We start from the raw sequence: 52680 nt of genomic DNA, 5'->3' as shown, positions 1-52680 counted from the left end.
GAGAGGAAATTGAACGAAAAGAAAAAACGATTGGAGAAAAAAATCTGTTTCTCCAATCGTTTTAATATTATGTTGGACTTTTTCAGTGCCCTCGTATTGCACCGGACTCGTTTTTAATTTTGCCTTAATCCGTTTCGTATTATTAACTACAATAACAAAAAGTGGATTTTCAGAAACTTAAAGCGCCACATAGTAGTAAATGTTTTATTTTGAAAATTCGATAACTTTGTTGTGTCACATTGAACACACTTTTTAATTTTGCTATAGTGTTTGGAAAACTGGAGAAAGGGGAGCGATATCATGATGGGAATTTTAGATTTAGAACGGTTTACAAGTTTATCAAATGAACAGTGTGAAATTATTTTAGGTATGGCTGAAAACCTTCAAATAATAGCTGATCTTTCCCAAGCAGATATTTTTATAGATTGTCTTTTGGAAGAAGATAACGCCTCTTTAATTGTAGCTGAGGCAAAGCCTACTACTATAGTATCTTTGTATAAAAATAGTATGTTAGGGCAAATTGCATATGAAGAGATGGAGCCGGGTGTTTTATTTAGTTTAAAAACTGGGAAACCACTTTTTGGATCAAGAGGCATTACCGAAGAGCGCGGAATCATGCAACAAGATATTGTTCCTATAAAAGACCTGTATGGGGAGACCATTGCGGTATTAATTAAAGAAAGAGATATCTCACAGGTAGCGCAGAATGAAAAAAATATAGAGCAGTTTATGAAAGCGGCTAATAGTGAAGACAAGCAACGTGTATTTCAATCCTTTGTCGTTCAGGAAATTCATCATCGCGTTAAAAATAATTTACAGGTAATTACCAGTTTGCTACGGTTACAAATGCAACGTTCTCACTCGGTAGAAGTAACTGAGGTATTCCACGATAGTATATCTCGTATATCTAGTATGGCTTTAGTGCATGATTATTTGGCTCAGCGTGGAATTGATGAAGCAGATATTAAACTTTTAATACAACAAATTTCTACTTTATTAATTTCCTCGTCCATTATTCCAGGTCAACATATTACTGTGTCTGTAGAAGGGGAATCTGTATGCTGTCCTTCAGATCAAGCAACAGCCGTAGCACTGATTGTTAATGAGTTAGTTCAAAATAGCATTAAGCATGCCTTTCCTTCACGAAATTACGGGAAAATTGCTATAAATTTGAGGCAACGAAAGCAAATGGTTACGATTACAGTAACGGATGATGGATGTGGAATTGGTGATTCTTTTTCTTTAGGTGATATATCATCTTTAGGAATACAGCTTGTAGAAATGTTAGTTGAAGAGAAGCTACAAGGAGTTTTTTCATTCCCTATTTCTGAGGAAGGGACAAAAGTTTCAATAACCTTTCCGATAGTATCTACCGTAGTTAATACTAAATGACACTAGGTCTCCTAATTAAAGCTTTAGTTAAACAGTTACAAGTTTTTTAAATCTTGAGGAATTGTATATTTTAAAATAAATATCATTTTTAATTGATGTTGTTATTGTTTTCGAACTATTTACAAAATATTTGCTAGTAGTGTAGAATGAATTAAAATAATAACTGAGGCAAAGGCGCCTTTCACGCCCGAAGAAAATTTCTTCAGGGATATGTGAAAGCGCTTTTTTTTCGTTTGATTGCAATCTTTAGCATATAAAAAGGGGTGTTAAATGATGAAATTGTCCTGTGTGGTAAAAGGAACTCATTATACGTTTTCGTCGGTAAGGGAGGTACTTGCAAAAGCAAGTGAAGCAAAATCTGGCGATGTGATGGCGCGTGTAGCAGCGGTATCATCACTTGAGCGCATGGCAGCTAAAGTAGTACTTAGTGAGATGCAGCTGAAAGAAATTTATGAGAATCCGGTTATTCCGTATGAGATCGATGAAGTAACACGTTTGATTTATGATGATATAAGCGACACGATTTACAAGGATATTCAAAGTTGGACTGTCGGTGAACTGAGAAATTATATTCTGTCATCTGATACAGGTAGAGATCAATTATTGAAACTTTCTAGGGGACTAACGAGTGAAATGATTTCAGCTGTTGCCAAGCTGATGTCAAGCATTGATCTTGTTCTTGCTTCACAGAAAATGAAATATCAAGCACATTGTAATACTACAATTGGAGAGCCTGGTCGCTTAGCATTTCGTTGTCAGCCCAATCATCCAAATGATGTTCCAGAAGGAATTTTGTATTCAATCAAGGAAGGGTTGTCCTACGGAGCAGGTGATGCCGTAATCGGAATAAATCCGAATGTGGATACGGTTGAATCCGTCAAAAAACTATTGACACTTTCACATGAATTTATTGAGAAATGGCAAATTCCAACACAAAATTGTGTTTTGGCCCATATAACAACACAAATGGAAGCTTTAAAGCAAGGGGCACCTATCGCTCTTATGTTTCAAAGTTTAGCAGGTACACAAAAAGGGAATGAAGCATTCGGTATATCTAAAAAAATTATTGATGAGGGCTATGAAATGATGGCTCGATATGGTACATCTGCAGGTCCAAACTTTATGTATTTTGAAACAGGACAAGGTTCGGAGGTATCTTTAAATGCTGATTTTGGGGTAGATATGCAAACCCTTGAATCGAGAAGCTACGGTTTTGCACGTCACTGGAAACCTTTCATGGTGAATACTGTTTCTGGTTTTATTGGACCGGAGACACTTTATGATGGCCGCCAATTAATAAGAGCGGATCTTGAAGATGGATTTATGGGGAAATTACATGGTTTACCAATGGGTATTGCTCCCACTTATACAAATCATATGGATGCCGATCAAAATGATCAGGAAGTTGCCGGTATCATAACGGCAGTAGCAGGAGCTAATTTTTACATGGGAGTACCAGGTGGAGATGATGTCATGCTGAATTATCAAGATACAAGCTATCACGATGATGCTAGTTTGCGTGAGATTCTGGGCTTACGACCACTTCGGGAATTTGAAAAGTGGTTGGAGAAAATGGGCCTAATGGAAAATGGAAAGTTGACGAAACGAGCGGGAGATTTATCAATTTTTGATTGAGAAGGGAGGAGCAAAATGGATATTCAAGAAATTGTTCAAAGAGTAGTGGAAGAAGTAAAGAAAAACATGAATTCGCCAAAAACTGAAACCAATCAAAATAAAGAAGAAATTATATATTTTCCGGAAGAACGTATAGAAGGGGTAGAGGAGCCGCATAACGCTGCATCTATTGAGCGGGCGCAAAGTATTACACCTGCGCGTATTGGTATTGGTCGAACTGGGACGCGTATGTTGACGACAAGCTATTTACAATTTTTAATTGATCATGCAGCTGCACAGGATGCTGTATTAAGAGATGTAAGTGATGATTTTCTTCAACAAATGGATTTACACAAGCTAGAAACAAAAGCCTGTGATATGAAAACTTACTTAATGGATTTAGATGCCGGTCGAAAGTTATCGGATGAATCTATTAAGTATCTTGAAAAGAACGGCGATAAAGGCAAAGAGGTTCAAATTATTGTTTGTGATGGATTGAGCTCCTCTGCGGTAGAAGCAAATGTAGTTGATTTACTGCCGGCTTTAATACAAGGCCTAAAATTAAAAAATATAAGTGTCGCAAAGCCGTTTTTTATTAAGCGAGGGCGTGTATGGGTGCAAGACGAAGTAGCTGCTATTGTTAATTGTGACCTTGTCATTTCATTGATTGGTGAAAGGCCAGGTCTAAATACAGATGAAAGCTTGAGCACATACATGATTTATAGGCCTACTGAAAAAACAGTTGAAGCTGATCGGACGGTCATTTCAAATATCCATAAAGATGGATTGACTTCAGTTGAAGCTGGTGCCTATCTATCTGATTTAATTGAACAAATGCTTCATGCAAAGTGTTCAGGAGTTACTTTTGCTCAACAAAGAAATTTAACTTCTTTCAGCTGAAATCTCCCACCACTATAGGTAGTGAGATGAATGCGGCGTAAAGTTACTTTTCAATGGGTCCAGAAAGGTTGTGATGTTTTATGAAAAAACGGATTCTGATTGCTGAAGACGAGCCAATTATTAGACTGGACTTAAAAATGATGCTTCGGACTAACGGCTATGAGGTAGTCGGGGAAGCAGGAGATGGGGATCGAGCGATTGAACTCGCTTTTAAGTTAAAGCCAGATCTTGTGTTAATGGATATTGAAATGCCAAAAATTAATGGTTTAAAAGCAAGCGAGGTTATTGGTCGACAGCTAGATATACCAGTGTTATTGATTACTGCATACAGTCAAAAAGAATTTGTAGAAAAGTCTAAGCAAGATAATATTATGGGGTATCTAGTTAAACCCGTTTCTGAAGCTAGCTTAATTCCAGCAGTGATGATTGCACTTCAACAAGCTAAGAGGACACAGACGCTAAAACAATCTTTACAACTAACACACGAAAAAATTCAAAAGCGCAAGATGATTGAGCGAGCAAAAGAGCAACTTGATGGGAAGTAATTATCTAGGCTGTAGATATTTACATTAACCCAAAGTATTAATGGATTTTAGTTGTTGATCTTGTTAAAATATCTGTTAAATTTATGGAAAATTCTGAAATTTATATTTAATAAATACCGTAGACAGTTATATTTCACTCATCTTAAAAGAAATTGCCATTTAACACTTCTACCATAAATTCCGAAATTATAAGGGGCATGGTCACTCATTTGAAATATAATGAGTGACTTTTTTTAAAATGACGGATTGTAATATTAAGTGCAACACCCAGAAATCAATATAAAGGAAGCCCATAACAACCCCGTGTAGAATGTAGTTACCACACCAACATTCAAACGGAGGAATCGTTATGAGCTATACCCATCTTACCATATCAGAACGTGTAAAAATAGAAACATACCTGGAACTTGATTATCCGATTCGTAAAATAGCGAAACTCTTAAATCGTCAACCTTCTACGATTTCCAGAGAAATAAAACGCCACGCCGGTAGTACAGCTGACGAAGCACAAGTACGTTACCACCAAAATAAATCCAACTGTGGTGCCAAGTATGTACGCCAAAAGTAAAAGAAGCTGTTCAAGAAAAGTTGTGGGCTACTTGGTCGATGACAAAGATTCTATATAACAATGTTTTTCAGGTGAAGAAATTAGAAATTATTGTTGATATTTATTATAGAAAGAAGGAATTAGTTTAAAATTTACTTTTGAACTAGGAGTTAATACTACGTAAGACAAAATTTGGTCATTATACGCAAATATAAATGAATGGTTTAAGTGGGAATCAGACTTAAAAGATATTTCACTAAAAGGTGAGTTTGTAAAAGGAAGCACTGGAACTATAAGAGATAGGAAAGAGCGCTCACCCTTTCCTATCTCCTTAAAGGTATTTTTTCAATTGATTTGGAGAGAAAGTTAGTTAAAAACTGCTTTTCAATATTTTAGTTTAATTGGTCCAATAATTTAAACTTTAAATTAGGATATATTTTATAATACATTTTCTTTTCTATTAATTTATGTGCAATTACAATTGAAGCAAATACAAAAGCGTACAGAATAAACGCCCATGGATAAGCTAAAAACCAATCAAGTACATTTTTAAAGATATCCCCTCGATCTATTACTTTTAACTTTCCTAATATCATATAAACAATAAAGACAACGATTGGTAATGCAATAACACCCGAGATAATGTTTAAAGATCGTTTTTTATTCCGAGCTTCGATAAAAGTAGGTTCATTTAAATATTCACTAACCCCCACCACTTGTTTTTCAAAGGTATCTTCACTTTTAATAGGTAAGTTGTAATCATTAATTATTTTGTGAAGCTGTTTAAGTTCTTCCACGCTTGAAAAAAATTCAACCATCGTTTTTCCGTAATTCAGTTTCCTCACTTCTTTCTCATTTAAAAATTTTTAGTGTATAGTACCATAAATGAAAGGTTGTTTCTATTTGCATGTCGATTGGGTTTTACCGAATTTTATCATTATTGTTTTTGATTAGTTTTTCATTTAGCCATAAATAAAGTTAAAAATGAAGAGGTCCGGCTACAACCCGGAGGCTAACCTTTTCCATGTTTATGTACCGAACGTCTGTCGGATTTCCTGCTCCGTGACCGGCAGCACAATCGTCAGCTTCGCAGGGTCCTTCGGGGAATAGATGACATTGATGATTTGACCTTGCTGCACCCGGGCAAGATTCTCGACAAGCAGATCTTTTTGTACCGTCACCTTGAATGTTTCCCCGTTTAGTTTGGTAACGGCGAGAGTAAGCTGCAGTTGAACTTTTCCGGATGCGGCCATACCCAGTGGTACTACATCCATTACTTTAGCTAGACCTTTATCCCCGGTTTGCGCAATATCCGCTAGTTCCGGACTCAAACCTTGTTTAACGAGCTGTTCATTAAAAAGCGATTGAAGATCATTTTGATTCATATGACCTTTGGCATCAAAACCGATCTTGTAGGGATTTTTCTCCGAGACCAGTAAGGGAATAATGAATCCAGGCTGAAATTGCGGTAAATTCATGACAGGAACAATCATCCGCAGCTTGGCCGGGTATTTGTCGTGGCCCTGTCTTGTTACCATCAGCTCCAGCTTGACTTCCGGTTTATTGTTAATCATCGTTCCGGTTTGCTGGATATTCGTGATGAGTCCCACTGCTGACTGCCCCTTCTTGACGGTACCGACACCAAAGACGTTACTCAATATGGGTGGAAGAATCAACAGGGCAATACCGGAAAAGATGGCTGGCACAAACCAAGAAGAACCTATAATGATAAAGGGATCGTCCCATATCCAATTAGCTAGCAGCGGGGAAAAGCAAACGCCAAGCACGGTAATCATGCCAAGTGATGTTAAGATTTTTTGCATCATTATCCCTCCTGGGTCAGATTCAAGTCATGGGGCCAACATAGATGAGTTCCGCCGGATTGGCCGGATGCTGTCCGAGTCCGATGTAGTCCCTGGTCCGTGGCACCTGTAATTTCGATACAAGCGTTTCGAGCGTTTTCGTATAACGGCTACCACGGGTTTCCGTCACCTCCAGCTCCAAAATAACAACCGGTTCAAAATTAATCAGTTTTCCGGTATCGCGTACCGAAAGGACGATAGCGGTAGCGGTGATAGGAACGGAACCTCCCGCGGCCATCTGCGCTTGCCTAGTCTGCTCAATGCTTTGATTTATGGCTTCGCGATGCTGCTTGGGGATGAGTCCCTTCATCATCATGCCGCTTAAGCCTTTATTTAATAATTGATCCGCTTTTTCCAAATTGTCCTGTGCATGTTTCTTTTTACTGAACCAGCCCATATGTTAAGCACCTCGCTACAATCGTATTTTTGAGTTCATCGATGTCTCTATTACAATTGTAAACAGCGGATGGAAAGGAGACAACGGGTTTGAAGGGATACAATATGGTGGCGGTAATCAACGGTTTTACTTCCGGTTTAAGGAGTGAATTTTGCGAAGTTCTACCCTTTACTGCAATAAAAAGCGGAAAATCCGCCTTTTAACGTTTGGGACAGCCCATTCGTATTGCGGTTTTCCGACTGAAATCCGTTTTATTATTTGCTCCGTAGAAGGTAAACTAGCTTCTTGTAATAGGCAGCTGATTCCTTGTATTTTCTGGCATCCTCAGAGACGACGGCAAGCGACTCATATAGAGTCTCCAAGCGGTTGGTTTGCTGAATGGACTCAAAATAAGGCAAACAGGCCATGGCATGCTCCATTGAATGTTCAAACTGCCCCTGCGCAAACGAGAGTTGGCTTTGGTAGAATTGTAGCGACATTTGTTGATCGGTTGTTTCGGCGCTGCTTTCAAGCTCCTTGATCATCTGCGGGAGCAATGCCCATTGCTTTTGGTTTAGTTCCAACTCGCAGCGGTAAATATCGAGCAGCGGTTGGAACTTCTGTCTAATTTCTTCTGGTTCGTGCCGAATCATTTCTTTAAAGCGGTCAATCTCCAATGCGGCTTTGTCATATTCGCCTAGCAGCGTTTGCATGATAATTCGGTTGTTCATTATGGATGTCATCATTTCGCCCTGATTGGAGGTGTAAACCAAATGTGCTTCCGCCATGGATAAGGCTAGCAGCGCTTCCTGAACAAGTCCGACCGTAAACTGATAACCGCTGTAGGTGAGATACAACCCGCTCAAACGGTGAAAGAGCCTTTGTTCATAGACATGCTTCATCATTTGCTCAAACGTCTGTTTCGCCTGATCATACTGTTTCAAATAGATAAAGGCCTCCAGCATGAAATTATGCGCCGTCAGCCATGGCTCGCTGCCTGGAGCGAGCAGTTCCGCAAGTTTTCGTGCTTGAAGCAGTGCCTCGTGGTAATGGTGTTTGGATCTGAAAAGTTGGATTTTATAATAAAACATCGCTTTTTTGGCTGGTAGGGGCAGATCATTGTCGTCAGGACGCCCGTATTTATCCAAGTAATAATTCAAATAGTTCCGGTGCAAATAATCATGAGCTACCGCGTCATTAAGCTGCTGGTAATATACGGCTTTCATTAAGGCTGTGGTCAACTCAACGGTTAAAGCATCGTCGCGGTCCGGCAGATCGTTAACCTGCTGTTCATCGATGGATGCAGTGGATTGGGATAACATTTCGAAAATGCTCTCTGCCTTTGCCAATGTATCCGGCGATTGAGATGAAGCCTGCAGCAAATAAGCAGGAGAGACGCTGAGACGGGAGGCTATATGTTCAGCCAAATCAGCGGCAAGAGTGTAACGCTCTGCGAGGATATTGGCAAAATGGGTTTGCGTCAGTAAACCTTCAACCAGCTCTTTGCGGGTGATGTTTTTCTTTTTGCACAAAAAATCGATTCGTTCTTTTAACATAGGGCGTAGAAATCTCCTTTCCGCGAAAGTTCCGTAAAAGTATACCATGAATATATAGAAAAAAAGGCTTAGAATAAGGATAAATGGGTGGAAATGCCCGCTATCGGGCGCATCGATGGTCCCTCGTATGAAAATTATTCATTATACTAATTTATGGAGAAGTTGGACTTTATTCTATAGATGAAAATAACGGTAATCATACTTGTCTCTTTATTATTTTACCTTTTATTATAAATTCGCAGTTTATCATATTAAAAAAAATATATTTGATAAAACTATAATAATACATAAAAGAGAGCATGTTTTTTATTCATGAAAAGACATGCTCTCTCTTTATTGAATGTTCACATCTGAGGCCCATCGCCAAAAGTTGTGGATGACATTTGTTAAAAGTATGCCATGTATATAGGGATCGGACGCCCCTAGGAAAGCGCCCGGTCGGAACGAAAATCAAAGCACAGTTTAACTGCATATTCTGCAAATAATTATGCTGTCGTTGGTTTGACTAAATCAGCTTCGTTAGAATACGTAAAAAAAAGGGCATTCGCATTAATGCCATTTGTCCAGGCGGTGTTCAAACAGCGTTAACAAATAGTGTTACGGAAATGTTTGAAACAACTGGCTATATTCCAGATGAACTTCCGAACATGTGAATGGGACGTTATGCATGTTAGCAGAAATGGTTGCTTTCTTAGCATCTGAACGGGCAGGAGCAATAGTTCTTGTTGATGATGGTTTAACTTTATAATAAGAAAAATCCCGAATATTGAACGTTATTCGGGATTTTTTTTCTTATCTTATGTTTTTAATTTATCCTAAAGCTTTCTATTAAACATAGTAGCGTGTTTTAATCAGTTTTCGGTTTAAAACACGCTCTTAAACTATGCTATTTTCTTTTGTTTGGATACAGGAACAGAACGATTTAAAATACTATTGGCTATCATTCCAATCATAATAATGATCATACCGATTAAAGATACTCCAACTGGCCATGAACCGTTTAAAAAAAGGATTTCACCAAGAACAGTAAAAATCATTGTTCCTGCTTGTGTTGCCTCCACTGCCCCTAACAAAGAAAGGTTATTTTTCGCTAAGTCAGTAGCGAAGAAAAATGTCATTGTGGCGATAACACCCGAACATAATGCTAATAAGAAACCTTGCATCATTTGCCCAGATGTTGGTATGCCAGTTGTAGTCCAACCATAAATCGCTAATATAATACTGACAGGAAGGCTACCAATTGCCATGCCTAACACGCGTTGAAATGTATCTAAGCGACCAGCAACGACTTCCATCATTTTTCTATTACCGAAAGGATATAAGAATGCAGCGATAACTACAGGGAGGAAGCCAGATAAAAATTGAGAAACAGTAATGTTTCCAGCTTCTGTTAATTGCATACAAATGACACCCGTTAAAATAAATAAGGAAACGAGTAAGCTTCGCATAGGAATTTTACCGCGAACTCGTTTAACTCCTGACTTTGTCTCCAATGTAATAAAAAATAACGGAGATAATAGCAAACCAGCTAAAATGGTTATTTGCCATGTACCTGCGACGAGCCATGCAGGACTAAATACAGCAGCATAGCTTAATAAGGAATAAAATCCTACCCCGGCTATTGTGCCATAACCAAGCCATGCCAAAGGGTGTTTACCCATTTCTACCCATAGTGGACGAAGGTTTTTGCGAAATAGGACGATAAAGAATAAAATGGGTAAAGCGAATAAAAATCGGAAGGAAGCAGTCCAAGCCCAGCTTGTTCCTGATACGTTCATAACTCGATTTATAATAAATGTAGCTGAAAAAAACGCAGATGATAAAATACCTAATAAGATAGCACGCATTTCGTTCGCTCCTTTCTAAATATATATTATAATATAATTATTCATATAAAAAGTAAACTATAATATACTAAAGGTGGGGTTCATATGAAAGAACAAGAGGATATGCAAACAAAAGAAGTTATTTTGCAAGTTGGTCAACTGTTACGACAAATACGAAATGAACAGAAATTAAGTTTAGAAGAGTTAGCGAAAAAAACTGGTGTTAGTAAATTAACGTTAGGGAAAATTGAGAGAGGAGAAACGAATCCTACATTAGGTGTCATTTGGAAGATTACGAAAGGATTATCTATTCCGCTGTCACGGCTTATGGTGATAGAAGATATAGTAAATGTTGCACGTTGCGGAGAGGGATTTACGATAGAAGAAAATCAAATGTGGCGATTAGAAACTATATTTCGTTACAAAAAAGAAACAGGATTGGAAATGCATCGTGCTTATTTACAACCGAATAGCATATATGAGGCAGAACCTCACCATGAAGGAGCTATCGAATTTGTAACAGTAATGCAAGGGAAAATTTCGATTCAAGTTGGACAAGAAATGTACGAATTAAACGAATTTGATTCTATTCAATTTGAAGCAAATCGACAGCATAGCTATGAAAACACAGGGAATGAAGTAGCAGTTCTCCATTTAACAATGAAATATTTATCTTGAAATAAGGTATCACGCTTGAGTAGCTGGAAGAGGAATTGACAGAACCAGTGGAATTAAGTGTTTCAATGAAAAAAGCAGTGGGATTCAGCAAAGCAAGTATGTCTTACTGACCATTTATGAGAGATTTGCTACAGGGCACTTGCTAACCAACAACTCCTTTTAGTCCAAATAGCCAAAATGGGTGGAGAAAAATATTGTGTTTTTCTCCACAGTCTATTTCTGTTTAACTTTCATCAAATGCTTTGCAACGGCTTCCATCAAGGTATAAAAATCGTGATCTATTGTTGAGCACGAAAAGTGGCTAGCACAGTTTTAGTTAAGATGTTTGTGCCGATTTCAAGAGCATCTGTATCAAAGCTCATATAAGGATGATGGAGTCCAGGCGCGAGGTTACAGCCTAGGCCAATCATCGTTGCTTTTAAATGTGGTTTCTTGATTGTGTAAAAATGAAAATCGTCCCCACCAGAGGTGATGAGTGTGGGTATGATATTTTCTTCGCCAATAACTTCGGTAATGCCTGTGCGTGCAAATTGAATAGCTTGCTCGTTTTGAACAGCAGCAGGCATGGCTGTTATGGTGCTATAATGAATACTTGCCCCCAAGGTTGTACGTACACCGTCAATGATTTGTTTGAATTTTTGTACCAACTCCTGCATTGCTTCATTCGTTTGTGCACGTAAATCTAGTCCGAATTGTCCATTCCCGGGAATAATATTTCGACTGTCACCTCCAGCACGAATATAGGTCATTTTGATAGAATGTGGTATTTGCGGATCAATGCGAATTTGATTTAACTGTTCATTGATCGTCGTCATAACATCTATAGCATTGACCGTCAAATGAGGGCGTGCACCGTGACTATCGACTCCTTGTACCTGCCCATCAATCATTTGACCTGCGCCATGTATAATAACTGGTGATGCTACACCAAATGGGATTTCTTGGATTGGTCGCAAGTGGATGCCATATAGGTATTCCACATCCTCCACAATACCTTTCTCAATCATTTCCAAAGCGCCAGTACCTTTTTCTTCTGCCGGTTGAAAAACGAGGCGTAGCGTACCTTTGAAATTTTCATGCTGCATACATTTTGCAACACCAAGGACCATACTCATATGAGCATCGTGACCACATGAGTGATTCGCTTTAAAACAGCCATCAACTTCCTGCCATAGTGCATCAATATCTGCACGGACCGCTACTATAGGCTGGCCTTGGCCAAGGTCTGCATAAAGCCCTGTACAATCATTAAAAGTAGTCACCTTATAGCCTAGGTCACTGAGTACTTCTTTCAAATATTGGGTTGTATTTACCTCTTTCCAGCTTACTTCTGCATTTTCATGTAAGTAATGAAAATGTTGTAATAGTTCTTGCTTAATTTTCATGATGTAATCCCTCATTCCAAAATAGGTCTTTATAAGTAGTCTCATATTGTTGCTTTTGTTTTTCATATTGCTCAGGATAGTCTTGAATCATTTGATGCAATATTGTATTCAATAACGAGGAAATGACAGGACCAGAGTCAATTGTAGACATATGTGACATCTTAGTAATAAAAGTCGAATCAGCAATTTGAGTTATGGGAGCTATATCTGAATCTGTGATGCCCACCACATAAACTCCACGTTCCTTTAATTCCTGCGTAATTTCAAGCGTATGTTTCATATAACGATTAAAAGAAAAGGTAACAACGACACTATTTTCATCTAAGTTATTAATGTAAGAAAAATCATCCATATATAAATTTAAAATTCGACTATTCCCTCTTATTGTATTCAATGTGAAGCTAAACCAATGTGCAAAACCATAAGAGGCTCCACTCCCTAATACAACAATCTCCCTTGCAAGAGCAATTTTTTTAACGACCGTTTTAAACATTTCAGGGTCTATATTTTCAGCCGTTTTTTTTATATTGATTTGATCACGAATCATAACTTCTTCAATACCTGTATGATCAGTTTGCTCTGCAAATGTGTGTGAAAAGCTCATCAATGAATTTTTTAAATCAAAAATAGAATCCTGTACTTCATTTTGTAAATCAGTAAAACTCCCATAATTGATGGCATAAACAAATCGAATCACACTTGTTTCACTAACTCCAATCATATTGGCGATTTTCGTCGCAGAGTTTGAAGCAAATAGCTTCGGATCTTCTTTCAAAAAGAGTGCAACACGTTTTAATGTAGGGGACAAATCATCAAATTTTTCTTGTATTTTAGCTTCGTATGCGTACAAGCCGATACCTCCTTTAGTAGTGAAGGAAATTCTTTTTTTTTCTAAAAAAATAAGCGTTTACTTTATTATAGCATATTCAAAATAAACTTTATTTTCAATATTTTCAGAAAAATAATTGAATTTTTTGAATAGTTTTGTTAGCTTAATATATATATTGAAGTGTTCACTTTAAATTTTTAGGAAATAAAGTGAATACTTCTAATGATCTAACATCATAAAATCTTGGGGGGATTGACATGAAAAAAGCAAATTGGTTATTTGTAATGTTTGCAAGTGTGCTTTTTGTGTTAGCAGCATGTTCTTCAGATGATAATGCTGGTGGTGAAAGAGCAGATAGTAATAAAGATTATTCAGAATTACAGGTAGCTTATAATGCTCAGCCACCAACGTTAGATCCGTTGATGACAACGGCGGTAGCTACGCGTGATGTAGCTCGAAATATCTATGAATCTTTAGTGACACTAGATAAAGATTCGAAGGTTGTGCCAATGTTGGCGGAATCAGTGGAGGAAAGTGAAGATGGTAAAGTTATAACATTTAAATTGAGACAAGGTGTTAAATTCCACAATGGTGATGATTTAACAGCCGAAGATGTTGTGGCATCTATGCAACGCTGGATGACAACGACAGGTTTAGGAAAATCTTATTTTGCGGATGCAACATTTGAAAAAGTGGATGATTCAGTTGTGCGATTGGTAATGCCGAAGCGACTATTCATTGCGCTCCATTTATTGGCAGATCCAAGTCAAATTGCAATTATTACAACGGAAGAAGCAAATGCTTCAACGACAGCTGAGGGCTTAACAGAATTTATTGGGACAGGTCCATATAAATTCTTAGAGTGGAAAAATGATCAATATATTCATTTAGAGAAATTTAATGATTATGTTGCTGTAGATAGCCCAGCAAGCGGATTGGCTGGTAAAAAAGAGGCACAATATAAAAATATTTATTTTAATATTGTAACCGATGCTTCAACGCGTTTTGCTGGTATTCAAACAGGAGAATACCAAGTAGCAAATGCGATACCGTTCGATAATGTGGCGCAATTAGAAAAGTCTGAAACTGTTAAAACTTCCATTGACCATAATGGCTTTAATGCTGTTGTATTTAACAAGCGAGCAGGACTTTTTGCTAAACAGGAAGCACGTCAAGCTGTAAATGCGGCTCTTGATCAAGAAGCAATTTTAAGGGCAGCGTTTTCGAGTCCTGAATTTTACGAATTAGAACACAATTTAATGATTAAAGATCAAACAGACTGGTATACAGATGCTGGTAGCGATCAATACAATCAAAAGAATATAGAAAAGGCAAAATCCCTATTACAACAAGCTGGCTATAATGGAGAGGAAATCGTCATATTATCGACACGTGATTATGAAGACCATTACAATGCAGCCGTTGTGGTTCAACAACAATTAGAAAGTCTTGGCATGAAAGTAAAGCTTGATATTTATGATTGGCCAACTGTGCAACAGCGTCGTACAGATGAAAAGGCATACGATATTTTCATTACTGGTTTCCCAACTGAGCCTGTACCTAATAAATATGTGTTCTTGGATTCCAAGGGAGAATGGCCAGGTTGGACAAATAGCCCTAAAATTGATGATTTATTAAACAAAATTGCAGGTGCTGCAACACAGGAAGAAGCGAAAGGCTATTACAGTGACTTAATGGTTGAAGTATATGACTATGTTCCAATTATTAAATTTGGAAACAAAACGACAGTAACAGCATACGATGCATCCATTGAAGGCTATGATTTCTTGCAAGGTATCATTTTATGGAATATGAAATAATTTGTAAGGGGGGATGAGCTTATGTTGAACTTTATATTGAAACGAATACTGTCACTTATACCTGTGTTATTTGTTGTATCAGTTGTCGTCTTTTTATTAGTTCATATAACGCCTGGTGATCCAGCTTCAGTTATGCTCGGTCCCGAAGCCTCTCCTCAGGATGTGGCTAAGCTACAGGAAGAGCTTGGCCTCAACCGCCCTATTTTGGAGCAATATGTGACTTGGGTAGGGGCTATTGTTAATGGCGATTTAGGAACATCACTATTTATGAAAAAACCAGTATTAACGGCTTTTTTTGAGCATTTAGGTCCAACACTTTCATTGGCCATTATGGCTCAATTGTTTGCTATTGTACTAGCTATCCCACTTGGTGTACTGTCAGCTAAGTTCAGAGGATCATTTTTAGATCAAACATTTATGGGAGTTTCACTTGTTGGCATATCAGTTCCAAGCTTTTTGCTCGGTTTATTTTTAATTTTATTATTTGGAGTGGAGCTACGTTGGTTACCTGTTGCAGGTTATAAAACGTTAGCTGCAGGTTTCGCTGTACATATCCGCTATTTAATTTTACCTGCCATTGCATTAGGTTCAATGCAAGCTGCTCTTATTGCCCGTATGACTCGATCTTCGATGCTGGAAGTTTTATCTGCCAATTTCATTAAGACAGCACGTGCAAAAGGGGTAAAGGAATTTGTTATTACAATGAAACATGCATTACGTAATGCATTTATTCCTATCTTAACGATTATCGGTCAAACCTTCGGGACTTTAGTAGCTGGTGCAGCTGTCATTGAAACGGTATTTAATATCCCAGGCATTGGTCAATTAATCATTAACTCAGTAGAACGACGTGACTTTGAAGTGATTCAAGGAGTTGTTTTGTTAATCGCAGTTAGCTACGTAACAATCAATTTAGTGATTGATTTACTATATGGTATTGTTGATCCACGTTTACGAGTTGGGAAGAGATAGGGGGGAGTAATTTGAGTCAAGAGCTTTCAATGAATGATCTGTCAACCATTAAGAAGCAGATGAAGCAAAAGCAGCGAACGTTATTTAGAAAGAAGTTTTTTAGCAACAAATTGGCTTTGACAGGCACCGTTATTATGTCAGTAATAATTTTGTTTACGATTTTGACCCCGTTTATCATCTCGACTTCGCCATATACATTGGATACCGCGAATCGATTATTACCGCCAAGTACTGAACACTTTTTTGGCACGGATAACTATGGTCGAGATTTATTTAGTCGTGTTATGTATGGGGCACGTGTTTCATTAGTCATTGGCTTCTCTGTCGCACTGTTAACTTCTATTTTCGGGACGATTGTTGGATTATATGCAGCTTATTTTAAAAAGCTTGATAGCTTATTGATGCGTACTGCTGACGGTCTAATGGCATTTCCAGCCATCTTACTTGCGATTGCGATTATGGCATCTCTCGGTGCAAATTTAGTCAATGTCATTATCGCTTTAACGATTGTATTTACACCACTTGTTGCAAGAACTATTCGTTCCTCTGCTTTAATTGTGAAGGAGCAAACATATATTGAGGCGTTACGGGCACAAGGTGCAAATAGCACGCGTATTATCTGGTCGAATATTTTCCCGAATGTCATTTCACCTTTAATTGTTCAAGCTACTTTTATTTTTGCAGATGCCATTATTGTAGAGGCTGCACTTAGCTTTTTAGGAGCCGGGATTCCTGCACCTGAACCAAGTTGGGGCAATTTATTATATGATGGCAAAACGGTTATTTTCAATGCGTGGTGGATGACAGTATTCCCAGGAATTGCAATTATGTTAACGGTTTTAGGCTTAAATCTATTTGGTGATGGATTGCGAGATTTACTAGATCCGCATAATAAATCGAAGAAGTAGTAAGGGGGTGCTATTACAATGACAGATACTTTACTTGAAGTTGAGCATTTAAAAGTTCATTTTGATACAGAGGAAAAGAAAGTAACAGCTGTCGATGATGTTTCTTTCACTGTTAAAAAAGGAGAAATCGTTGGTGTAGTGGGAGAATCCGGCTGTGGTAAAAGCGTTACGGCAGAATCAATTTTACGACTTCTCGATGAAAAGCATACAAAGTATGAAGGTGAAATTCGTCTCGAAGGCCAAAATTTATTAGCGAAATCCGCAAAAGAAATGCGAGAAATCCGTGGTAATGATATTGCTATGATTTTCCAGGATCCGATGAGTTCATTAAACCCAGTTTACACTGTGGGTGATCAAATTATGGAAGCCCTCCTCCTTCATCAAAATGTTTCAAAAGAACAGGCCCGCGTGAAAGCGATTGACATGCTGAAATTAACTGGTATTCCAGCACCAGAGAAACGGATTGATGAGTTTCCTCATCAGCTATCAGGGGGGATGCGTCAACGGGTCATGATTGCGATGGCACTTTGCTGTCAGCCAGCACTTTTAATTGCCGATGAACCAACAACAGCTTTAGACGTGACAACGCAATCACAAATTTTAGACTTGATCAAAGAGTTAAAAGACGAATTTAATATGGGGACGATTATGATTACGCATGATTTAGGCGTTGTAGCTGAAGTTTGTGAAAAAGTAGTAGTCATGTATTTAGGTCAAGTCATTGAAGAATGTGATGTATTAACGATTTTTGATCAGCCTCTGCATCCCTATACACAAGGCTTATTAAAATCAATTCCTAATATAGAAGGAAGTCGTGAGGAAAAGCTGTATGTGATTGAAGGAAAGGTGCCGACATTAAGTCAAATTCCTACAGGTTGTCGCTTTGCTCCACGCTGTGAATTCCAGACAGACAATTGTCGCACATCTCTACCAAAGCTTGAAAGCTACGGCGACCGTAAAGTCAGATGCTGGCACTTTGAAGAAATTCAGAGGAAGCGGGAGGTGAAAATTCATGGATAACAAAGAAATGATTTTACAAATAAAAAACTTAAAAACCTACTTTCCTGTTAGTAGTGGTGTCGGGCAGGAAAAAAGATATGTCAAAGCAGTCAATAATGTGTCCTTTGAGCTTACTAAGGGCGAGACATATAGCTTAGTTGGAGAATCTGGTTGCGGAAAAAGTACTACAGGCCGTTCTATTTTGCGGCTCATTGAACCTACAGATGGCGAAATAATTTACCAAGGACAGACAATTAATAAGCTTAAACAAAAAGAAATGATGCCCATTCGTCGTAGTTTGCAAATGGTGTTTCAAGATCCTTATTCATCTTTAAACCCACGTAAACGTATCGGAACAATATTAGAAGAAACCTTGAAAATACATCATATTGGCACAAAGCAAGAGCGTACACAAAAAGTGATGGATATTTTAAATAAGGTAGGGTTCCAAAATGAACATTATTTTCGATTTCCACATGAATTTTCCGGAGGGCAGCGTCAGCGTATAGGATTAGCACGCGCGCTTATTATGAATCCAGATATTATTATTTGTGATGAGCCTGTATCGGCATTAGATGTATCTATTCAATCACAAGTGCTGAATTTATTGGAGGATTTACAAAAAGAATTTAACCTAACATTATTGTTTATCTCTCATGACTTAAGTGTTGTACGCCATATTTCCAATCGAATTGGCGTAATGTATTTAGGAAAGATCGTAGAAGAAACAACGACAGATGAAATTTTTAGCAACCCAATGCATCCTTATACAAAAGCACTTTTATCAGCAATTCCTGTGCCCAATCCGCGAATAAAACGTGAAAAGATTAAGCTGAAAGGTGAAATCCCTTCTCCATTGAATCCACCAACAGGCTGTGTTTTCCAGACGAGATGCCCTTTTGTAATGGAAAAATGCCGGACGGTAGAGCCAGAGTTGGTCGAGCATTCACCTGCCCATAAAACGGCATGTCATTTATATTACAAGTAGGGGAGTGTTGAGAAATGAAAATTGAAAAAATTATAGTTCGTAAAATGAAGATGACTATGAAATCACCCTTTGAAACAAGTTTTATGAAGCAGCAGGAACGTATTTTCTTAATTATTGAAGCGTATGGTGAGAAGCATGTTGGTTATGGAGAATGTGTTGTTAGCGCTTATCCTTATTATGGAGAAGAAACGGCTTCAACGGCATTCTCTATTATTGATGAATTTTTAATACCACTTGTTATTAATCAGGAATTCAACCATCCAGATGAGATAAATGAGAAGTTTGCTCGCGTGCGTCGCAATAATATGGCGAAATCTGCAGTGGAAGCAGCCATTTGGGATTTATATGCAAAAGAGCAGGGCATACCTTTAGCACAAGCACTTGGAGGAGAAAAAAAAGAAATTACTGTTGGCATTAGCCTAGGCATTGAAGATGATACGAATGTATTGCTGGAAAGCATTGAAGGTTATTTAAAACAAGGGTTCAAAAAAATAAAAATTAAAATTAAGCCCGGAAAAGATATCGAAGTACTGCGTGTAATCCGTGATCGCTTTGGCGATATACCTTTAATGGCAGATGCCAATTCTGCCTACTCGTTAGAAGATCTATCCTTATTTAAGGAGATGGATAAATTAAATTTAATGATGATTGAGCAACCTCTTGAGCATGATGATATTGTCGATCATCGAAAATTACAAAGAGAACTCAATACACCGATTTGCTTAGATGAAAGTATCCATTCATACGATGATGCTAGACGTGCAATTGAACTAGGTAGCTGCAAAGTGATTAATATAAAGGTAGGGCGTGTTGGAGGCTTATCCGAGGCTAAAAAGATTCATGATTTATGTCAGCAGCATCAAATCCCTGTATGGTGTGGGGGTATGCTAGAATCAGGGATTGGTCGTGCTCATAATATTGCAATTACAACACTGTCAAACTTTACAATACCTGGTGATACGGCACCATCTTCCCGCTATTGGCATGAAGATATTATTGAGCCAGAGATTGTCATGGATGACCAAGGACATATCCAAGTTTCTAATCTACCAGGTATTGGTTATAATATTGCACAAGACAAACTCGAAAAATACACAATAGAAAAGTATATTTACGAAGCATAATGAAAGTCGAATGCCGTGTTTTAAAGTTATTTGAACAGCTTCTAATTTCATTTCTTCTCTAAATTTAGGCATACAAAAACTGCACCTCCAATTGTTAGATTGTGTCTAACAATTGGGGTGCAGTTCACTATAAAGATGGGAGGCTTTAGTGCTCCATCAGATTTAACTCACCCGCTACTACAACCCAAAAATTGTGAAGGTTAATATAAATTTTATGTGTAAAAGTTGTTGCTACCCATTGCTTCATCTTATTGTAAGCGGCTCGACGCTCTCCAGCAGGAAAGCGTGAATAGCTTAGCGGATATTAGCGTCTTCTCATTAATAAAACTGGGGAAAATTCCGCTAATTAATGCACCTATTAGTCTGAAATAATTGACGAAAATAAAACTAAATTTATAATGTGAATTTTTTTAGTTCTACAGACAATGTATTTGTCATTTCTTGAAGTTCTGAAACCTTATCACTAATTTTTTTGAATGATCCTAACTGTTCTTGAGTAGAAGCGGATATTTCCTCTGTTCCTGCTGCGGTTTCTTCCGTAATAGCCGAAATGTTTTCAATGGCACTGTTCATTTGCTGACTCATTTCGCTTGTTTGCTCCATATCCTTTGTAAGGTGCTGTAACTGATCATTAATGTCTAATACATGAGTTGCAATTGCCTCAAATGACTTTTCTGTATCGGTCATCGATTGTAATTGTTCTTCTGAAAGCTGATGTCCATGTTCTGCAGTAGAAAGAATGAGTGTAATGCCATCTTGTATATGTGTCACCATCGAAGAGATGAAAGTAGTTGCTTTTTCTGTTTCATGAGAAAGTTTTTTGACTTCCTTCGCTACAATGGCGAATCCTTTTCCGGCTTCGCCAGCACGTGCCGCTTCGATTGCAGCATTTAATGCTAAGAGATTTGTTTGATCAGCAATCGCGTGAACTGCATTAGCTGCACCTTCAATTTCTGTTGTGAATTGAGAGAATTGAGTAACAGCCTCTTTGATATTAATCGAAGTGGATGAAATATCCTTCGCAATAGAGGATTGCTTCTCTAGTGAGCTACGACCATTTTGAACTGCAGTAAGCGCTTTGTTACCGTTTACTGCTGATTGTTCACTTGTCTCCTGAACAGTAGTAAATTGATCCGCCATCGTATTCATCAAGATAGCCGTTGACTGGATATCTTCTGAAATAGTTAGGCTTCCCTTTGCCAATTCGTCTGTTGATGTAGCAATTTGTTTACTGCCTTCGTTAACGGTTTCAATATAGCTTGTGACATCTTTTGTAAATAGACCAACATTTTTACCTACATGATCAATAGATTGTACGGTGGTTTTTAAGCTAACAATCATTTTGGCAAAGTTCTCAGTCAGTTGATCAACTTCATTGCGACTACCTTTCTTATAGGAGAGGGAAGAGGTGTCAATTGTCAAATTCCCTGCAGCCACCAATTGTGCATAATCCACGATTCGGTTAATCGGTTTAGTAATTCTTTTCGTTGCGACATACGAAAAAATGCTTGTAGCAATAAGTAGAAGGATACTACCTATTATTGTTGATGTAGTAATAAAAGAAATTTTCTGCGTTGCCAAATCATTCGTTTCTTTATACCATTCATTTGTTTCTTTTTTCAGTAGATACATATCGTTCAAAATACCGGATATTCTGATTGATTGTTTTTTTATCTCAGGATGATTGTGAGCAAGAAATCCTGCTTCTGAAGCTTTTTCTAATTCGTCGTATTTACCCTCGATTTTTTTGATGATTGCCTGATGCTCAGCTATTTTAGCAATAGTTGAGAGTTTTTCTAAATTTACTTTCGTTTCTTGTAAAGTTGAAAGAGCTTCATTTTTATTGGCCTCACTATCTAAAAAAGTGTAGTTATTTAAAGATTGGCTCGCTACAACTAAACTTTGTTCAAGTTCTTTCACTGCCAGTAATAGTTCTGTATCATCTTGTGCAGTTGTTTGTATATCAAATGTTTGAACGATAATAAAACCAATCATAGCCATTGCGAGGACAATGGGAATAAGTATGTTCATGAATAATTTTTTTCGTAGTGTCACTGGCTGTTCCCCTTTTCAGCAGTAACTTTTATTTTACCCGAAACAATATCTTCTTTTGCTTTTTCAATAGCAGCCTGTTGCTCAGGTGTAAGTTTAATAACACGTATATCCGCTAGGCCTACTCCATTATCAGCTAAACCGAATGACAACGATTTTTCGGAAATTTTCCCTTCCTCATCTAATGTTTTAGCAATTTTAAAAACAGCTTGGTCGACATTTTTTAACATTGATGTTACAACAGTTTTTTCTGCAATGTAAAATTGATCAATATCAACTCCGGCCGCATATATGCCCATTTCTTCCGCTTTCTTTATGGCACCAAAGCCTGTGAATCCCGCTGCATGATAAATAAAATCCAATTTGTTCTTTATGTAACGTTCTGCGATTGCGGCACCCGCGTCGGCATCATCAAATGAGCCAGAATATTCACTAATAATTTCGATATTTGGATTAAAATATTTAGCTCCCTCAATAAAGCCGTTTTCAAAGTGATGGATAACCGGAATATCTACACCACCAATAAATCCTATTTTTCCAGTTTTACTCGTCATTGCTGCAATCATTCCAAGTAAAAAGCTACCTTCTTGCTCTTTAAAGGTTATGGAAGTGATATTGGCAACATCTGATTGTCCGTCAATAAGGACAAATTGTTGATCAGGATATTTCTTCGCAGTCTTTTCCAATGCCTCCTGTACAGAGAAGCCTAGACCAATAATGACGTTATATTTTTCTTCGACAAGTTCCTCTAGCTTCTGTTCGTAATTGCCATCAGGCGCCTCTTTATAATCAAACAAAATACCTAGCTCATCGCGTGCTTTCTCAAGCCCTTTAAAAGCTGAGTCATTAAACGATTCATCACCAAGCCCTGCATCTGAAAGTAAGATACCAATTTTATAGTCATCTTGCGCTTTTTCCGGCTGAGTAATGGAACAGCCTGCTAATAACAAAGCTATTAAGCAAAAGCCAATCATTAATTTTTTCAATATGAATACCTCCATTGTATGTATTATTTATATCGGCAAAAAGTTATTCTAAGTCAGAGGTCAGACAACGATTTTTTATTTTACCATTAAATACTATCAGATTATTTACAATTTACTACAGGAAAATGGGTTTAAATCATTTTCGATATTTTCTAATCACTGAGTATTTAGTTTGTTTCACAATGGTTTTTCTCTATGTATATAGTGAAAAAGGTAGGGGTATATTGTGAAATATTTATATATTTTGCAAAATTAACCCTTTTCTTTGGCAAATAAAAAAACTCGCAAACATCTAAAGAGTTTGCGAGACACACTAATGAATTAAACCGCACCAAATAATTTTAATATATTTATAATTATGATTCCTACAATGCCGAAGTCTGAATCGCCAAATGTAGTTCCTTCGTAGCCGATATCACCCATGAAGATAAGTAGAATCGCGGGGATAAAGCTAATAATTAATCCGTTGGTAAATGCTCCTACCATAGCACCGCGTCTACCACCAGTTGCATTACCGAATACTCCTGCAGCCGCACCCGTGAAAAAATGTGGCACAAGCCCAGGTACAATCACTTTTAGCCCTATGAGGGGGAGTATAAACATGGACACTAAGCCTGCTACAAAGCTAAACAGGAAGCCAATAATAACTGCATTCGGTGCGAACGGAAAAATTGTAGGGCAGTCTAATGCAGGCTTTGTGTTTGGCACAAGTTTATCTGCAATACCTTTAAAGGCAGGAATGATCTCGGCAATTAGCATTCGCACTCCAGCCAAAATGATATAGACACCTGCGGCAAAGGTAATAGCTTGAATAATGGCAAAGACGATAAAATTCGAACCGCCAGATAACTGTGACTCAATATAGGATTGGCCAGCGAATAGGGCAACGATAATAAAAAACAGACTCATAGTTAAGGACACAGCTACAGATGTATCCCGTAAAAAACCTAGAGATTTTGGAACTTTTATGTCTTCTGTTGATTTAGCTTTGTTTCCAAAGAGCTTCCCGATTTTAGCAGATACATAATAACCAACACTGCCAAAATGACCAACAGCAAAATCATCACTGCCAGTTATTTGACGAACAGTTGGTTGTAAAATGGCTGGGAATACGACCATACAAAGACCAAGTATAATAGAGCCAACGATGATAAGAGGTGTGCCACTCATACCGCCGACAGACAGTGATGCTGCGATTAAACACGCCATAAATAATGTATGATGACCAGTTAAAAATATATATTTAAAAGGCGTAAATCGCGCAAATAATATGTTCATAATCATACCGAAAACCATAATCATGGCAGTAGCTGTTCCGAAACTAGTTTGAGCGGCTGCTACAATCGCTTCATTATTTGGGATAACTCCTTGGACATTAAATGCATGATCAAACATTTTACTAAAATGATTTAAAGAACCGATTAAAACGCTTGCACCTGCGCCAAGTATAACAAAGCCCATAACCGTTTTTAACGTACCAGAAAGGACTGTTGAAGCTGATTTTTTTTGGATTAATAAACCGACAAAAGCGAATAGGCCGACTAAAATAGCTGGTGTTCCTAAAATGTCATTCATAATAACATCTAACATATTAACACCTCATCCTATCCAATTTTTAATTAAATTCAAATTCAATCCTTTATAACAGAGGTTTAAGCTTTAATTTAATTTCAGAAATACTCATCATATTAACAATACTAACGATGTGACCTCTTTCTTCGGGCAATTGATTGACAATATCTTCTGCGCCAATATAAATATCCGCTTTCTCTGCCTTGGCAGATGCTAAATCGGTATGCGTTAATTCTGCAACTTTTCCAAGTTCAGTTAACGCTTTTTTTACATTCAATTCCATAATAAAACTACTGCCTAAGCCATTCCCGCACACTACTAAAATCTTCATCAAGATTACTCCTTTGCCACAATTTGTTGGATTTCTTTGATAATATCGTCTTTATTCTGGCAGGCGATGATGCTGTCGATTTGATGGGGTTCTTGCAAAATCTTTGTTAAGTCAACTAATGCTTGCAGATGCGACGCATGATCGGTGGCCGCTAAGACAATAATTAAGAAAACAGGCTTTTCTGGTCCAAACATAACAGGTTTTTGTAAGCTTAATAGGCTCATGGCTAGCTCATTGACGCCTTCTGTGTGCTGTGCATGTGGAATCGCTACTTTTGGTGTAATGACTACATAAGGTCCGTGCTTTTCAATGGAATGAATCATCGCCTCAATATAGCGTTCTTCGATTTTATTGTGCTTTAATAGTGGAATTGCCGCTAAATGAATAGCTTCCTGCCAAGTATTTACAATATCTGCGAGTTGTATAGTATCTTTTGTTAGTAACTCGGTTAGCAAATACAACCCTCCCTTCATAGGGATAAACAATCCCCATTTCATGTTATTATTGTCGACTATGGAAATATGTCATAAGAGGCTATTTTTTTAATTGTTTGGCTAAATCATAAATTGCAGTTTTTACAAACGCATCCATCTTGCTATCTAGACGAGATTTAGGATAAATAAGTTGAATCTTTCTATTAAGTGTCACATCGTGTAAGTCTCTTTTGATCAAAAGTCCTGATTTTAACTCATCTTCTATCAGGGCAACTGACAAAAATGCAATTGTTTTTCCGAAAGTAAGCATTTTCTTAATAGTACTGACAGAATCAAGCTCGATTGTATAAATGGATGGGTGAGGGTCCATCCATTTTTCTATAAAATGATTCGTTGAACTGGAGGATGTATGCAATAATACTTTGTTTTTTAGGACATCTGCTTTTGTGATGTCCTTTTTTGCTGCAAGCTCATGGGTAGGACTCAATGCTAATACAAGGGAATCTTCGCCGATTGTTTCGTATATTAGAGACGAATTTTCTTGTTTTGTTTCCATAATTAGCCCGAAATCTAATTCTTGGAGAGCTACCTTTTGTTCAATTTCAGGAGCTGTTTTTACTTCTAGCGATATTCGAATGTCTGGGTAAGCTGTTGAAACTAGATGAATAATATCCGGCATAAAAATATGTGCAGGTAGCCCGCTTGCGCCAAGACGAATGGAGCCAATATTACCCGCCAAAAGATTTTCGACAAAGCGATTCATGTCTTTTTGTAGCTGTACGATTTGGCGAGCATAATGATAGAGCCCTTCTCCCGCTTCTGTTAAACGGTATCCACCTGCATTTGTCCGAAATAAACGGATGCCATATTCCTCTTCAATGGAACGAATATGAAAGGATACTGTCGGCGCTGTAAGACCTAGCTCTTTGGCAACAGGAGCTAATTTTTTAAATTCTACGAGTAGGCAAAATGCCTGTAACTTCATGTTATTCATTTTATCCTCCTAAAGTAAATTAGAAAAAATCTTAGTTTTGCTTTAGTTTATTAGATTTTTTTTAACGAGATATTAATAGTAGATTAATATTTTCTAAATATCTGGAATTTATAGTTGTAATTAACGAGGAGGATATGATGAAAATCTCATTAACGAATATCGAAAAAAAATATGGACAGTCTCATGCGTTATGGCCCATCAATGTGGAGCTGGATAGCAAGTTCATTACCATCTTAGGACAATCAGGCTGTGGTAAAACAACGTTATTGAAAGTATTGGCAGGTCTTGAACAACCGACAAATGGAGAAATCCGTTTTGATGACACAATTATTTATTCATCCAAACTCCATAAAAATGTAAAACCAAATAAGCGAAATATGGCAATGGTTTTTCAAGATTTTGCATTATGGCCTCATATGACTATTTTCCAAAACATTGCTTTTGGCCTGAAGGGTATTGTTTCAAAGTCAGACATTCCGGCTCGAGTGGAGCATGTTATGCGATTGGTGAAAATGGAGGGTTTTGAAAAACGAAAGCCAGGGGAGTTATCGGGAGGACAGCAGCAACGAGTAGCACTTGCGAGGGCACTAGCGACAAATCCACAGCTTATTTTATTTGATGAACCACTATCAGCACTCGACGCAGTACTAAGAGAAAAAATGCAAGATGAAATCATGCATATTATTAACGAGTTAGATTGTCAGGCAATTTTTGTCACACATGATCAAACAGAGGCAATGGCAATGTCAGATCAAATTATCGTGATGGAGGCAGGAAGAATTGCACAAGTGGGAACACCAGAAGAAATTTATCACGCTCCAGCAACACCGTATGTAGCAGATTTTATCGGTAAAGTGAACTGGTTTGATAAAGGTAATTATATTGTGCGACCTGAAGGAATTTCCAGACTACGACGCCCAGGTACAATTGCAAAACAAGCGATGATTGTAAAAAGTACCTTTGTTGGTGATCGTTATTTAGTGCAAGCACAGGTAGAAGGTAAGTACTGGAGCTTTTACGAAGCAGAACCGATAGAACATGGCAAACAGCTTGAAGTTTTTATTGATGAAAAACAAATATATCAATTGGAGGGTTACCTTTGAAAAAACGAGGGTTAAAACTATTTGCTACAGCTGGGATTCTTTTAACATTAGCATTAGCGGGATGTGGAAATAAAGAGGTAGAGAAGAATGATAAAGCAAGTTCAGCCTCAAAAGAAGAACAAACTTTAACGGTATACTCTGCTGGTCCAGATGGTTTAGCAGCGAATATTCAACAATCATTTGAAGAGAAAACAGGCATAAAAATAGAGATGTTCCAAGGAACAACAGGCAAAATATTATCGCGTTTAGAAGCGGAAAAAAATAACCCTGTAGCTGACGTTGTCGTACTAGCCTCTGTCGCTTCAATGGATGGCTTAAAGGAAACAGATCAACTTCAAAGCAATAAAGACGCTGATAATGCCAAGAAAATCAATAGCGATTGGTCAGATAAAGAAGGTTATTACTATGGTTACAGTGCCTCAGCATTAGGAATTGCTTATAATACGAAAAATACGCAACAGGTTCCGGCAGAATGGACAGATTTAGCAAAAGCTGAATGGCAAAATAAAATTAATATACCAGACCCTAGCTTGTCAGGCTCTGCTGTAGACTTCCTATTCGGATATACAGAAGCTGAAAAAACAGCTTGGACTACGATGGAGAAGTGGAAGGAAAATGGTTTACAGGTGAATGGTGCTAATAAGGAAGCGTTAGATGCTGTTATTACTGGTGACAAAAATGCCACAATTTCAGGGGTAGATTACATGGCCTATAAAGCAAAAGCTGATGGTGAGCCAGTAGAAATTATTTATCCAAAAAGCGGGACAGTTGTCAGTCCGCGAGCTGTTGGTATTTTGAAGGATGCAAAAAACGTAGAAAGTGCAAAAGCGTACGTTGATTTTTTACTGTCAGATGAAGGGCAAAAGCTTGTAGCAAATGCCTATTTACTCCCAGGCAACAAAGATATACCTGTTAAGGATCGTGCAGCCTTAAATGAAATTCCTCAGCTAAACGTGAATTGGAAAGGTGCAGAAGCGAAGCAGCTTGAAGTATTAACTAAATTCAATGATATTTTACGTTAAGTAGTTAGGGGAGGTTTTTTAGCCTCCTTGAAGTTTTTCTAGGGAAAGGATTGAATCGTCAATGATTATGGAAGGCAGACGAACTTTTGGATTTTTACTGACACTTGTCGTCACGTTTGCTATCGCACCGTTAATTGCCATTGCATTTTATACGTTTATGAAAGATGGGCAATTAGATGTTTCGCAGATTAACAGAATGTTTGCCAATGAAAGAATGTGGCAAACGCTTGGAAACTCTGTATTATTAGGGGTTTTAGTTGTTTTAGGGACTACGATTGTAGCATTCCCAATGGCGTTAATAAGAACGAAAACAAGCTTATATAAATACGATTGGCTAGATATTATTTTAACCATTCCATTTATGACACCTCCGTATATTGGCTCCATGGGATGGATATTGTTCATGCAAAATAATGGTTTTCTTCAACAACTATTTCCAAGTGCTGCTTGGATGACTGAATCGTTCTTCACCTTATTTGGAATGGTCATGATTATGAGCCTGCATCTTTTTCCTTTTTTATATTTAATGCTGAAAAATACGCTATTAAGAATCAATGGCTCCTTTCTAGATGCTGCATTAATTTTTGGACGAAGCTCTTGGAGAAATTGGATGAAAATAGTTCTGCCTTTAGTAGTTTCTAGCTATGTTCTAGGGAGCTTGCTAATTTTCATCAAGACGCTAGCTGAATTTGGAACACCTGCTACGTTTGGTAGTCGAATTGGCTTTCAAGTATTTACAACAGAGATTCACTCTTACCTTTCAAGATGGCCAGTAGATATTAGTATGGCGACATCACTGTCATTATTTTTACTATCAGTTTGTCTCGTTATCTGGTATTTTCAAAATCTTATTGGACGAAAATATACATATAGTGTGCTATCTGGAAAAACACCAGCTATTCGCGAGATTGAAGATAAATGGTATGTCAAATTCGGTTCATGGCTCTTTGTGGGAATCATCATTTTGCTATCAATCGGTATTCCTTACTTCTCAATTATTGTGACATCTTTGCAGAAAGTAAGGGGAGATGGTTTGCAGGCAGGGAATTTTAGCTTTGCTTCCTACCAGGAAGTGTTTACAAGTGGAAGTGCTGGATTGTCAGCATTTTTAAATAGTGTTGTTTTCTCAGTAATCACAGCTGTCGTTACAGCAATTATTGGCTTGTTCATTGCCTTATACATTAAAAAGGGAGAAACGAAAAAGCAGCAAGTATTAGATTTCTTTAGTTTAATGCCTAATATTATTCCTGGAATTGTCTTTGTAGTTGGGTTAATCATGTTTTGGAATGCACCGTGGCTACCAGCGACTATCTATAACACAAAGACAATGGTTGTAGTCACGTATTGTGTACTTTTTTTACCATATTCCGTGCAATACATAAAGTCCTCTTTATCACAATTAGATTCTTCGATATTCCAATCAGCCGCTATTTTTGGGCGAAGTAGCTGGGCAGTTTATCGACATATCATTATTCCATTATTAATGCAGGGGATTCTTGCTGGAATGATGATGACGTTTATTATCTCGATGCGTGAGCTTGTCGCTGGATTACTCATTTTACCTCCTTCAGTAGAGACTGGCGCAACATTTATTTACAGTCAATTTGAACAAGGAAATGTTGGTGTAGGAATGGCTGTAGCGGTGATTACAGTCGTCATGACCGTTATTTTTATGTTTCTATTAGATTGGCTACAAAAACGGGGAGGACATGCGGATGCTTAATGTAGAAATTTTAGGTGGGGTTGGTGAGTATGGCCGTAACTGCTTTTTCATTGAAAATAATGGACATGCTATTTTACTCGATTGCGGAGTGATGAACAATCGACAGAAGACTCCTCCTAATTTAACACAAGCTCATGTGGCAAAGCTTGATGCAGTGTTAATTTCCCATTCACATACAGATCATGTAGGTGCTATTCCTTTACTTGAGCAATGGGGATACACAGGGCCGATCATTATGAGTAAAATGACTGCGCAGCAATTAAAACAGTCTTTTCAACATACAAAAACCTTTCAACCAGAATCAATCGGAAAGTGGATAGTTGTTAGTAAATGTCTTGCCTTTCAATGGGGCTACAGTGGGCATCTAATAGGAAGCGTTTGGTTTAAGATTCGTTTTTTTGAGGAGGTGATATTTTACTCTGGCGATTATGTTGTGGATTCCTATTTGTTAAAAGCAACACTACCGATAGAGGACGGGACTGTTTATGATCTAGCCATTATGGATAGCGGCCATGTTGAGAAGCGCATTAATAATATAGAAGTATTGCAGCAAATGACGGAATATATCAATGCAAATCCAGGCTGCCCGATCATTTTCCCATCTTCTTTCTCAGGAAAAACAGCAGATATTGCTACTTATCTTTTTCAGCATACAACAAGAGCGATACGTGTAGATAATGATTTGTTGTCGTTATTTGATAATTGTTATGAGTCATTTGAAAATTTATTGTCTACCAAAACAATTTTGCAAGAGTTTAAACTAGAATGTTTGACAAAGATAAGAGAAAGTGAAAACTTCATTTATTTTGTACCTGAGCGTAATGAAGCGAAATTAATGGAACTACTTCACAAAAAGCCAACAGCTATGGTTATCTTTACGGGATATTGGAATAAAGGCAAATATAGAATTCAATTTTCCAAAAATCAACATAAGGATTTTTTTTATAAAACGCATCCAGATTATGATGATATCATTGCACTTTCTAAGAAAATACATGCACATAAGACAATCTATTTTCACAGTTCATTAACGAATAGAGAAACGACTATCTTGCAATTACTACAGAATAGGGAGGAAATAACATGAAGAAATGGGTACTAAATTTTTGTTTAATCGGTATTGTACTTGTTAGCATCATTGGATTTGATTCTACACAAGCTAAAGCAGCAATCGAGCCAGGGAATGAAATTAAATTCAATATTAAATCTGGGCTTTTCACCGAATCGGATATTTTTAATGTTTTCCAAGCTACAAAAAAAGATGAAGTAAAGATTTATTTCTTTGATACTCCGAATAAAGCTTTTCTAAATGAGGATTATATCAACCGTTTACGTGTCTACAAAGGAAGCAATAAAATGGATATCACCTATAAAAAGAGATTTTCAAATACACCTCTGGATGAAGCAATTGCTATTACAGAAAGTCATGGCTTCACTGGAGCAGAGTCTAACTATAAATTTGAAACGGATGTTAAGAGTGACAATCGTACGTTCACCATAAGTCGTAAAGAATCATTAAAGACTACATCTAAAGTTTCCTATGATGCAGTGGATACAAATGCGGCAAAAAAATTAATAGTAGAAAATGTTCCGAAGAAAATTTTATATTGGGATTCTGAAGCATGGTATCAAAACTCATTATCCGAAGCTGTCGTATATGGTCCTGCAAAGGCAACAACATATAAAGGAAGCTTTGCCGGCTATGCGGCGGATATTGAAGTTTGGCAATATCAAGGGGAGATTATGGTGGAGCTATCAACGAAAGAAGATGATGCATTAAAGGCTGCCATTATAGAAAAAGAATGGCATGATCGATTAGAATTAGCTGGTTATTTAAGTGAAGATCAACGTGGCAAAACGGCATTTGTAATGGATAAGTAATAATAAATATTCTTTGAAATTCGCGTCACTTCTAGGAATAGCGAACAAGCCGTGGTGCTTTAGCATCTACATGGCTTGTTACGCGTTTGGAGAAGTAGAGCGAATTTTTTTTTTGGTGTGAAGTAGAATAGAAGGTAAATAAAACAAAGAAAAATTTGTTCTAACTTTTTCATTTTAGCTTACACTTACTATAGGACGAACTTAGTGTTGAGCAAGGGAGGAAATGACATAGCGAAAAAAATGGGAATTGTCGCGCTACTTTTATTCGGTGTTTATGTGCTGTGTATGTATTGGTATATATTCCACAGCGGTGGTGGTACAATACCACGAGCGATGCAGGGGACAGCTGCAGATCCAGTGATGTTTATGTCTGAAAAAGAACTATACTTAAGCGGTGAATATTCTAAAATACGGAACTTCCTATTCTTTGTTGCTACACCTTTGGAATGGTTAATTTATTTCATGATTTTAATTATGGGCGTATCACGTTACTTTGAAAAGGTAGCGACGTCACAAACAAAATGGAAGCTGTTACAAAATGCAAGCTACTTATTCTTATTATCACTTTTACTATATGTTGTACTATTCCCACTCGATTATTATCGTTACAATTTAAGCAAAACTTATGGCATTAGTACACAAGGATTTTCGTCATGGATGCGAGACGGCATTATTGATTTTTGGGTAAACTTTGGCATGAGTTTAATTATCGTATCTGTTCTTTACTGGCTCATCAAAAAAAGTGCCAAAAGATGGTGGCTATATGCATGGTTTCTAACGATTCCATTTACAATATTTGTGATGTTCATTCAACCTGTAGTCATCGACCCTTTATATAATGATTTTTATCCGTTAAAAAATAAGGAACTAGAAGAGAAAATTTTGTCTATTGCTGCACAGGCAAATATACCAGCAGAGCACGTATATGAAGTCAATATGGCAGAAAAAACAAATGCCTTAAATGCTTATGTAACGGGTATTGGCAGTAATTCGAGAATTGTGCTATGGGATACAACCTTAAATCGTTTAACAGATAATGAAATATTATTTATCATGGCACATGAAATGGGACACTATGTTGAGAAGCATATTTATTTTGGCATTGCTGGGTATCTTCTGTTGACATTGATAGGCCTATGGCTGACGGCAAAATGTTTGAGGTGGTTCATTGGACGTTACGGACAGGTATTAAAAATTAAAAAAATTGGTGATATAGGCTCTTATCCATTGTTTTTACTGTTAACATCTGTTTTATTATTTGCTTCAAGCCCACTGTCGAATTATATTTCAAGATATCAGGAAAATAGAGCTGATCAATATGCGATTTCACTAACGGGTGATCGCGAGTCCGCAATTACTGCATTCCAGAAGCTAACGATATCTGGTTTGAGTGAGGTAAATCCGCAGTTACTCGTAAAGTGGTTCCGTTATACACATCCACCAATGCTTGAACGTATTTATAAGGTAGCTGAAAAGGCTGAAGAGAATAAAGAGGAGCCATTAAAAGAAGTGCCGTTAAAAGAGGAACAGAAAAAAGAACATCAGAAGAAATAAAGGTCGTTGTTTTAACTTCAATAGTGCCATACTCCAGGTTTTTTGAACGAATAAGTTGGGTATTCTAAGGGAAAGAAGTACAAAACTCGTTCGTTAATGATAGGGGATTTATTATGCGAAATATTGTCGTTATTACACTTTCATCGATATTAGTCGCCTGTGCCTACAATCTTTTGTTAATTCCACATGAGATTTTAAGCGGGGGATTAAGCGGGATTGCTATCATGCTTGGTATTATTACACCCTTAAATACAGGGGTTTTAAATTTACTATTGAATTTGCCTTTGCTTATTTTAGGGGTCTTGAAGCTAGGGAAGCGGTTTATTGGCTATACCATTCTTTCTGTAGTTGTCTTGTCGGTAAGCTTGTATATTATTCCGGTTTATAAAGCTACTCAAGATCCAATTCTTGCCTCATTATTTGGTGGTGTTATTGTGGGCTTAGGGTTGGGCATGATTTTTCGTGCGGCAGGTTCTTCTGGTGGTTTTGATATTATAGCGATGCTGCTAAGTCGTAAACGAGATTTTCCACTCGGTACATTAATCTCTGCGATGAATGGTATCGTCGTAGCGATCTCCGGATTCGTCTTTAGCTGGGATGCAGCATTACTGACACTCGTATCAATTTATGCTACAGGGAAGGTTGTCGACACTATTCATACGAGTCATATTAAATTGACTCTTATGATTATTACGAGTAAGGGTGAGGAAGTAAAACAGCAACTTCTGGAAAAGCTTCATAGAGGTGTAACTATTATGGATGCGAAGGGTGCTTATTCAGGCGAAGGGCGAAAAGTTTTAATTACCGTCATTACACGCTATCAGCTTGCCGAGGTTAAAGGTATGATTAAGGAAGCGGATGCCAAAGCCTTTGTCAATGTATTGCAAACTACCGAGGTCATCGGTGTGTTTGATAGAGGCATAAAGTAAAAAGTGTTCTGTAATAACACGTTAAAAATTAAATCGTGTGGCTGACGATCTGCCCGAACAAAAATTACCGGAAACTGAAATTAATTTAAAATAAAATAATTATTTCCTCTACACACGTTATTGATTATAATGAAAATAATCGAACGTGTGTTTTTTTTAACTTCTTTCACCAGGACCTGCTGAAAGAAGTTAAAGCCTCCGGACGCAATTATGCCGAGGCATAATTGATATTAGGAAGAAATGGGGTTAAATAATGAACAAAGAAACAATTCATGCCTATTGCCTAAAGCTTCGTGGAACAACGCATGATTACAAAGAAGAATGGCAGGCAGATCGTTATCATATTGGGGGTAAAATGTATGTGATGATGGGCGGAGATGGTACTGGAAGACCAGTACTTACATTAAAATGTGAACCGAATCGAGCTGAAGAGTTGAGAGAAGCTTATGAAGGTATTATTCCAGGTTACTATATGAATAAAACACATTGGAATTCAATCTATATGGATGCAGATGATGTACCTATTGATTTAGTTGAAAATTTAATCAAACATTCGTATGAGCTAGTTTTCGAAAAGCTAACAAAAAAAGCTCAGCGGGAAATTCAGAAATGAAGTGAGAGAACAAGTAGGATGATCTCACGCGAAGAAGTGTGGACAGTCTAGCGAAGAAATACTCAGGTGTAAGAGAAAACTGCTCCGGTTAATCAAAGAACTGATTAGGTGCAAGAGAAAAGTGCTCGGGTCAGCCAAAGAACTGATCGGGTGCAAGGGGAAAGTGCTCGGGTCGGTCAAAGAACTGATCGGGTGCAAGAGAAAAGTGCTCGGGTCAGCCAAAGAACTGATCGGGTGCAAGGGGAAAGTGCTCAGGTCGGTCAAAGAACTGATCAGGTGCAAGAGAAAAGTGCTCGGGTCGGTCAAAGAACTGATCGGGTGCAAAGTGCTCGGGTCGGTCAAAGAACTGATCGGGTGCAAGGGGAAAGTGCTCGGGTCGGTCAAAGAACTGATCGGGTGCAAGGGGAAAGTGCTCGGGTCGGTCAAAAAACTGATCAGGTGCAAGAGAAAAGTGCTCGGGTTAGCCAAAGAACTGATCAGATCCAACTGATATTTACTCTATCAGCGAAAAGGAATACCCCGAAAGGAGTGAATCCCCACGCGAACAACACAATATATGAAATCAAAAAAAGAATCTGCAAATTTCCCCAGCTTAATCTCGGAGAAACAGATTCTTTTTTCATGCATACCTAGTTATATCCACGTTCACCAAATGGCTGAAGCTTATCGAGCCATTTTTGTTCCAGCTTTTCTAGCTCTTTTTTTGGATCGAAATAGCCTTCTTCTTTTTTCTTCAAATATTCTACAACTTCAATATCGAAAGCATCCTTGCCGAATGTGTTGTAATCGGCTTGTAGCTTTTTATTAGTATGTGTATTTGTTTTTAATGAAAATTGAAAGCCGTTTAAGCGTTTTAAATTATTGAAGCTGCCAACAAACACTTTACCATTTTGTTGATTGGTCATTGTAAAAACACCAGCTTCGATTTTTATTTCTTTATACAATTCCTTTAATTCTTTTTTATGGTCCATTGGAAACCCTGCTTTCTTATTTTTTTATCCAGTAAGCACTGCCATCCTCTTGACGATCCATGAAGCCGTATTCGATTAAATAGCGACGTATTTGCACATAGTCCTCATATATCGGTTGAATTATTTCGTTTAATTCTTTTTCGGAATACTGTTTTGTTTCATCGAAAAGTTTTGTGATTGCACGGAGTATCACGATTTTATGTTTTTCCCGTTTTGGGAAGCGGACAAGCGCTTTGCCAATACCGTTTGGAAAGTACTTTTCAAGTAATTGCTGTTCTTCAGAAATCGTAATATTATAGCGATCGTCGACCATCGTTGCCGTTTTGTGAATAGGTACAAAGCTGTCTTCCTTTTGATTCTGTTCTTTTAAAAGCTCCATCATCGCAAGAAACGTTTTCGCTTGACGTTCCTTTTCTTTAAGAGTAAAGCGATGGTGACGTATCGTTGTTGCACTACCAATTTCCAACTCTTCTTTAATTTCTTGATCTGTTTTTCCTTCATAAAATAAGCGCAAAATATGACTTTGATGATCAGTTAGTCCTGTCATTTTTTTATTAAGGCCATTTAAATAATGGAATACGGATTGATGTGCAGCAGTAATATGATGTTGCATAAATTTTTCTGCCTCGTAGAGAACGCCTTCATGTGGATAAATGATACCCTTTTCAATCTTTTCCCCGCAAAGCAAACAAGTGAAGTGAGTTGCTTCATCGCTGTAGCCTTTTTTTATGTCATGAATTGAAGCTTGCCAAAATAATTCATTTACATCCATTGGAAGTCCTCCTGTAAAACAAACGATTATTAAATTTGTTTGCTTATATATTTTTAAAATAACAAATTGTTTAAATAAAATCAATAAAAAACACATCATTTTATAAACGATGTGCGAAAATGTTTATTTATTTTTCTTTTTAAAAATAATGATCGATAAGATCGCTAGCACAATAATTGTGACGAAAATAATGATAAAGCTAGTTGAGGTACTCAGTATATTTCCATGAACGTCATAGACAATACCATACATTATTTTATAATCTTCCACCTGTGAAGCAGGCGCACCTTCGAAAACCTTGGGAATTGAGCTCTCCATAAAGGCATTGCGTAATAGTAACGTTGTATGACTGATAGGGAAATACATAATAAGATTTTGAGCAAAGCTTGGAAGTGCACCAACAGGTACATAAACACCACAAAAGAAACCGAGTGCTGTACCGACGATTGTACTGAGAGTTGAAAATGAATGTTGGCTGTTAGCAAGTAACACAAGGAAGAGATTAAAAACACTGGCCAGTAACACTGATAAAAATAGTAATCCTACAACTTTCATGAAATCCCCAAAGTTTAGTAGCTGGCCGCCAGTTGATGCGATAAAAATTTCACAGCCAATAAGGGCGATAAAGGAAAAGATACAACCAATGATGAACGCATTTAAAACATAGCTAAATTGAATGGTTGCTCGCGAGATAGGCGCTGTGAGAAAATCAGCTTGCGCTTTTGTTTCAAGATCCCTTACAGCAATACCATACGCGGCAAGTGTAGTAGAAACAGCGATCATAGAGAGTAAACCAGCGACAATCCATTCATTGACCATCGTTACCAATTCTGGAGTAGCCTTTGTCACTTCTTCAATGGCATTGACCTGCATTTTTTGAAGAAATACTGCGTAAAGGATAATGACTATAATGACGGATAGCAGCGAGTAGAAGACTTGTGTTTTATCACGTCTAAAAACTTTGTTATTTCGTTTTACTAAGCTAAATAATGCTTCCATTAAGCTGCACCTCCCTCGGCCATAATATGAAGAAAGACATCATCCATCGTACCTTTGATTACTTCAAACGAAGCAATAAGCGACTCCGCTTTTTTTAATAGCGTTAAAGCATGCATTGTCGATTCGACTCGGATGGAGAAAATACCTAGCTTTTCTGTATAGGAGATAGCATTTTCCTCGAGCCACTGTATCCCTTCTGAACTATTATGAAAAACAATTGCCATTGAATCATAGGCGTATTTTGTTTTAAGAGCGTCTGGTGTTCCTTCAGCAACAATTTCTCCTTCTTTTAAGACGATGACATGATGAGCGACGGCCGCTTCCTCCATATAATGCGTAGTTAAAAAAACTGTCATGTTTGTTTCGAGCTGAAGCTGTTTAATGGCTTGCCAAACGAATTGTCGCGTTTGTGGATCAAGTCCAGTTGTTGGTTCATCTAAAAACAATATTTTAGGTCGATGGATAAGTGCTCGAGCGATATCAGCACGCCTTTTTTGACCACCCGATAAAGTTCCATATTTGCGCTTTTCTATATCATCTAAATGCAAATATGTTGAAACGAATTGATAATTTTCGGCCAATTGTTTTTTCGATAAGCCATATGTTTTACCACGGTGAATTATATTTTCCTGCACAGTTAATCGTTCATCTAGTAGACTTTGCTGGAATACGACACCAATGGATTTTCGAATTTCTGCATTGTCGTTGCTTGCATCAAGTGTATAGCCATTAATGTTTACTGTACCGCCTGATTTATTTAATAAAGTACAGAGTATTTCAATGGTCGTTGATTTCCCTGCACCATTCGCACCTAAAAAGGCGAAGAGAGAGCCTTGTTCAACCGTAAATGAAATACCCTTTACAGCTTGTTGATCGCCATATTGCTTACATAGGTTTTCAACTTGTATAGCAAAAGTCATATTGTTTTATTCCTTTCTTTTTTGAATTTCATAATTAATTTTTTCAATATCATTTTTTTGAAGGACATAAAGGATGCACCAAACGATTAAGTAAATAATAGCTTCACTTATAAGAACATACTTAATGCCGGAATGTTCAAACCAACGCCCGAAATAGCCTGCAATCATAACACACAGCGTAACTGCAATTAAATGTAGAATAAGCTGAGTAATAAAAGGTAAACGCTCTATTTCAAAGATGATGGACAGTAGACCTATTACCGCTCCAAGGATGGCGGCGATGATAATTTGCTCAAGTAGTTCAGATCCTGACACCACAGCGTTATTAGATATGACACTTAATGTTACTAAGACGTAGGAAGAACTAAGTGATATGAGTAGTCCAATAATCATCATGCGAATAATTTTCATATTATGAGTCCCTCCCAATACCTAAGTGGTGTTTTAGTTCTTTTAAATATTTCCGGCTAACATGGACGGACACATCGTTTTCTAAAATCAGTTCAGTTGTGCCAATTTTGCCCATTTGAATAGAGGCAATTTTGTTAATGTTGACGAGTGTCGATTTACTGACTCGGGCAAAGTCTTTCGCTAATTGTGCTTCCAGCTCATATAATTTACGCTTCGTTTCGAATTCCTGTTCTTCCGTCTGCAAAAATACTTTTGCACCCTCTGCGTAAATGGAGTAAATATCTGAAATTTTTAGCATATGAATTTCCTGTTGAAAATAGCCATCGAGCATTGTTGTTTGTGAAGTTTGTAGTTGCTTCATCAGTCGTTCAATTTGCTCATTGTATTCCTTTGCATGTATATGAACCTCAGTTTCTTCTAATGCACTGTTGATCGTTAAGTGAATTTTCATTGGAGGCCTCCTTTACATATCTCCGCAACGGAGAATCACTGAATCAGGTAATAATAATGTAGCATAGAAAATTTTAGCTTGGAGAAAATCTTGGATAAGAGGTTAAATTTTATAAATAACAGGTTCAATTTTAACGATATACGACCTTGTAAAAAAGTGATGAAGTAGAAAAATAGGCAGGTTAACGGCATAATAGAATGATACAGTCACGAGGGGTTGCTTCTATGTTTATTTTTGATAAGCACATGTTTATTACTTTATGTATTGGTTTAACAGGTGCGATTTTATTTAATGTATTACATATTCCGATGCCATGGTTACTTGGAGCTATTGCGGCGGTGCTAATTGTTCAGTTATCGACGAAAGTACAATTGAAATGGCATAGATATTTTCGTAATTTTGGTTTAATCGTTGCAGGATATTCCATTGGTTTTGCGTTTACACCAGAAGCGGTGCAAGATATTAAACAATTTTTAGGCAGTATGATTGTTTTAAATATATTATTTATTGTACTGTTTTTCGGCGTTAGTTATTTAGTAGCAAAACGTGCGGATTTGGATTTTGCAACCGCGTTGACATGCTGTGTACCTGGTGGCATGTCACAGGTTGTTGCCTTTGCAGAGGAGCAAGGGGATATGGATATGGTCGTCATTACGTTCTTCCAAATTTTACGGGTTCTTTTAATCGTCGGCTTTGTGCCATTGATGGTGTCAGACTCTGGGGGAACTAGCGTAGTTGTCAACGGAGCGTATACATGGAGCCTAATAGCTTTACTTGCTGTGTGTGGAGTAGCGGGTTGGCTAGCGCAAAAGGCAAAAATTCCGACAGGCTATATGCTTGGTCCCGTGTTTTTATTGATGGGCATCAATATAGCAGGAATTGATGTGCCGAAATTGCCATTGTCACTACTTCATATTGCCCAACTAATGCTTGGCATTTACATTGGGCTTTTATTGAAAAAAGACGATTTACATTTATCGAAGAAGCATGTATTTTATGCTTTTGTATCGGCGGGTATCTTTATTGGCGCAGCTTATGGTTTAACATTTATTATGAAGAGTTTATACAGCCTTGATTTTCGCACAGGCTTTTTAAGTATCGTCCCAGGCGGGCTGGATCAAATGGGGATTATCGCCGCTTCCGTACATGCAAAGGTCACAATTGTCACCGCATTTCAGCTATTCAGGGTGCTGGTCGTATCCGTGTTCCTTGTACCGTTTGTTAAAATGTTTGTGAAAAAAGTGAAAACATAGAGGCTGATGTATCCCATTAGCCTCAATGGGACGATAGTTTCTTTTGGCACGTCCAAATATATTTATCTAGCAGGAGGTCTTTTGTTTGGATAAAGAAAAAGTGCTATCGTTAATATCAGACGAGCATAATTTGATAATGGCTAATCCATTTCCGGATGAGGGAACACGTAAAATAAAGGTTGATTTTGAAAGGGATTTTTTATTACTTGAAGATGAAAATCTTGATTGTGATATTTATCAAGGGCATCTTTTTAATGCAATAAAGATAGGCCTAATAGCTTGCCAAAAGTTGGAAAATGCACACGATCTTAACTTGATAAAGGAATTAAACCCAAAGACCAAGAAAAATGTCCATTTGGAACGGTAGTACTCTGCCCACTTTAATCCAGATAATCCGGTATTTATGAAACCAAGAATTTATTGTATCGTCTTTAATTTTAAAGGGTGAAGGGAGAAGAACATTGTTTAAATATGTGATACAACTAATTCTGGGTTTCTTAACTTTATTGATGTCAACAGCTATTTCTTGGTATGAGGGAAGCGGTATCATAGATAATCCGCAGGAATGGAAGTATTCAACCCCATTTTCTCAGATATTTAATATTGAGATAAGCAGTGGACAGGATATTAGCCAGCTTGATTACTTTGTCTATGCGGCTAAATTCCAACCATTTTTCCCGACTATTATGACAGTAAGTGTTCTTTATATTTGTACTGTACTTATATTTTTCATTTTTCAACTAAATCGTCAGTTAGCCATTATTTTGTCAGGGATTATAAGTTGTGTATTTATTGTTATGAGCGCTATATTTTTTAATTCATCAACTGTTGGAGGAAACATATTCTTTTGGATTACAGCTGTCGGTGCATTAATTTTTATAAGTATGGGGATAAGTTTATGGTACAGAAAAAAATACATGTTTAAATTACAACCATAATAGTTGATTAGTAACATAAATGTGCGAGCTCTAGTACATAGGTAATTGTACAAGAGTTCGCATTTTTTATAAACATCCTGATTTGGGAATGAGTGATGAATATTGGAAAACATCTGACGCCCCCAGGAAAGTGCCAAGTCGGAACGGAGATCAACCCCACGGTAAGGTGACTTGTAGGAAAAATGTGAAAGAATGTAATTTCCCCTTTTCAAAAATTACTGTATTATGGTAATATAAACTTAATTATAATGAACGGAGGTGAAAAGGAATGAATAAAAACGCTACGAAAACATGTGTAAAAGTGGATACAGCTATGTATTTTGCACGTGTGATTACTTTCGATTTTGCGAACAACGGGATAGGTCTGTCTATTTTTAAGCAAAATCAAATATCAAACGTAGCGAATTAACCATTCTTTTTCACAAACTAATGAGGAAAAGACTGCTTGTTAATCGAGCAGTCTTTTTTGTGTCTATAGATGTTTTTCGCACGTTTCATTGGAGGAAAAAACGATGCAAATTAAGGCTGAACAAATACAAAAAATTATTGGTGGAAATGTTTTATTTGAAGGGCTTCAATTAGAAGTAAATACAGGGGAGCATGTGGCCGTTGTTGGTGTGAACGGCAGTGGGAAGACGACTTTATTACAGTTACTAGCAGCTTTGGATACGCCAGATAAAGGACGAATCATAAAAAGTAAGGAAGCGTCGATTGGTTATTTACATCAAATTCCACAGTATCCTATGCTCTCAGTGAAGGAAGTGTTGGAGGAAGCATTTGCGGAAATTTATGCATTAAAGGCGAAAATGACAAAGCTTGAGCAGGAAATGCAGCTAGCTGTAACAGATAAGGTACTCCAGCGATATGGTCATGTGCAGGAACAGTTTATGCTGCAGGGTGGCTACGAAATTGATGCGCAATTAGCGATGATTGCAAATGGTCTAGGTATAACACCATTGCTTGAGCAACCTTTTAGTAGCTTAAGTGGAGGGGAGAAAACAAAGGTAATGCTAGGGCAAATCCTTTTAAGTAATCCTTCTATTTTGTTATTAGATGAACCGACCAATCATTTAGATATGCAGGCAATAGAATGGCTAGAAAATTATGTCCGGAATTTTGCAGGAATTGTTATTGCAGTATCACATGATCGCCACTTTATGAATCAAATGGCTCAAAAAATAATTGAAATTGAAGATGGAGAGGCATTTACGTATATTGGCAATTACGATGCATTTGTTGAACAAAAGGAAGCTAAGCTTGAACAGCAATTTGCACAATACGAAGAACAGCAAAAGAAAATTAAAAAAATGCAGGAAACAATAAAGCGCTTAAAGCAATGGGCAAATGAAGCGAATCCGCCAAATGATGGCTTGCATCGTCGTGCTAAAAGTATGGAGAAAGCACTAGCTCGTATAGAGCGTGTGAAGAAGCCTTCAACGAAAAAGAAAATGAATTTAGCGTTAACGATGGCTGAGCGTAGTGGTAAAGAGGTCGTACAAATGAAGGACATTTGCCATGCATTTGAGAAACCGTTATTTAAGGAAAGTAATTTAGCGGTTTACTTCGGTGAACGACTGGCGATTGTTGGGGGCAATGGCAGTGGAAAATCAACGTTATTAAAAATGATGTTAGGTGAAGTTGAACCAAATAAAGGTGCTTGTCATGTCGGCAGCAGCGTTAAAATTGGTTACCTTTCACAGCAATTTGAACATAAAAATCCTGCCATTTGCTTAATAGATGCCTTCCGTGAGAGCGTCTCTGTGTCAGAAGCTGAAGCACGTCATATTCTTGCTCAGTTTTTATTTTATGGCTATGACGTTTTTAAAAAAGTGAAGGATTTAAGTGGCGGTGAAAAGATGCGCTTACGTCTTGCTCAGTTAATGCATGAGGATATTAATTTATTGATGCTAGATGAGCCGACCAACCATTTAGACATTGAAGCGAGAGAGGTATTGGAGGATACACTGGAGTCCTTTGAAGGAACCATTATTGGCGTCTCACATGACCGTTATTTTTTACAAAAAATTTTCACAAAAATTGCATGGATTGAGTATGAAACGATTCAAGTATATGAAGGCGATTATGAATGGGCAAGACAAAAATGCTTAGAAATAGTAAAAGAACCAGTTATAAAAGAAGTACCTGAAAAATCCTATGCTGGTAAAAAAGAGATACCGATTGAAGAACAAATTGAAAAGCTCGAAATGAGATTAAAGGAGCCGACACTTGCTAAGGAGCAACGTCAAAAACTTGAACAGCAGCTAGAAGATTTATATGAAAAGTGGATTGAGGGAGGAACAAAAGATGCATAAAATTGAGCACATCATGCAGTTAGATATTAATTATGTTAAAAGTTTTAGTGAGATGGAAACATGTAATGAAGGAGTATTATTTTACAATAAGGAAATGCCAACATATTATGATGCTAATCATGCACACATTTGGAAGATTATTGCCGATCCAGATATGTTTTTAAAGAAAATCAAGGAATTCTATAAGTCAAAATCTCTCATTCCAAGATTGTATTTATACAATGTGGAGGGAAATCAGTCTTGTATAGAAGCACTAGAGAATCATGGCTTTCAATATGAAAGTTTTACTGATGATGTACAGTGTTGGAATGGTGAATACTCGCAATTAGCTCATAATCCAGCCATACAAATTGAACGTGTAACAGATGCCAATATGGAGGAAGCATTAGCTGTAGAAATGAGCATTTCTACATTTGGAGAGCCTGCATTAATCAAAAAAGCTTTTGAAGAAACATATCATTCTCCGCATTTTACGTATTATTTATTAAGATTGGATGGCACAGCTTGCTGTACTGCCAATATTTTCGTCTCAGTAAATCAAGGGAGAGTTGAGAGTGTAGCAACACTTGAAAGCTATCGAGGTCGAGGTTTGATTGGATATATTCTGCACCATATTCAGCAAGAGTCGATAAAGCAAGGGTTAGAATATCTTTGGATTTTACCTATCAATGAACAGGTTGCCAAGGTTTATGACAGAGCAAATTTCAAATCAGTAGGCACAATAAAATCTATTCATGCCTTTACTGAAGGAAAAAGCATTGAGCAAATACGACAAGAGTCTTAATTGGATGAAAGATAAAAAATATTGACTTACTCCTGTGGGACAGAAATTTCCACAGGAGTAGTGCTTTTAAGGTTCGGGATTTTTGAATTAATGTTTCGAAAGAAGAATTTTTAATCTTTAAAAGTTTTTTACTTGAAAAAATGGCGAATTCGATTTACTCTCTTTAGAGATACTTGTTTAATGGACTTGGAGGATATGGAATGCACGGAATTTATATACGCTATAATGTCTTAGAAGAAACCCCAGCAGCACAATGGCCCAAAAAAATGGATGCATTTGCGTATGTTCAACGAGGAAAGCCACAACAAGACAATGACAACTTGCTATCGATGGAAGAGCTAAAAAGCCATGCAATTCGCTATATTAAAAGCTTGAAAGACAATGCAGGTGATCATTTAGTAGAACAACGCAATGGTGAAATCGAGCACTTTGATCGACGCTATATGGAATCCTTAAAGCTAAAGGAAAGCATCGATTCACAACTTATTAATCTAGAAGAAATTCGTTTACTTTTACAGTTAATGAATGTATTGAATTTATCACATGGTTTCGGAGAAAATGCTGGAAAGCTACTTCGTCAAATTACCCCATATGCAAAAGAGGTAGAGCACCCAACATTCCAAACAACTCGTGTTGAACGACATTTTTATTCAGAACTAATTGAACAAATTGAAGCAGTATATGCACGAATTATGCGTCACCACAACCCATCAACGACTGAAATGCAGCAGTCAGAAAAGATATGGACAGCAGTTTGTGAGCAAGCAATCGAAAAGGTAGAATCGCGAATTGAACGCTTGTCTTCTATCAAGTTAAAGCATGAGAAAAATTTACTAGAATTTAGTCAATTAAAACAGCAAAATATCGAGGCAAAGGAACGCCTAGATATTGCTGTCAATGATCTTGATGCTATTTTAAATGTACTAGAATCTTAAAGGCTATGTTAAAGCCTATATAATGCGGTTTGAGTGGAGTTTAGCTATGAGCTAGCCCATTTTTCAATAGCTCAGTCAAATGTGTTGGTTGAATCAAAAGAACTACCAACACATTTGAAGGCAGTGAACAACAAGGAACCAGTAATCGCTTGGTCTCAAGTTCTACGTCAAGCATTTCAAGGTAGTCGCACTTCATAAAAAAGACATACTTCAATTGCCATTTAGGAAATTGAAGTATGTCTTTTTTTATGAACAAGGGAAAGGTTCCTGTTTTACCCTTGAGCCCCAAGACTCTAGATTATGAAGTCAGGCAGATTGTTCCCGTTTTAATACCAGTAGGACCGTTAAACCCTGGAATTGTATCGATTACTGTATTTGTTTCTATATCTATGACAGACACAGTATTGTCAAGTTGATTTGTGACATATGCAAGTGTTCCATCGGGCAAGATGGTTACTTGGTCAGGAGATAATCCTACAGGGATCGTAGCAATCACCAAATTGGTAAATGTATCTATTACAGATACGGTATTACTACCTTTATTTACAATGTAAACAAATATTCCATCAGGTGTAATTGCTGTACCAACTGGTCCTGTCCCAACAGGGATTGTAGTAAATACCGTATTTGTAGCTACTTCAATTACAGATACAGTATTACTACTTTCATTTGTAACATAAGCAAATTGTCCGCTCGGTGTGAAAACGATGGATCTTGGACGAAGTCCCACAGGAATATTAGCAACTACCATATTTGTAGCTGTATTTATAACTGATACTGAATTTGAGTTTTCGTTTGCAACGTAAGCAAATGCACTATCCGGAGTAAAAGCTATGCCCTGAGGTTGGAGCCCTACTGGAATAGTAGCGGTTACCGTATTTGTAGCTGTATTTATGACAGATACAGAGTTAGCTCCAAGTCCGTGATTTGATACATAAGCAAGTAATCCATTTGGTGAAATCGCTACACCAAGAGGCTGAAATCCTACCGGGATGGTAGCGACCACAGCATTTGTTGCCGTATTAAAAACCGTTACATTATCCGAGAAGAGAGCTGGAACATAACCAAATTCTCCATTTGGTGTAATCGCTACTTCTAGAGGAGCAGTTCCTACTGGAATGGTAGCGACTATAGTATTTGTTGCCGTATCAATTACTGATACCCTATTATCTGGAGTAGCCGCCTGACCAGCGTCTGTAACGTACACTAAAAAATGACAAGGTGGAGTTGGTGGTTCAGGTATAAATGGTGGTGTAAATGGTGGCTTACAAGGACAAGGACAACAAAAACCACAACAATTACAACGACAACTTGGATTTGATTTAAACTTGAACTTTATAAATTTATTTTCTTTTCCCACAATGCACACCCTTTCTATCATATATGGATACATTGATACTATATGCCAATGGAATTATGTTGCTTGTGCGTTTTACTCGAACCAAATAATTTTGAACAGTGTTGAATGGTTGTTTATATTAGTTTTCAGTCATTGTTTGATTCCCAAATTATAATGTCTGCTGGTGATTCTTCGAAGGGTTCTTTATTTAAAATGAATTTAATCTACATTGAATGTACTAGAATCATAAGAAAACCATGTCTGGCGATAAGAGCTTCTAAATAAAATTCTATCGGTGACATGCTTTTTGTTTTTACCTAAAGTTAGGTACGACATTTGATTAAAGCGTATGCAATATATAAATTGATTGGGGAGGAGGCTAGGCGACTCTGGCGGATGAGATTCTGGATCGTAAGCATAGGGCTCAATCGGAAGGGGAATTACCTCCGCATTATGGCTTGTTTAACGTATTTGTTTATGTGATTATATGGTAAAATCAAATGTGCATAAAGGAGGGATTTTATTGTTTAAAAATGTTTCAAAACTCCAATTAGTACTATCTTTTTTTATGGTTCTTATCGGTTTTTTACAAGCATATAACCATTGGGGAGAAAGAACTACTTTAGCATTATTCTTTTTAACCTCCAGTATTTTACTTTTACTTCTTTCAATTATTGGTCTGTTTGTTTATAGGAAAAGGCAAATATCTAATGCCTAAAGAGCTTTTAAGGGGCTCTTTACAACGCTCGCTGTATTTTTCTAGCCAAACCCCAATTTAAAGCCTCCTGCAATATTTCCTTAGTTGCCAGAATACCTTTTATTATGACATGGCTATTATTACTTTAAGAATTTCACTATTTAAAAACATATCATTCGAAAATTAAGAAAATGTGAAAGATTACGAAACCTTTTATAGGCTGCATCCGTATAGTAGGTAATACAATGAAAAGGGGTGAACAACTTGACGCTATTTGGCTATTCACTCGAGCAAATCTTTTTAGTGGGATTAATATTCGGGGGCCTTGCAACTCTTTTATTTACGTTTTTTAGTGATGCTGTCGAGGGCATTGGAGAGGGGCTACCGATTTTTAATCCAAGTGTCATTCTATCTTTCATTACGTTGATGTCAGCAACAGGATTTATTTTAGAAAAACTAGCCTTCTTCCCTAGCGTTTGGAATATTGTTGCTGCTTGTATTATCGGAGCTATTTTAAGTGCACTATTTTATTTATTTGTTCTTGTTCCGCTACGGTCGGCCGATGTTTCGTTAGCTTATACGGAAGAATCACTTGGTGGCCAGCTAGGAAAGGTTATTGTTCCAATCCCGACTGACGGTTTTGGAGAGGTAGTTATTGAAACGACTAGCGGTATGATATCGAAGCGAGCAACAGGTTATGACAATGAGGCTATCGATTACGATACGACAGTACTTGTTGTAGAAGTGAAGGAAGGAACACTGTTTGTGAGATCTTATGATAAAAAATTTTTATAAAGGAGCGATATTTATATGTCAACGGAAATTTTAATTGTTATAGGGATTGTAGCATTTGTTTTAATCGCATTAGTTGGACTTTATGTGACTAAGTATCGTACAGCGGGTCCTGATGAAGCACTGATTGTGACAGGTAGCTATCTTGGCTCAAAAAATGTACATAAAGATGAGTCAGGAAATCGTATAAAAATTATCCGTGGTGGCGGTACATTTGTATTCCCGATTTTCCAGCAGGCACATCCATTAAGCTTATTGTCAAGTAAGCTTGATGTGACAACACCTGAAGTGTATACAGAACAAGGTGTACCCGTTATGGCCGATGGAACAGCTATCATTAAAATTGGCGGTTCCATTTCAGAAATTGCAACGGCAGCGGAGCAATTTTTAGGAAAGCAAAAGGAAGAGCGTGAAAATGAGGCGCGTGAAGTATTAGAAGGTCATTTACGTTCAATCTTAGGTTCAATGACGGTAGAGGAAATTTATAAAAACCGTGATAAATTCTCTCAGGAAGTACAACGTGTTGCATCTCAGGACTTGGCGAAGATGGGTCTGACAATCGTATCCTTTACGATTAAAGATGTACGCGATAAAAATGGCTACTTAGAATCGCTTGGTAAGCCACGTATTGCACAGGTTAAACGTGATGCGGACATTGCTACTGCAGATGCTGATAAGGAAACACGTATTAAGCGTGCTGAAGCATCGAAAGAAGCTCAAAAGGCAGAACTTGAACGTGCGACAGAAATTGCAGAAGCCGAAAAAGAAAATCAATTAAAGGTAGCAGAATTCCGTCGAGAGCAAGATATTGCAAAAGCTCGTGCAGACCAAGCGTATGAGCTAGAAACGGCACGTGCAAAGCAGGAAGTAACTGAACAGGAAATGCAAATTCGCATTATTGAACGTCAAAAACAAATTGAATTAGAAGAAAAAGAGATTTTACGTCGTGAGAAGCAATACGATTCAGAAGTTAAGAAAAAGGCTGATGCTGATCGTTACGCTGTCGAGCAAAATGCAGCGGCAGACAAAATGCGTGAACTAGCGCAAGCAGATGCGGAGAAATACCGTATCGAATCATTAGCAAAAGCCGAAGCAGAGAAAATTCGTTTGGACGGTCTTGCGAAAGCGGATGCTGAGCGTGCAAAAGGGGAAACAGATGCGGATATCATTCGTCTTCGCGGTCTAGCAGAAGCCGAGGCAAAACGTAAAATTGCAGAAGCCTTCGAATACTACGGCCAGGCAGCTGTCCTTGATATGATTGTACGTATGATGCCAGAATATGCGAAAGAGCTTGCGAGTCCACTTGGCAATATTGATAAGATTACTGTTGTTGATACTGGTGGTGGGGAAGGCGGAGGCGGTGCCAATAAAGTAACTGCCTACGCAACGAATTTAATGTCAACATTACAGGAATCATTGAAGGAAACTTCAGGAATTGACATGAAGGAATTAATTGAAAGCTATGCAGGTAAGCATACATTGCGTCCTGAGCTAGAGCAAATAGCAGTAGGCTTAGGAAAGCAAGCACCAGCTACAGCTAATGAAACACAAGACGAAATAAAAGAAACAGTTGAACAATAACAGAAATAGCCGCCTGATATGATATCAGGTGGCTATTTTTGCCTCTATTTTTCCTTCCACTCACTAGCGAGTATGCCATAAGCAACGTGGTCAACATAATGATCATAAAGCCATTCTGCTGCACGAATCGTTCCTTCTTTTGTAAAGCCTAGTCGCTCAGGGATGGCACGGCTTTTTTCGTTGCCCGTAGCAGCACGAATTTCGACCTTATTGAGCTGTAAATCCTTAAAAGCATATTGTAATAATGCCTGTACAGTCTTTGTCATAATACCATGCCCTTGAGCCCCTTCGCTGAGCCAATAGCCAATAGCAGCGATTTTATTGCTATGATTGATCGTATTAAAGCCAGCAATACCAACGATTTCATTTCGAAAAATGATAACAAGAGAGAGGCTGCTTTTAGCTTCGTGTCCTTTTATACAGCCTTCTATATATGCCGTTGTATCGGCTACTTCTTTTGTAAAATCCAGCCACGGCAACCATTCACGTAAATATGCACGTGATGCATCTGTTAAGGCAAAAACAGCATTTGCATCTTCTAATTCGACAGTACGTAAAGATAAATCCGGGTTAATTGTAATTTGCAATATTCTTCACCTCTTTATTATTTTAAGGCGTTATGCATAAAGCCCTTCATTTCGTGACTAAGAACTGTTAACTCCTCGATAATTTCACTGAAATCTTGAACAAGCTGAGCCTGTTCGTTCGTTGCGTCATTGATTTGCCCCATATTCTGCTTAAGGTTTTCAAGGTTCCTATTTATATTTCGTAAGGAGGCTTCAATGTTTTCCGTGGCGCTTGATGTTTCGAAAGAGAGCTTTCTAACTTCCTGCGCTACGATATTAAAGCCAGCACCATGCTGACCTGCACGAGCCGCCTCAATAGATGCATTTAAGCCGAGTAAATTTGTTTGGCGAGAAATGCTTTTTATTAAATCTGTTACTTCATTTGTTTTCTCTGAATCTTCAAGGGCGTGCTGTGCTTGTTTGTTGATTTCCTCACTTGTTGCTGCTAATTCCTCTGAATGTGAGGCAATTGTATGTACTTTGTCCTGTAAGCTGTTTACAATGCTATCCATTGTCCCCATATAATCCTCGAGTTTAAGCTCATTGTCGATTGGAAGTCCAAATGCTAGAGCACCTACGACTTTACCATTTTCACGGATTGGAAATGAAAAAGCATTGATGGCCACTCCGTATACATCTTTTGGTATAACGACATCAGCGTTTTTTCCATTAAAGGCAATGAAAACATTTTGGTCATTAGCATTTACCTTTTGTCCATCTTGATAGCCTGAATCTACACGTTTGCCAGCTAAATATTTTACAACTATTTCACTTTCCTTCTCGACGACAGCCACAATTGCCTCTTCCTTTAATGCAAGGTGGATATAAGGTACTGAAAGGGCTAAAGCTTCAATAATGTTCATGAAAATTCCTCCAAGTCTGTGCAACGAAAATAGTTTAGTCATCGGAGCTTTTTGCCAATGATTGCTAGATGATTACTTTTACTGTAACACAATATTTGCCAACTCAAAATAGATAAAAACTACATTTATATGAAGAAAATGTGATTTTAGTCACGGTAATATTGTCAAATGAAATAATGCACTCAACAATAAAAATAGTGGGCTCATCATCAAATGTTGTGGATGACATTTGTTAAAACGTATGCCAAATAGATAGGTTGATTGGAGTGGAGACTGGGCGACTCCTTGGGGATTAGCAATAGAGGAACGAAGGCTAAAACCATCACGTCCTGTGATAACGCCTTCGTGACCAACCTCGTGTTGGCCCGAGACCCTGGAGCGCAAGCGAAGCGGCTCATCGGACGCCCCCAGGAAGCTCTGCTCTGCGCGAAAGCGAAGCGTCAGCGGCAAATGTTTTATCTGTGCGAAAGCGAAGCGGCAGCAACAAATGTTTTATCTGTGCGAAAGCGAAGCGGCAGCAACAAATGTTTTATCTGTGCGAAAGCGAAGCGGCAGCAACAAATGTTTTATCTGTGCGAAAG

At 37.6% G+C, this 52680-nt stretch carries 53 protein-coding genes and 2 pseudogenes; 33 read left to right on the top strand and 22 right to left on the bottom strand.

The features are described from left to right. The first annotated feature begins 300 nt into the window (after positions 1 to 300). From ACMZ42_RS02470 to ACMZ42_RS02450, 5 genes are all read left to right on the top strand, one after another. The gene (locus ACMZ42_RS02470) at positions 301 to 1392 is read left to right on the top strand and encodes a sensor histidine kinase (protein WP_370076055.1); all 1092 of its coding nucleotides are present in this window, start codon (positions 301 to 303) and stop codon (positions 1390 to 1392) included. A gap of 273 nt (positions 1393 to 1665) precedes the next feature. Further along, a complete protein-coding gene (locus tag ACMZ42_RS02465; protein ID WP_370076259.1) occupies positions 1666 to 3027 on the top strand; it encodes an ethanolamine ammonia-lyase subunit EutB in 1362 nt (453 codons plus the stop codon). Positions 3028 to 3042: 15 nt separating this feature from the next. Continuing rightward, complete coding sequence (gene eutC / locus ACMZ42_RS02460; RefSeq protein ID WP_370076053.1) at positions 3043 to 3906, top strand: ethanolamine ammonia-lyase subunit EutC; 864 nt, start codon at positions 3043 to 3045, stop codon at positions 3904 to 3906. Between the two features lie 80 nt (positions 3907 to 3986). After that, complete coding sequence (locus ACMZ42_RS02455; protein ID WP_415730417.1) at positions 3987 to 4451, top strand: ANTAR domain-containing response regulator; 465 nt, start codon at positions 3987 to 3989, stop codon at positions 4449 to 4451. Positions 4452 to 4800: 349 nt separating this feature from the next. After that, positions 4801 to 5019, top strand: coding sequence for a helix-turn-helix domain-containing protein (locus ACMZ42_RS02450; RefSeq protein ID WP_402868727.1), 219 nt, complete (start codon positions 4801 to 4803; stop codon positions 5017 to 5019). 371 nt (positions 5020 to 5390) lie between these two features. Here ACMZ42_RS02450 and ACMZ42_RS02445 read toward each other — a convergent pair whose 3' ends face one another. The 5 genes from ACMZ42_RS02445 to ACMZ42_RS02425 form a co-directional block, all read right to left on the bottom strand. Then, positions 5391 to 5843 (bottom strand): DUF6097 family protein, encoded by a 453-nt coding sequence (locus ACMZ42_RS02445; protein WP_370076047.1) that lies wholly within the window; start codon positions 5841 to 5843, stop codon positions 5391 to 5393. Positions 5844 to 6026: 183 nt separating this feature from the next. Then, positions 6027 to 6821, bottom strand: a complete 795-nt coding sequence (locus ACMZ42_RS02440) for a hypothetical protein (RefSeq protein ID WP_370076045.1) — start codon at positions 6819 to 6821, stop codon at positions 6027 to 6029. Positions 6822 to 6843: 22 nt separating this feature from the next. Further along, positions 6844 to 7257 (bottom strand): hypothetical protein, encoded by a 414-nt coding sequence (locus ACMZ42_RS02435; RefSeq protein ID WP_415730416.1) that lies wholly within the window; start codon positions 7255 to 7257, stop codon positions 6844 to 6846. A 254-nt stretch (positions 7258 to 7511) separates the two neighbouring features. Continuing rightward, positions 7512 to 8792: an XRE family transcriptional regulator gene (locus tag ACMZ42_RS02430; protein ID WP_415730415.1), complete on the bottom strand. Its 1281-nt coding sequence runs from the start codon at positions 8790 to 8792 to the stop codon at positions 7512 to 7514. Positions 8793 to 9673: 881 nt separating this feature from the next. Further along, on the bottom strand, positions 9674 to 10639 hold the full coding sequence (locus tag ACMZ42_RS02425) for a multidrug resistance efflux transporter family protein (protein WP_415730414.1): 966 nt from the start codon (positions 10637 to 10639) through the stop codon (positions 9674 to 9676). A gap of 84 nt (positions 10640 to 10723) precedes the next feature. Between ACMZ42_RS02425 and ACMZ42_RS02420 the strand changes: the two genes are divergently transcribed. Beyond that, positions 10724 to 11296, top strand: a complete 573-nt coding sequence (locus ACMZ42_RS02420) for a helix-turn-helix domain-containing protein (RefSeq protein WP_415730413.1) — start codon at positions 10724 to 10726, stop codon at positions 11294 to 11296. 278 nt (positions 11297 to 11574) lie between these two features. Here ACMZ42_RS02420 and ACMZ42_RS02415 read toward each other — a convergent pair whose 3' ends face one another. Together ACMZ42_RS02415 and ACMZ42_RS02410 are read right to left on the bottom strand one after the other, a co-directional pair. Then, positions 11575 to 12681 carry a M20 peptidase aminoacylase family protein gene (locus ACMZ42_RS02415; RefSeq protein ID WP_370076035.1) on the bottom strand — a complete coding sequence of 369 codons (1107 nt, stop codon included), beginning with the start codon at positions 12679 to 12681 and terminating at the stop codon, positions 11575 to 11577. After that, a complete protein-coding gene (locus tag ACMZ42_RS02410) occupies positions 12671 to 13531 on the bottom strand; it encodes a MurR/RpiR family transcriptional regulator (protein WP_370076033.1) in 861 nt (286 codons plus the stop codon). Before ACMZ42_RS02410 ends, ACMZ42_RS02415 begins: the two co-directional genes overlap by 11 nt. Before the next feature lie 236 nt (positions 13532 to 13767). On the opposite strand from ACMZ42_RS02410, the gene ACMZ42_RS02405 reads away from it, so the two are divergent. Genes ACMZ42_RS02405 through menC form a run of 6 tightly spaced genes read left to right on the top strand, consistent with a single transcriptional unit; the run spans position 13768 to position 20321 of the window. Then, on the top strand, positions 13768 to 15330 hold the full coding sequence (locus tag ACMZ42_RS02405; protein ID WP_402868737.1) for an ABC transporter substrate-binding protein: 1563 nt from the start codon (positions 13768 to 13770) through the stop codon (positions 15328 to 15330). 21 nt (positions 15331 to 15351) lie between these two features. Further along, the gene (locus tag ACMZ42_RS02400; RefSeq protein WP_415730412.1) at positions 15352 to 16302 is read left to right on the top strand and encodes an ABC transporter permease; all 951 of its coding nucleotides are present in this window, start codon (positions 15352 to 15354) and stop codon (positions 16300 to 16302) included. A gap of 11 nt (positions 16303 to 16313) precedes the next feature. Then, positions 16314 to 17210, top strand: a complete 897-nt coding sequence (locus ACMZ42_RS02395; RefSeq protein ID WP_370076027.1) for an ABC transporter permease — start codon at positions 16314 to 16316, stop codon at positions 17208 to 17210. A gap of 18 nt (positions 17211 to 17228) precedes the next feature. After that, positions 17229 to 18230 (top strand): ABC transporter ATP-binding protein, encoded by a 1002-nt coding sequence (locus tag ACMZ42_RS02390; RefSeq protein WP_415730411.1) that lies wholly within the window; start codon positions 17229 to 17231, stop codon positions 18228 to 18230. After that, positions 18223 to 19197 carry an ABC transporter ATP-binding protein gene (locus ACMZ42_RS02385; protein WP_402868740.1) on the top strand — a complete coding sequence of 325 codons (975 nt, stop codon included), beginning with the start codon at positions 18223 to 18225 and terminating at the stop codon, positions 19195 to 19197. The genes ACMZ42_RS02390 and ACMZ42_RS02385 overlap by 8 nt, the downstream gene beginning before the upstream one ends. Before the next feature lie 14 nt (positions 19198 to 19211). Beyond that, on the top strand, positions 19212 to 20321 hold the full coding sequence (gene menC / locus ACMZ42_RS02380) for an o-succinylbenzoate synthase (RefSeq protein WP_370076021.1): 1110 nt from the start codon (positions 19212 to 19214) through the stop codon (positions 20319 to 20321). A gap of 393 nt (positions 20322 to 20714) precedes the next feature. Here menC and ACMZ42_RS02375 read toward each other — a convergent pair whose 3' ends face one another. The 6 genes from ACMZ42_RS02375 to ACMZ42_RS02350 all read right to left on the bottom strand — a co-directional run bounded on the left by ACMZ42_RS02375 (position 20715) and on the right by ACMZ42_RS02350 (position 26690). Continuing rightward, positions 20715 to 22376: a methyl-accepting chemotaxis protein gene (locus ACMZ42_RS02375; RefSeq protein WP_370076019.1), complete on the bottom strand. Its 1662-nt coding sequence runs from the start codon at positions 22374 to 22376 to the stop codon at positions 20715 to 20717. After that, positions 22373 to 23359 carry a BMP family lipoprotein gene (locus tag ACMZ42_RS02370; protein WP_415730410.1) on the bottom strand — a complete coding sequence of 329 codons (987 nt, stop codon included), beginning with the start codon at positions 23357 to 23359 and terminating at the stop codon, positions 22373 to 22375. The genes ACMZ42_RS02375 and ACMZ42_RS02370 overlap by 4 nt, the downstream gene beginning before the upstream one ends. Positions 23360 to 23680: 321 nt before the next feature. Then, entirely contained in the window at positions 23681 to 24949 is a 1269-nt protein-coding gene (locus ACMZ42_RS02365) for a PTS ascorbate transporter subunit IIC (RefSeq protein WP_415730409.1), read from the bottom strand. Positions 24950 to 24998: 49 nt separating this feature from the next. Beyond that, positions 24999 to 25262 (bottom strand): PTS sugar transporter subunit IIB, encoded by a 264-nt coding sequence (locus ACMZ42_RS02360; RefSeq protein WP_386845160.1) that lies wholly within the window; start codon positions 25260 to 25262, stop codon positions 24999 to 25001. Between the two features lie 5 nt (positions 25263 to 25267). Continuing rightward, positions 25268 to 25717 (bottom strand): PTS sugar transporter subunit IIA, encoded by a 450-nt coding sequence (locus tag ACMZ42_RS02355; protein ID WP_415730408.1) that lies wholly within the window; start codon positions 25715 to 25717, stop codon positions 25268 to 25270. Positions 25718 to 25796: 79 nt separating this feature from the next. Further along, the gene (locus ACMZ42_RS02350) at positions 25797 to 26690 is read right to left on the bottom strand and encodes a LysR family transcriptional regulator (RefSeq protein ID WP_370076009.1); all 894 of its coding nucleotides are present in this window, start codon (positions 26688 to 26690) and stop codon (positions 25797 to 25799) included. Between the two features lie 134 nt (positions 26691 to 26824). Here ACMZ42_RS02350 and ACMZ42_RS02345 point away from each other — a divergent pair. From ACMZ42_RS02345 to ACMZ42_RS02300, 10 genes and pseudogenes are all read left to right on the top strand, one after another. Next, positions 26825 to 27307 (top strand): annotated as a pseudogene (locus ACMZ42_RS02345) (ABC transporter ATP-binding protein); the annotation flags it as partial. 103 nt (positions 27308 to 27410) lie between these two features. Beyond that, positions 27411 to 27455 carry a hypothetical protein gene (locus ACMZ42_RS02340; RefSeq protein WP_369814307.1) on the top strand — a complete coding sequence of 15 codons (45 nt, stop codon included), beginning with the start codon at positions 27411 to 27413 and terminating at the stop codon, positions 27453 to 27455. A gap of 334 nt (positions 27456 to 27789) precedes the next feature. After that, the gene (locus tag ACMZ42_RS02335; protein ID WP_415730407.1) at positions 27790 to 28815 is read left to right on the top strand and encodes an ABC transporter substrate-binding protein; all 1026 of its coding nucleotides are present in this window, start codon (positions 27790 to 27792) and stop codon (positions 28813 to 28815) included. 61 nt (positions 28816 to 28876) lie between these two features. Next, on the top strand, positions 28877 to 30538 hold the full coding sequence (locus ACMZ42_RS02330) for an ABC transporter permease (protein WP_415730406.1): 1662 nt from the start codon (positions 28877 to 28879) through the stop codon (positions 30536 to 30538). Then, entirely contained in the window at positions 30531 to 31625 is a 1095-nt protein-coding gene (locus ACMZ42_RS02325) for an MBL fold metallo-hydrolase (RefSeq protein WP_415730405.1), read from the top strand. Before ACMZ42_RS02330 ends, ACMZ42_RS02325 begins: the two co-directional genes overlap by 8 nt. Continuing rightward, positions 31622 to 32419 carry a hypothetical protein gene (locus ACMZ42_RS02320; protein ID WP_415730404.1) on the top strand — a complete coding sequence of 266 codons (798 nt, stop codon included), beginning with the start codon at positions 31622 to 31624 and terminating at the stop codon, positions 32417 to 32419. The genes ACMZ42_RS02325 and ACMZ42_RS02320 overlap by 4 nt, the downstream gene beginning before the upstream one ends. Positions 32420 to 32647: 228 nt before the next feature. Continuing rightward, positions 32648 to 33973 (top strand): M48 family metallopeptidase, encoded by a 1326-nt coding sequence (locus tag ACMZ42_RS02315; protein WP_370076255.1) that lies wholly within the window; start codon positions 32648 to 32650, stop codon positions 33971 to 33973. 113 nt (positions 33974 to 34086) lie between these two features. Beyond that, on the top strand, positions 34087 to 34902 hold the full coding sequence (locus ACMZ42_RS02310) for a YitT family protein (protein ID WP_370075999.1): 816 nt from the start codon (positions 34087 to 34089) through the stop codon (positions 34900 to 34902). A gap of 253 nt (positions 34903 to 35155) precedes the next feature. After that, positions 35156 to 35515, top strand: coding sequence for an MmcQ/YjbR family DNA-binding protein (locus tag ACMZ42_RS02305; protein WP_402868756.1), 360 nt, complete (start codon positions 35156 to 35158; stop codon positions 35513 to 35515). Between the two features lie 121 nt (positions 35516 to 35636). Beyond that, positions 35637 to 36005 (top strand): hypothetical protein, encoded by a 369-nt coding sequence (locus ACMZ42_RS02300; RefSeq protein ID WP_415730403.1) that lies wholly within the window; start codon positions 35637 to 35639, stop codon positions 36003 to 36005. A gap of 139 nt (positions 36006 to 36144) precedes the next feature. Here ACMZ42_RS02300 and ACMZ42_RS02295 read toward each other — a convergent pair whose 3' ends face one another. The 6 genes from ACMZ42_RS02295 to ACMZ42_RS02270 all read right to left on the bottom strand — a co-directional run bounded on the left by ACMZ42_RS02295 (position 36145) and on the right by ACMZ42_RS02270 (position 40039). Beyond that, a complete protein-coding gene (locus tag ACMZ42_RS02295; RefSeq protein ID WP_415730402.1) occupies positions 36145 to 36486 on the bottom strand; it encodes a GIY-YIG nuclease family protein in 342 nt (113 codons plus the stop codon). A 16-nt stretch (positions 36487 to 36502) separates the two neighbouring features. After that, entirely contained in the window at positions 36503 to 37258 is a 756-nt protein-coding gene (locus tag ACMZ42_RS02290; protein ID WP_370075993.1) for a DUF2087 domain-containing protein, read from the bottom strand. Positions 37259 to 37381: 123 nt separating this feature from the next. Then, positions 37382 to 38257 (bottom strand): ABC transporter permease, encoded by an 876-nt coding sequence (locus ACMZ42_RS02285; protein ID WP_376078271.1) that lies wholly within the window; start codon positions 38255 to 38257, stop codon positions 37382 to 37384. Further along, positions 38257 to 39177, bottom strand: coding sequence for an ATP-binding cassette domain-containing protein (locus ACMZ42_RS02280; RefSeq protein WP_415730401.1), 921 nt, complete (start codon positions 39175 to 39177; stop codon positions 38257 to 38259). The genes ACMZ42_RS02285 and ACMZ42_RS02280 overlap by 1 nt, the downstream gene beginning before the upstream one ends. A gap of 6 nt (positions 39178 to 39183) precedes the next feature. Then, positions 39184 to 39588 carry a DUF3021 domain-containing protein gene (locus tag ACMZ42_RS02275; protein WP_370075987.1) on the bottom strand — a complete coding sequence of 135 codons (405 nt, stop codon included), beginning with the start codon at positions 39586 to 39588 and terminating at the stop codon, positions 39184 to 39186. A gap of 1 nt (position 39589) precedes the next feature. Further along, positions 39590 to 40039, bottom strand: coding sequence for a LytTR family DNA-binding domain-containing protein (locus tag ACMZ42_RS02270; RefSeq protein WP_053482631.1), 450 nt, complete (start codon positions 40037 to 40039; stop codon positions 39590 to 39592). Positions 40040 to 40263: 224 nt separating this feature from the next. Here ACMZ42_RS02270 and ACMZ42_RS02265 point away from each other — a divergent pair, with 224 nt between their 5' ends. The 7 genes from ACMZ42_RS02265 (at position 40264) to ACMZ42_RS02235 (ending at position 46261) form a co-directional block, all read left to right on the top strand. Beyond that, positions 40264 to 41292, top strand: a complete 1029-nt coding sequence (locus ACMZ42_RS02265; RefSeq protein WP_415730400.1) for an AbrB family transcriptional regulator — start codon at positions 40264 to 40266, stop codon at positions 41290 to 41292. A gap of 85 nt (positions 41293 to 41377) precedes the next feature. Next, positions 41378 to 41659, top strand: a complete 282-nt coding sequence (locus ACMZ42_RS02260) for a hypothetical protein (RefSeq protein ID WP_415730399.1) — start codon at positions 41378 to 41380, stop codon at positions 41657 to 41659. A gap of 94 nt (positions 41660 to 41753) precedes the next feature. Next, positions 41754 to 42230 (top strand): YjdJ family protein, encoded by a 477-nt coding sequence (locus ACMZ42_RS02255; protein ID WP_415730398.1) that lies wholly within the window; start codon positions 41754 to 41756, stop codon positions 42228 to 42230. Between the two features lie 268 nt (positions 42231 to 42498). Beyond that, the gene (locus ACMZ42_RS02250) at positions 42499 to 42639 is read left to right on the top strand and encodes an RAxF-45 family protein (RefSeq protein ID WP_166672191.1); all 141 of its coding nucleotides are present in this window, start codon (positions 42499 to 42501) and stop codon (positions 42637 to 42639) included. A 103-nt stretch (positions 42640 to 42742) separates the two neighbouring features. Beyond that, positions 42743 to 44542, top strand: coding sequence for a ribosomal protection-like ABC-F family protein (abc-f, locus tag ACMZ42_RS02245; RefSeq protein ID WP_415730397.1), 1800 nt, complete (start codon positions 42743 to 42745; stop codon positions 44540 to 44542). Further along, positions 44535 to 45326 (top strand): GNAT family N-acetyltransferase, encoded by a 792-nt coding sequence (locus ACMZ42_RS02240; RefSeq protein ID WP_415730396.1) that lies wholly within the window; start codon positions 44535 to 44537, stop codon positions 45324 to 45326. Before abc-f ends, ACMZ42_RS02240 begins: the two co-directional genes overlap by 8 nt. A gap of 200 nt (positions 45327 to 45526) precedes the next feature. After that, on the top strand, positions 45527 to 46261 hold the full coding sequence (locus ACMZ42_RS02235; RefSeq protein ID WP_370075972.1) for a hypothetical protein: 735 nt from the start codon (positions 45527 to 45529) through the stop codon (positions 46259 to 46261). A gap of 298 nt (positions 46262 to 46559) precedes the next feature. Here ACMZ42_RS02235 and ACMZ42_RS02230 read toward each other — a convergent pair. Further along, positions 46560 to 47537 (bottom strand): annotated as a pseudogene (locus ACMZ42_RS02230) (beta-propeller fold lactonase family protein); the annotation flags it as partial. A 586-nt stretch (positions 47538 to 48123) separates the two neighbouring features. Between ACMZ42_RS02230 and ACMZ42_RS02225 the strand changes: the two are divergent. The 3 genes from ACMZ42_RS02225 to ACMZ42_RS02215 all read left to right on the top strand — a co-directional run bounded on the left by ACMZ42_RS02225 (position 48124) and on the right by ACMZ42_RS02215 (position 50670). Continuing rightward, positions 48124 to 48318, top strand: a complete 195-nt coding sequence (locus ACMZ42_RS02225) for a hypothetical protein (RefSeq protein ID WP_370075970.1) — start codon at positions 48124 to 48126, stop codon at positions 48316 to 48318. 243 nt (positions 48319 to 48561) lie between these two features. Beyond that, positions 48562 to 49092, top strand: coding sequence for a hypothetical protein (locus ACMZ42_RS02220; RefSeq protein WP_370075968.1), 531 nt, complete (start codon positions 48562 to 48564; stop codon positions 49090 to 49092). A gap of 15 nt (positions 49093 to 49107) precedes the next feature. Continuing rightward, complete coding sequence (locus ACMZ42_RS02215) at positions 49108 to 50670, top strand: SPFH domain-containing protein (RefSeq protein ID WP_370075966.1); 1563 nt, start codon at positions 49108 to 49110, stop codon at positions 50668 to 50670. 44 nt (positions 50671 to 50714) lie between these two features. Here the strand turns inward: ACMZ42_RS02215 and ACMZ42_RS02210 are convergent, their stop codons facing one another. Both ACMZ42_RS02210 and ACMZ42_RS02205 read right to left on the bottom strand, forming a co-directional pair. Further along, positions 50715 to 51257, bottom strand: coding sequence for a GNAT family N-acetyltransferase (locus ACMZ42_RS02210; RefSeq protein ID WP_370075964.1), 543 nt, complete (start codon positions 51255 to 51257; stop codon positions 50715 to 50717). Positions 51258 to 51274: 17 nt separating this feature from the next. After that, the gene (locus ACMZ42_RS02205) at positions 51275 to 52099 is read right to left on the bottom strand and encodes a methyl-accepting chemotaxis protein (RefSeq protein ID WP_370075962.1); all 825 of its coding nucleotides are present in this window, start codon (positions 52097 to 52099) and stop codon (positions 51275 to 51277) included. A gap of 285 nt (positions 52100 to 52384) precedes the next feature. On the opposite strand from ACMZ42_RS02205, the gene ACMZ42_RS02200 reads away from it, so the two are divergent. Beyond that, positions 52385 to 52680: hypothetical protein (locus ACMZ42_RS02200; protein WP_415730395.1), on the top strand; the 296-nt coding region annotated here is incomplete at its 3' end.

Source organism: Lysinibacillus sp. NPDC056185, assembly GCF_047737915.1.
GTDB lineage: Bacteria > Bacillota > Bacilli > Bacillales_A > Planococcaceae > Lysinibacillus.
The sequence above is the reverse complement of the archived record's forward strand: the minus strand, read 5'-3'. Positions and strand labels throughout refer to the sequence as shown.

Bases quoted from the DNA above. Each gene is read 5' to 3' on its own strand.
- ACMZ42_RS02470 (WP_370076055.1), top strand. From the start codon at position 301: ATGATGGGAATTTTAGATTTAGAACGGTTTACAAGTTTATCAAATGAA.
- ACMZ42_RS02465 (WP_370076259.1), top strand. From the start codon at position 1,666: ATGAAATTGTCCTGTGTGGTAAAAGGAACTCATTATACGTTTTCGTCG.
- eutC (WP_370076053.1), top strand. From the start codon at position 3,043: ATGGATATTCAAGAAATTGTTCAAAGAGTAGTGGAAGAAGTAAAGAAA.
- ACMZ42_RS02455 (WP_415730417.1), top strand. From the start codon at position 3,987: ATGAAAAAACGGATTCTGATTGCTGAAGACGAGCCAATTATTAGACTG.
- ACMZ42_RS02450 (WP_402868727.1), top strand. From the start codon at position 4,801: ATGAGCTATACCCATCTTACCATATCAGAACGTGTAAAAATAGAAACA.
- ACMZ42_RS02440 (WP_370076045.1), bottom strand. From the start codon at position 6,821: ATGCAAAAAATCTTAACATCACTTGGCATGATTACCGTGCTTGGCGTT.
- ACMZ42_RS02435 (WP_415730416.1), bottom strand. From the start codon at position 7,257: ATGGGCTGGTTCAGTAAAAAGAAACATGCACAGGACAATTTGGAAAAA.
- ACMZ42_RS02430 (WP_415730415.1), bottom strand. From the start codon at position 8,792: ATGTTAAAAGAACGAATCGATTTTTTGTGCAAAAAGAAAAACATCACC.
- ACMZ42_RS02425 (WP_415730414.1), bottom strand. From the start codon at position 10,639: ATGCGTGCTATCTTATTAGGTATTTTATCATCTGCGTTTTTTTCAGCT.
- ACMZ42_RS02420 (WP_415730413.1), top strand. From the start codon at position 10,724: ATGAAAGAACAAGAGGATATGCAAACAAAAGAAGTTATTTTGCAAGTT.
- ACMZ42_RS02415 (WP_370076035.1), bottom strand. From the start codon at position 12,681: ATGAAAATTAAGCAAGAACTATTACAACATTTTCATTACTTACATGAA.
- ACMZ42_RS02405 (WP_402868737.1), top strand. From the start codon at position 13,768: ATGAAAAAAGCAAATTGGTTATTTGTAATGTTTGCAAGTGTGCTTTTT.
- ACMZ42_RS02400 (WP_415730412.1), top strand. From the start codon at position 15,352: ATGTTGAACTTTATATTGAAACGAATACTGTCACTTATACCTGTGTTA.
- ACMZ42_RS02390 (WP_415730411.1), top strand. From the start codon at position 17,229: ATGACAGATACTTTACTTGAAGTTGAGCATTTAAAAGTTCATTTTGAT.
- ACMZ42_RS02385 (WP_402868740.1), top strand. From the start codon at position 18,223: ATGGATAACAAAGAAATGATTTTACAAATAAAAAACTTAAAAACCTAC.
- menC (WP_370076021.1), top strand. From the start codon at position 19,212: ATGAAAATTGAAAAAATTATAGTTCGTAAAATGAAGATGACTATGAAA.
- ACMZ42_RS02365 (WP_415730409.1), bottom strand. From the start codon at position 24,949: ATGTTAGATGTTATTATGAATGACATTTTAGGAACACCAGCTATTTTA.
- ACMZ42_RS02360 (WP_386845160.1), bottom strand. From the start codon at position 25,262: ATGAAGATTTTAGTAGTGTGCGGGAATGGCTTAGGCAGTAGTTTTATT.
- ACMZ42_RS02350 (WP_370076009.1), bottom strand. From the start codon at position 26,690: ATGAATAACATGAAGTTACAGGCATTTTGCCTACTCGTAGAATTTAAA.
- ACMZ42_RS02330 (WP_415730406.1), top strand. From the start codon at position 28,877: ATGATTATGGAAGGCAGACGAACTTTTGGATTTTTACTGACACTTGTC.
- ACMZ42_RS02325 (WP_415730405.1), top strand. From the start codon at position 30,531: ATGCTTAATGTAGAAATTTTAGGTGGGGTTGGTGAGTATGGCCGTAAC.
- ACMZ42_RS02320 (WP_415730404.1), top strand. From the start codon at position 31,622: ATGAAGAAATGGGTACTAAATTTTTGTTTAATCGGTATTGTACTTGTT.
- ACMZ42_RS02310 (WP_370075999.1), top strand. From the start codon at position 34,087: ATGCGAAATATTGTCGTTATTACACTTTCATCGATATTAGTCGCCTGT.
- ACMZ42_RS02305 (WP_402868756.1), top strand. From the start codon at position 35,156: ATGAACAAAGAAACAATTCATGCCTATTGCCTAAAGCTTCGTGGAACA.
- ACMZ42_RS02295 (WP_415730402.1), bottom strand. From the start codon at position 36,486: ATGGACCATAAAAAAGAATTAAAGGAATTGTATAAAGAAATAAAAATC.
- ACMZ42_RS02290 (WP_370075993.1), bottom strand. From the start codon at position 37,258: ATGGATGTAAATGAATTATTTTGGCAAGCTTCAATTCATGACATAAAA.
- ACMZ42_RS02285 (WP_376078271.1), bottom strand. From the start codon at position 38,257: ATGGAAGCATTATTTAGCTTAGTAAAACGAAATAACAAAGTTTTTAGA.
- ACMZ42_RS02280 (WP_415730401.1), bottom strand. From the start codon at position 39,177: ATGACTTTTGCTATACAAGTTGAAAACCTATGTAAGCAATATGGCGAT.
- ACMZ42_RS02275 (WP_370075987.1), bottom strand. From the start codon at position 39,588: ATGAAAATTATTCGCATGATGATTATTGGACTACTCATATCACTTAGT.
- ACMZ42_RS02270 (WP_053482631.1), bottom strand. From the start codon at position 40,039: ATGAAAATTCACTTAACGATCAACAGTGCATTAGAAGAAACTGAGGTT.
- ACMZ42_RS02265 (WP_415730400.1), top strand. From the start codon at position 40,264: ATGTTTATTTTTGATAAGCACATGTTTATTACTTTATGTATTGGTTTA.
- ACMZ42_RS02250 (WP_166672191.1), top strand. From the start codon at position 42,499: ATGAATAAAAACGCTACGAAAACATGTGTAAAAGTGGATACAGCTATG.
- abc-f (WP_415730397.1), top strand. From the start codon at position 42,743: ATGCAAATTAAGGCTGAACAAATACAAAAAATTATTGGTGGAAATGTT.
- ACMZ42_RS02240 (WP_415730396.1), top strand. From the start codon at position 44,535: ATGCATAAAATTGAGCACATCATGCAGTTAGATATTAATTATGTTAAA.
- ACMZ42_RS02235 (WP_370075972.1), top strand. From the start codon at position 45,527: ATGCACGGAATTTATATACGCTATAATGTCTTAGAAGAAACCCCAGCA.
- ACMZ42_RS02215 (WP_370075966.1), top strand. From the start codon at position 49,108: ATGTCAACGGAAATTTTAATTGTTATAGGGATTGTAGCATTTGTTTTA.
- ACMZ42_RS02205 (WP_370075962.1), bottom strand. From the start codon at position 52,099: ATGAACATTATTGAAGCTTTAGCCCTTTCAGTACCTTATATCCACCTT.